This is a genomic window from Pseudomonas sp. LB3P25 (assembly GCF_054897985.1).
Genome location: NZ_CM142711.1, coordinates 3,488,125 through 3,545,795 on the forward strand (window position 1 = coordinate 3,488,125; position 57,671 = coordinate 3,545,795).

39 protein-coding genes and 2 pseudogenes (2 of these 41 only partly in view) are annotated in these 57,671 nt (G+C 58.9%); 29 read left to right on the forward strand and 12 right to left on the reverse strand.

The window, feature by feature from the left end; translation table 11 throughout:
* The 3 genes from ACYZTW_RS15820 to ACYZTW_RS15830 form a co-directional block, all read left to right on the forward strand.
* Positions 1–100 carry the final stretch of a chemotaxis protein CheB gene (locus tag ACYZTW_RS15820; protein ID WP_462005664.1) on the forward strand. 494 nt of this gene lie to the left of the window's left edge, so only the last 100 of its 594 coding nucleotides appear in the window; its start codon lies off the left edge, out of view; its stop codon occupies positions 98–100.
* Positions 94–1,275, forward strand: a complete 1,182-nt coding sequence (locus tag ACYZTW_RS15825; RefSeq protein WP_462005665.1) for a hybrid sensor histidine kinase/response regulator — start codon at positions 94–96, stop codon at positions 1,273–1,275. Before ACYZTW_RS15820 ends, ACYZTW_RS15825 begins: the two co-directional genes overlap by 7 nt.
* A 77-nt stretch (positions 1,276–1,352) precedes the next feature.
* On the forward strand, positions 1,353–1,730 hold the full coding sequence (locus tag ACYZTW_RS15830) for a response regulator (RefSeq protein WP_008146959.1): 378 nt from the start codon (positions 1,353–1,355) through the stop codon (positions 1,728–1,730).
* A gap of 48 nt (positions 1,731–1,778) precedes the next feature.
* On the opposite strand, the gene ACYZTW_RS15835 is transcribed toward ACYZTW_RS15830, so the two are convergent.
* The 4 genes from ACYZTW_RS15835 to ACYZTW_RS15850 form a co-directional block, all read right to left on the reverse strand.
* Positions 1,779–2,714, reverse strand: a complete 936-nt coding sequence (locus ACYZTW_RS15835) for a halovibrin HvnA (RefSeq protein WP_462005666.1) — start codon at positions 2,712–2,714, stop codon at positions 1,779–1,781.
* A 206-nt stretch (positions 2,715–2,920) separates the two neighbouring features.
* Complete coding sequence (locus tag ACYZTW_RS15840; RefSeq protein WP_462005667.1) at positions 2,921–4,591, reverse strand: ATP-binding protein; 1,671 nt, start codon at positions 4,589–4,591, stop codon at positions 2,921–2,923.
* Entirely contained in the window at positions 4,588–6,090 is a 1,503-nt protein-coding gene (locus ACYZTW_RS15845) for an ATPase domain-containing protein (protein ID WP_462005668.1), read from the reverse strand. Before ACYZTW_RS15845 ends, ACYZTW_RS15840 begins: the two co-directional genes overlap by 4 nt.
* 116 nt (positions 6,091–6,206) lie before the next feature.
* Positions 6,207–7,262 carry a tetratricopeptide repeat protein gene (locus ACYZTW_RS15850; RefSeq protein WP_462005669.1) on the reverse strand — a complete coding sequence of 352 codons (1,056 nt, stop codon included), beginning with the start codon at positions 7,260–7,262 and terminating at the stop codon, positions 6,207–6,209.
* Between the two features lie 204 nt (positions 7,263–7,466).
* Here ACYZTW_RS15850 and ACYZTW_RS15855 point away from each other — a divergent pair, with 204 nt between their 5' ends.
* Genes ACYZTW_RS15855 through ACYZTW_RS15865 form a run of 3 tightly spaced genes read left to right on the forward strand, consistent with a single transcriptional unit; the run spans position 7,467 to position 10,774 of the window.
* On the forward strand, positions 7,467–9,614 hold the full coding sequence (locus ACYZTW_RS15855) for an FUSC family protein (RefSeq protein WP_462005670.1): 2,148 nt from the start codon (positions 7,467–7,469) through the stop codon (positions 9,612–9,614).
* A complete protein-coding gene (locus ACYZTW_RS15860; protein WP_462005671.1) occupies positions 9,604–9,804 on the forward strand; it encodes a DUF1656 domain-containing protein in 201 nt (66 codons plus the stop codon). The genes ACYZTW_RS15855 and ACYZTW_RS15860 overlap by 11 nt, the downstream gene beginning before the upstream one ends.
* 4 nt (positions 9,805–9,808) lie before the next feature.
* On the forward strand, positions 9,809–10,774 hold the full coding sequence (locus tag ACYZTW_RS15865; RefSeq protein ID WP_462005672.1) for an HlyD family efflux transporter periplasmic adaptor subunit: 966 nt from the start codon (positions 9,809–9,811) through the stop codon (positions 10,772–10,774).
* A 203-nt stretch (positions 10,775–10,977) separates the two neighbouring features.
* On the opposite strand, the gene ACYZTW_RS15870 is transcribed toward ACYZTW_RS15865, so the two are convergent.
* From ACYZTW_RS15870 to ACYZTW_RS15885, 4 genes are all read right to left on the reverse strand, one after another.
* Positions 10,978–12,399, reverse strand: a complete 1,422-nt coding sequence (locus ACYZTW_RS15870) for an efflux transporter outer membrane subunit (protein ID WP_462005673.1) — start codon at positions 12,397–12,399, stop codon at positions 10,978–10,980.
* A complete protein-coding gene (locus tag ACYZTW_RS15875; protein WP_462005674.1) occupies positions 12,396–15,575 on the reverse strand; it encodes an efflux RND transporter permease subunit in 3,180 nt (1,059 codons plus the stop codon). The genes ACYZTW_RS15870 and ACYZTW_RS15875 overlap by 4 nt, the downstream gene beginning before the upstream one ends.
* A 12-nt stretch (positions 15,576–15,587) precedes the next feature.
* The gene (gene mexE, locus ACYZTW_RS15880) at positions 15,588–16,841 is read right to left on the reverse strand and encodes a multidrug efflux RND transporter periplasmic adaptor subunit MexE (RefSeq protein WP_462005675.1); all 1,254 of its coding nucleotides are present in this window, start codon (positions 16,839–16,841) and stop codon (positions 15,588–15,590) included.
* A 320-nt stretch (positions 16,842–17,161) separates the two neighbouring features.
* A complete protein-coding gene (locus ACYZTW_RS15885; RefSeq protein ID WP_223431054.1) occupies positions 17,162–18,079 on the reverse strand; it encodes a LysR family transcriptional regulator in 918 nt (305 codons plus the stop codon).
* 269 nt (positions 18,080–18,348) lie between these two features.
* Here ACYZTW_RS15885 and ACYZTW_RS15890 point away from each other — a divergent pair, with 269 nt between their 5' ends.
* The 4 genes from ACYZTW_RS15890 (at position 18,349) to pgm (ending at position 24,651) form a co-directional block, all read left to right on the forward strand.
* Positions 18,349–19,371 (forward strand): zinc-dependent alcohol dehydrogenase family protein, encoded by a 1,023-nt coding sequence (locus tag ACYZTW_RS15890; RefSeq protein ID WP_462005676.1) that lies wholly within the window; start codon positions 18,349–18,351, stop codon positions 19,369–19,371.
* A 563-nt stretch (positions 19,372–19,934) separates the two neighbouring features.
* Positions 19,935–21,425 (forward strand): hypothetical protein, encoded by a 1,491-nt coding sequence (locus tag ACYZTW_RS15895; protein ID WP_462005677.1) that lies wholly within the window; start codon positions 19,935–19,937, stop codon positions 21,423–21,425.
* A 67-nt stretch (positions 21,426–21,492) separates the two neighbouring features.
* Positions 21,493–22,893: an aminotransferase-like domain-containing protein gene (locus ACYZTW_RS15900; protein WP_462005678.1), complete on the forward strand. Its 1,401-nt coding sequence runs from the start codon at positions 21,493–21,495 to the stop codon at positions 22,891–22,893.
* A 111-nt stretch (positions 22,894–23,004) separates the two neighbouring features.
* Positions 23,005–24,651: a phosphoglucomutase (alpha-D-glucose-1,6-bisphosphate-dependent) gene (pgm, locus tag ACYZTW_RS15905; protein ID WP_462005679.1), complete on the forward strand. Its 1,647-nt coding sequence runs from the start codon at positions 23,005–23,007 to the stop codon at positions 24,649–24,651.
* 63 nt (positions 24,652–24,714) lie between these two features.
* Here pgm and ACYZTW_RS15910 read toward each other — a convergent pair whose 3' ends face one another.
* Entirely contained in the window at positions 24,715–25,410 is a 696-nt protein-coding gene (locus ACYZTW_RS15910) for a pirin family protein (protein ID WP_462005680.1), read from the reverse strand.
* A gap of 279 nt (positions 25,411–25,689) precedes the next feature.
* On the opposite strand from ACYZTW_RS15910, the gene ACYZTW_RS15915 reads away from it, so the two are divergent.
* Positions 25,690–28,164, forward strand: coding sequence for a UvrD-helicase domain-containing protein (locus ACYZTW_RS15915; RefSeq protein ID WP_462005681.1), 2,475 nt, complete (start codon positions 25,690–25,692; stop codon positions 28,162–28,164).
* Positions 28,165–28,230: 66 nt separating this feature from the next.
* Here the strand turns inward: ACYZTW_RS15915 and ACYZTW_RS15920 are convergent, their stop codons facing one another.
* On the reverse strand, positions 28,231–28,503 hold the full coding sequence (locus ACYZTW_RS15920; RefSeq protein ID WP_008156356.1) for a DUF1652 domain-containing protein: 273 nt from the start codon (positions 28,501–28,503) through the stop codon (positions 28,231–28,233).
* 275 nt (positions 28,504–28,778) lie between these two features.
* Here ACYZTW_RS15920 and ACYZTW_RS15925 point away from each other — a divergent pair, with 275 nt between their 5' ends.
* From ACYZTW_RS15925 to ACYZTW_RS15985, 13 genes and pseudogenes are all read left to right on the forward strand, one after another.
* Complete coding sequence (locus tag ACYZTW_RS15925; RefSeq protein ID WP_462005682.1) at positions 28,779–29,594, forward strand: helix-turn-helix domain-containing protein; 816 nt, start codon at positions 28,779–28,781, stop codon at positions 29,592–29,594.
* A gap of 50 nt (positions 29,595–29,644) precedes the next feature.
* Positions 29,645–31,048 (forward strand): NAD(P)/FAD-dependent oxidoreductase, encoded by a 1,404-nt coding sequence (locus tag ACYZTW_RS15930; RefSeq protein WP_462005683.1) that lies wholly within the window; start codon positions 29,645–29,647, stop codon positions 31,046–31,048.
* Positions 31,049–31,091: 43 nt separating this feature from the next.
* Positions 31,092–31,431, forward strand: a pseudogene (locus ACYZTW_RS15935) (cupin domain-containing protein).
* A 52-nt stretch (positions 31,432–31,483) separates the two neighbouring features.
* Positions 31,484–32,559, forward strand: a pseudogene (locus ACYZTW_RS15940) (polyamine ABC transporter substrate-binding protein).
* Between the two features lie 91 nt (positions 32,560–32,650).
* The gene (locus tag ACYZTW_RS15945) at positions 32,651–33,109 is read left to right on the forward strand and encodes an REP-associated tyrosine transposase (RefSeq protein ID WP_462000806.1); all 459 of its coding nucleotides are present in this window, start codon (positions 32,651–32,653) and stop codon (positions 33,107–33,109) included.
* Between the two features lie 478 nt (positions 33,110–33,587).
* The gene (locus ACYZTW_RS15950; protein ID WP_462000807.1) at positions 33,588–35,045 is read left to right on the forward strand and encodes a serralysin family metalloprotease; all 1,458 of its coding nucleotides are present in this window, start codon (positions 33,588–33,590) and stop codon (positions 35,043–35,045) included.
* A 67-nt stretch (positions 35,046–35,112) separates the two neighbouring features.
* Entirely contained in the window at positions 35,113–35,538 is a 426-nt protein-coding gene (locus tag ACYZTW_RS15955; protein WP_462000808.1) for an AprI/Inh family metalloprotease inhibitor, read from the forward strand.
* A gap of 187 nt (positions 35,539–35,725) precedes the next feature.
* On the forward strand, positions 35,726–37,501 hold the full coding sequence (locus ACYZTW_RS15960) for a type I secretion system permease/ATPase (RefSeq protein ID WP_462000809.1): 1,776 nt from the start codon (positions 35,726–35,728) through the stop codon (positions 37,499–37,501).
* Positions 37,498–38,832, forward strand: coding sequence for an HlyD family type I secretion periplasmic adaptor subunit (locus tag ACYZTW_RS15965; RefSeq protein WP_462000810.1), 1,335 nt, complete (start codon positions 37,498–37,500; stop codon positions 38,830–38,832). The genes ACYZTW_RS15960 and ACYZTW_RS15965 overlap by 4 nt, the downstream gene beginning before the upstream one ends.
* A gap of 2 nt (positions 38,833–38,834) precedes the next feature.
* On the forward strand, positions 38,835–40,196 hold the full coding sequence (locus ACYZTW_RS15970; RefSeq protein WP_462000811.1) for a TolC family outer membrane protein: 1,362 nt from the start codon (positions 38,835–38,837) through the stop codon (positions 40,194–40,196).
* A 199-nt stretch (positions 40,197–40,395) separates the two neighbouring features.
* On the forward strand, positions 40,396–43,359 hold the full coding sequence (eprS, locus tag ACYZTW_RS15975; RefSeq protein ID WP_462000812.1) for an autotransporter serine peptidase EprS: 2,964 nt from the start codon (positions 40,396–40,398) through the stop codon (positions 43,357–43,359).
* Positions 43,360–43,603: 244 nt separating this feature from the next.
* A complete protein-coding gene (locus tag ACYZTW_RS15980) occupies positions 43,604–46,651 on the forward strand; it encodes an autotransporter domain-containing protein (protein WP_462000813.1) in 3,048 nt (1,015 codons plus the stop codon).
* 184 nt (positions 46,652–46,835) lie between these two features.
* On the forward strand, positions 46,836–48,689 hold the full coding sequence (locus tag ACYZTW_RS15985; RefSeq protein WP_462000814.1) for a polyurethane esterase: 1,854 nt from the start codon (positions 46,836–46,838) through the stop codon (positions 48,687–48,689).
* Between the two features lie 119 nt (positions 48,690–48,808).
* Here the strand turns inward: ACYZTW_RS15985 and ACYZTW_RS15990 are convergent, their stop codons facing one another.
* Positions 48,809–49,033 carry a YgdI/YgdR family lipoprotein gene (locus ACYZTW_RS15990; RefSeq protein WP_046055248.1) on the reverse strand — a complete coding sequence of 75 codons (225 nt, stop codon included), beginning with the start codon at positions 49,031–49,033 and terminating at the stop codon, positions 48,809–48,811.
* A gap of 208 nt (positions 49,034–49,241) precedes the next feature.
* On the opposite strand from ACYZTW_RS15990, the gene ACYZTW_RS15995 reads away from it, so the two are divergent.
* The 4 genes from ACYZTW_RS15995 (at position 49,242) to ACYZTW_RS16010 (ending at position 56,228) form a co-directional block, all read left to right on the forward strand.
* Positions 49,242–50,909 (forward strand): VRR-NUC domain-containing protein, encoded by a 1,668-nt coding sequence (locus ACYZTW_RS15995; protein ID WP_462000815.1) that lies wholly within the window; start codon positions 49,242–49,244, stop codon positions 50,907–50,909.
* On the forward strand, positions 50,906–53,185 hold the full coding sequence (locus tag ACYZTW_RS16000; RefSeq protein ID WP_462000816.1) for an ATP-dependent DNA helicase: 2,280 nt from the start codon (positions 50,906–50,908) through the stop codon (positions 53,183–53,185). The genes ACYZTW_RS15995 and ACYZTW_RS16000 overlap by 4 nt, the downstream gene beginning before the upstream one ends.
* Before the next feature lie 127 nt (positions 53,186–53,312).
* Positions 53,313–54,227 (forward strand): zeta toxin family protein, encoded by a 915-nt coding sequence (locus ACYZTW_RS16005; protein WP_462000817.1) that lies wholly within the window; start codon positions 53,313–53,315, stop codon positions 54,225–54,227.
* 78 nt (positions 54,228–54,305) lie between these two features.
* Positions 54,306–56,228, forward strand: coding sequence for a hybrid sensor histidine kinase/response regulator (locus ACYZTW_RS16010; protein ID WP_462000818.1), 1,923 nt, complete (start codon positions 54,306–54,308; stop codon positions 56,226–56,228).
* Between the two features lie 9 nt (positions 56,229–56,237).
* Here ACYZTW_RS16010 and ACYZTW_RS16015 read toward each other — a convergent pair whose 3' ends face one another.
* Positions 56,238–56,483: a hypothetical protein gene (locus ACYZTW_RS16015; protein WP_462000819.1), complete on the reverse strand. Its 246-nt coding sequence runs from the start codon at positions 56,481–56,483 to the stop codon at positions 56,238–56,240.
* A 158-nt stretch (positions 56,484–56,641) separates the two neighbouring features.
* On the opposite strand from ACYZTW_RS16015, the gene ACYZTW_RS16020 reads away from it, so the two are divergent.
* On the forward strand, positions 56,642–57,671 hold the 5' portion of the coding sequence (locus ACYZTW_RS16020) for an IS4 family transposase (protein ID WP_462000820.1). It continues 302 nt past the right edge of the window; 1,030 of the gene's 1,332 nt are visible here — the first part of the coding sequence; it begins with the start codon at positions 56,642–56,644; the stop codon falls past the right edge of the window.

The window sequence follows — 57,671 nt, forward strand, 5'->3', positions numbered from 1 at the left end:
CATGCCTCAGGCTGCGCTTGATCTACACCAGCCGGACCACATTCTCCCTATACGCGGCATCGGCCGTCTGCTTGTCGAGCTGGAACGAATCGCATGCTAAGTACTATCCAGGCCAAACTGCTGATCGTCGACGATCTCCCGGAGAACTTGTTGGCGCTCGAAGCGTTGATCAGGCGCGAAGACCGTATCGTTTATAAAGCCTTGTCCGCCGACGAAGCCTTGTCGCTGTTGCTGCAACACGAGTTCGCCATGGCCATTCTCGACGTGCAGATGCCCGGCATGAACGGCTTCGAACTGGCCGAGCTGATGCGCGGCACGGAAAAGACCAAGAACATCCCGATCGTGTTCGTCAGTGCCGCCGGTCGTGAGCTGAACTACGCGTTCAAGGGCTATGAAAGCGGCGCCGTGGACTTCCTCTACAAGCCGCTGGATATCCATGCGGTCAAGAGCAAGGTCAACGTGTTCGTCGAACTGTTTCGCCAAAGCAAGGCGATGAAACAGCAGGTCGAAGAGCTGGAGCAAAGCCGCCGTGAGCAGGAAGCGCTGCTCAAGCAGTTACAGAGTACCCAGCGGGAACTGGAGCAAGCGGTGCGCATGCGCGATGACTTCATGTCCATCGTTGCCCACGAAGTCCGCACGCCGCTCAATGGCCTGATCCTCGAAACCCAGTTGCGCAAGATGCACCTGGCCCGGGACAACGCTGCGGCGTTCACCCTGGACAAAATGCACGCGATGGTCGATCGCGACGAGCGGCAGATCAAAAGCCTGATCCGCTTGATCGAAGACATGCTCGATGTGTCGCGAATTCGCACCGGCAAGTTGTCGATCCGATCGACGCGCTTCGATCTGTCGGCGCTGGTTCGCGGCTTATTGCAGAACTTTGCACCGCAGATCGATGCTGCCGAATCCTCGGTCACCCTGGAGGCCGAGCAACCGGTGGTGGGCAGCTGGGACGAATTTCGTGTTGAACAGGTGATTTCCAACCTGCTGACCAATGCTTTGCGCTACGGCGCCAAGAGTCCGATCACCGTTAAGGTGTACAGTGAGAGCGGTCAGGCTCGGGTGGAAGTGCGCGATCTTGGGATCGGTATCAGCGAAGAGAACCAGAAGCGTATTTTCCAGCAATTCGAACGTGTCACGGCCAAACACGCTGTCGCGGGGTTGGGCCTGGGGTTGTTTATTTCGGAACAGATTGTGGCCGCCCATGGCGGTTCCATTACCGTCGAAAGCCGGATTGGCGAAGGCGCCTTGTTTCGCGTTTGTCTGCCGCTGTAGGAAAACAGCCAGATAAACGCAACCTCTGATCGACCCCACGGTCGTATCAGCAGCTATTGACCGAACAAAGGCTTCCCATGAGTGAAGATGCACAAGACGTCGTATTGATCGTCGAAGATGACCCCTCGATTTTGATGGTGCTGTCGGCCTATCTGTCGGGTGAGGGCTACCGGGTATTGCAGGCCGAAAACGGCGAGCAGGCCTTCGAAATTCTGTCGAGCAAACCGCACCTGGACATGATGATCACCGATTTCCGCCTGCCGGGCGGAATCTCTGGCGTGCAGATTGCCGAACCTGCCGTGAAGCTGCGACCGGAGCTCAAGGTCATTTTCATCAGCGGTTATCCGCAGGAAATTCGCGAGACGGACAGCCCGATCACCCGTAAAGCACCGATTCTGGCCAAGCCGTTTGATCTGGATGTACTGCAAGAGCTTATGCAGGAAATGCTTTCCTGAAGCTGCGCGTTGGCGTGAGCCGACGCGCATTGGGTCACCGCGCTTGTGCTAGCGCTTCACCTGATCCGCATCGTTATAGATAAACTGCGGGTTGGCCGACGCCTGGGTCGGCAAAATGATTTTTATGATCGGCTTCACGCCCCCGCCGGTCGTGTTGTAGAAGTCTGTCTGATCGTGTTGCGCACCCGCCAATCCCCCGTCGAGATAGAAGAACGCCTCGATGGGCAGCTCTTGGGGAATGTTTTGCGGCCAGGTGGCCATGACCAATTCTATGTAGTCATGTGCGCCAGCAAAGAAGTTTTCCAGTTGGTGGGCTCGAATAGTCTGGTAGAACGAATCTGCGCCCAGATTGTTCATCGAGTCGCGAACATCGAAGCTGCAAAGGTTCCAGGCGTTTGCCCTGCGATTGGCGATCCATTGTTCGGCGGTCGTCACACCGATGGTCTGGCAGCGACGGCTGCGGTCGGGTGAATAGGGATGAGCCCCACAACCGGGTTTCTCTCTCAATGTGGTCGCTCCATCGAGGGGGTAGGCGCAAAGCACTTCAATCTGCCGCGTACCGGTCGGCCTGGCCAAGACTGGATAAAAGATAAAACCGTTCTTTTGCCCAAACACCAACCCGGTGAATTTGGCGTCTTTACTCAAATACGAAAAAGATATTCCGCCACTACTTTGCGAGTGTGGGCTGGGGTTCCAGCTCTTGTAAGCGTTCGACGGCACTGTTGACCTCAAGATTACGCCCCGACAGAGAAAGGCAGGCATCGAGGGTTTACCGCAATCCTGGCGAATGTCGTTGTAACGACTGGTCAGGTTGGCTGCGATCGCTGCACCGGCCGTTGCTGCGGATGAATACGTTTCTGCGCCGGAACCCGATTCCAGGGTTCCCATGGGGGCCCGTTCGACTGGCGGTGCTGGTTCTTGTTGTTCGTGGACCTGGCAGCCCGCGAGGGCAACCGTCAGTACAAGTGCGATTATCTTCTTCATGAGGGTTCATCCCTTGAGTATTGACCTGCCCGTGGCAGGCGAGCGCAGAGTCGCCTTCGAGCAGGTACGCTGCGTACTTCAGGGGGGATTGAACCCGGAAAAAAATACCGGGAATAGCTGTCAGAGTTGACAGGTGACAGGCTTCAAAACGAGGCCTAGTCTTGGCTGTTGTGTGGTGACGCGCAATGAAGCAGGGCTTGTGCTGATTACTGCCGGATCATCTCCCGCACCTTCGCCGTCAGCAGATCAAAGGTGAACGGCTTGGTGATCATCTGCATGCCAGGATCAAGGAAGCCGCCGCGCACCGCCGCGTGTTCGGCGTAGCCGGTGATGAACAACACCTTCAGATCAGGCCGGTATTGCCGGCCGATTTCCGCCAGTTGCCGGCCATTCATGCCGGGCAATCCAACGTCGCTGATCAACAGATCGATACGCTGCCCGGAATCGAGAATCGGCACAGCGCCGTCGGCATCGGCCGCCTCGACGAAGGCATAGCCCAGATCACTCAACACCGTACTGACCAACACCCGTACCGCCGGATCGTCCTCGACGATCAGCACCGTTTCGCCATTCTGTGCGAACGGCGCGTGCTGGACGTCCACCGGGCTGTCCTGAGGCAAGTCACCGTCGAAACGTGGCAGAAACAGACTCACCGTGGTGCCTTCACCTACTTCACTGTGAATGGCGACGTGGCCGCGTGATTGTTTGCTGAAACCATAAATCATCGACAGTCCAAGGCCTGTGCCCTGGCCGATTGGCTTGGTGGTAAAGAAAGGATCAAAGGCCCGGTTGATGGTGCTTTGCGGCATGCCACACCCAGTGTCGGTGACACTCAGCACCACGTAATCACCCGGTTGAAGGTTGCTCTGAGCCTCGGTGAAGCCAATGTCCAGATGCTGATTGCTGGTTTTCACCACCAGTTTGCCGCCATCGGGCATAGCATCCCGCGCATTGATTACCAGATTGAGCAGGGCGCTTTCCAATTGGTTGGGATCGGCTTCGGCCACCCAGAGTTGCTCGTTCAGTTGCATGTCCAGCTGAATGGTTTCGTTGATGCTGCGCTGAAGCAATTCGCCCATGGAGACCACCAGGGTGTTCATCTCCACGGGTTTGGAGTCCAGAGATTGACGCCGGGAAAACGCCAGCAGGCGGTGGGTCAGGCCTGCGGCGCGGTTGGCTGAGGTCACGCCCAGGTCGATCAGACTGTCCAGATCGTCGGTGCGCCCACGGGCCAGACGTCGGCGCAGCAGCTCCAGGCTGCCGATGATGCCGGTCAGCATGTTGTTGAAGTCGTGGGCAATACCGCCGGTGAGCTGGCCGACCGCTTCCATCTTCTGCGATTGGCGCAGGGCTTCTTCATTGTGTCGCAGCTGGGCGGTGCGTTCCTCGACCTGCTGTTCGAGGGTTTCGAGGGTGTTTTGCAACCGCAGTTCGCTTTGACTCAGATCGATCAGCCGGTCCCTGGCTTCGTACTGTCGTCGACGTCCGCGCAACGCGGTGGTCACCAGGCTGATCAACGTGACCGGGTGAAAAGGACGCTCAAGAAAGGTCACGTTCCCCAGCTGTGGCCCGTAGCGCGACGCCGGGTTTTGTTCCGGGCCGCCATGGTAGGTCATCAATACAATCGGAAGGTCCGACCAGGCCGGTTGTTGCTCGATCAGACCGAGCAGCGGTTCAAGATCACCGCCCAACAAGGCCTCGGAAGAGATCAGCAGCAATCCTGCCCCTTGCTCCAGCTCCCTGCACAACGCCACCAGGTCCCGAGTAATCACCCCGTCGTAACCCGCTTCGTTGAGCATCATCAGCGCAATCTGGCTGTCGCGACCCAGCGGCGCGAGAATGATCGCGCGCTCGGACATCGCTTCCTGGGCAGTCACGGGGTTTGTTCCTCAAGCAAAGGTTTGCTGGCACCCAGATAGGTCGGGACACCGCGCAATACACCCTGAAATGCATCCAGCGGTTCCCCAATGGTCATGCCCTGAGCGTTGATGCGGTATTCACGAATAGTCGATTCATGGCTACCCGTGCGTTTCTTGATGATCGAGATCGCCCGGCGAACCTTGCCCAATGCCTCGAAGTAGCGCAGCAGGATGACCGTATCGGCCAGATAGGTGATGTCGACGGGGGCTTGCATGTCACCGACCAGTCCGTGCTGGGCGACGGTCATGAAGGTCGCGGCGCCCTGGCGATTGAGGTACAGCAGCAACTCGTGCATGTGAAATACCAAGGCGTTTTCTTCAGGCATCGCCGCTTGATAGCCGTTGATGCTGTCGATCACCACGGTCTTGATATTGCCCTCATCGACACAGCGACGAACCCGGTAGGAAAACTCTCCGGGGGACAACTCGGCCGCGTCCACTTGCTCGATCAGCAGGTTGCCGGTGTCTTGCAGCGCCTGGAGGTCGATGCCGATGTTCTTCATGCGCTCGAACAGCAACCCGAGCTCTTCATCGAAAATGAACAGCGCAGCTTTTTCGCCACGGGCCACGGAGGCAGCGGCGAAGATCATCGAGATCAGCGATTTGCCAGTACCGGCCGGGCCGAGGATCAATGTGCTGGAACCGGTCTCGATACCGCCGCCGAGCAGAGCGTCCATTGCCTTGATGCCGCTGGATAACTGCTGACGGATATAGCGACCGCGGTGCTCGGCGGCCACCAGACGCGGAAACACATGCACGCCGTCGCCCATGATGGTGAAGTCGTGAAACCCGCCACGGTACTTGTGGCCACGGTACTTCACCACACGGATCCGCCGACGCTCGGCGCCATAATTGGGTGTCAGTTCCTCAAGGCGAATGACGCCGTGGGCCAGACTGTGTACGGTTTTATCGAGGGATTCGGTGGTCAGGTCGTCCAGCAACACCACCGTGGCGTCATAGCGCACGAAGTAGTGTTTGATCGCGAGGATCTGGCGACGGTAGCGCAGCGAGCTTTGGGCCAGCAGACGGATCTCGGACAGACTGTCGAGCACCACGCGGGTTGGCTTGACCCGTTCGACCACTTCGAAAATCTGCTTGGTGGCTTCGCCCAGTTCAAGGTCCGAGGAATACAACAAGCTCTGCTGATACTCGGCATTGAGCAGGCTTTCCGGGGGCGTCAGCTCGAAGATATGGATGTTCTCATCGAGCTCCCAACCGTGGGACAATGCACCCTGTCGCAGCTCCCGCTCGGTTTCCGACAACGTGATGTACAACGAGCGCTCGCCGGCTCGGGCGCCGGCCAACAGAAAATGCAAAGCGACGGTGGTTTTGCCGGTTCCGGGTTCACCCTCCAGTAAAAACACATGGCCGCGGGACAGTCCACCGGCCAGGATGTCGTCCAGACCTTCGATGCCGGTGGCGGCTTTTGCACTGATCGACTCGTTTGATGTAGACAAAAAATGCCCTCTCATGACTAGGGGAAACGAGGCAGCAGGCCGTAAGTGCCTGAATGGACTGCCTGTTCTCTTGACCCTTGGCCGAGACGACGAGTTCAACGAAATTTTTGCAGTTGTTAAAGCCCTTGCTGCAAGGCAGGGTCGTCGGGATTGAGTTGTTCAAGTTGCGCCAACAGAATCTGCACGTTCTGCAGCTGTCCGCTTTCTTTCCAGTAGTTGATCAACAATACCCGGGCCTTGCGGTCGGCCGGGTGGCGCTGGACGATCTCCTGCAACTGTTTCTGCGCCGCTTCCAGCTCCTGTTCAGCGTGAAGCGTGGTGGCCAGGTCGTAGCGGTAATCCTTGTTGTCCGGCTCCAGCTCCACGGCTTTTGAAAGGCCGAGCAGGGCGAATTCACTTTGCCCGTGATGCAGCAGCCAGAGCCCCAAGGCATGTTGCAGGTAGGCCGAGTCGGGCTGAGCTTTTAACTGCTTGGCCAACAGTTGCCGGGCAGCATCGTTTTGGCCCTGTCGATCCAGCACTTCGATTTGCATCACTAGCGCCGGCAGGTTGCCGGGCGCAAGACGCAAGGTGTTCTCCAGTGCCTGTTGCGCCTGTTTCAATTCTGCGTTGTGCAGATGCAGCCGAGCCAGTTGATATTGGTTGTCGGCGCTTTCCGGCTGACTCTTCAGGTCCTGTTCCCAGGCATCAATGGCTTGCTCCAGCGGCCCGAAGTACAAACCGAGATCGTCCGGCGATAGCCCCAGCAAGGCGTTCACGGCGGCATAGCGCACGCGCTGTTCGCTGTCATCGAGCAGCGGGCCCAGCAGCAGACTGCGCTGACCGCTGGGCACCAGACCGCTGATGCTTTTGATCGCTGCAATGCGCACGTCTGGCGACTCATGCTGCAAGTCCGCATCCGCCAGTTTCAGGGCCACGGAGCTGGGGTAGTTGGGCAGTTCGGCATGCAACCAGACACGGCGTTTGGCCGATATATCAGGGCGGCCCAATTGCTGGTAGAGGACCCGTGCTGCGCCCGGTTGGCCTGCGCGCGCCTGGTTCAGCGCCTCGGTGTAGCCACGTTTGATCGCCTCCGGCACTGCGGGGGTTGTGCTGCGCAGGAAAAACCAGGCAAGGCCGATGGCAAACAGGACGCAGAGGCTGATGAGCAGGTAGCGGCGGGACTGGGGCATGCAGGAATCCGGGAGCTGGCAAGCTGTTGCAAAGGTGCCAGCTTCGGTCAGGCAGGGCTGTGAGTCAAACCCAGACTCAGTTCAATGCGTTAGTCAGTCGATTCAAGGCAGTCTGGCCTATCAATGATTTTGCCTACAGGTTGCGTCGACATTGAAACCCGTCGAGGCGCCGTAGCAGTGACTACGCTTGCTGGAGATGACTCGATGAGCGTTCCCATGCAACCGCTGCTTCAGTACTTCAAAGCGATACTCAACCCCGGGCCCGGAGTGGCGTTGTTCGCCCTGCGGACCATCGCGGCCGGGCTGCTGACGTTGTATCTGGCCTTCCTGTTCGACCTTGAGCAACCCAAGTGGTCGATCATGGCGGTGGTCATCGTCAGCCAGCCATTGGGCGGCATGGCCCTGGCCCGAAGTTTCGGCCAGGTCATCGGCACCACGCTCGGGGCGGTCGTGGCGGTGTTGATCATGGCGATCTTTCCCCAGGCGCCCCTGCCATTCATCCTCACCCTGGCCTTGTGGCTGGCGCTGTGTACCGCCGGCGGCACCTTGTTGCGCTACACCAGTTCTCAGGCGTTCGTGTTGAGTGGCTACACGGCGGTGGTGGTGGCACTGCTGGCAATACCCGATCAAGACGGCACGTTCCTGCTGGCCGTCACTCGTGTGACCGAGACGCTATTGGCGGTTGCTTGCGTGTGCGTGGTCAGCCTGCTCACCGCGCGGCCGGAAGCAGTAGCCCGGGATTACTTCGCCAAGATCGATCAGGTCATCAAGCTGCTTGCGACCCACGCTGCGGCCGTGATCCGCACTGAAGAAAGCGAGGCCGATTTCCAACGGCGGCAAATGCAGCTGCTTGGCGCAATCAGCGCTCTGGAGGGTGTCCGTCGGCATCTGTATTACGATGCCCCACGTTTGCGCAGCGCCAATGGGCTGGTGCAGTTACTGGGTAATCAGCTGGTGTTGTTGACGTCGCGGCTGACGGCTTTGCGTCACCAGCGGGAGCTGCTTTCCGAGCGCTGGAAAGGCGCGTTGCCGCAGGAGATACAGCGTTTGCGCGCCGAAGAACTGGTCTTTCTCGATGAGCTGGCCCAGCAGGGGCGCTCATTGTCGACCAAGGCCCGGCAGCGTTTCTCGGCACTTCAACAGCGTTTCGATGACCAGGCCTACAAGGCTGAACAACTCACCGAGACGATGCCAGCCACGCTGCGCTCACTGGCCTGGGCACTGCGCTGGGAGCAGGCACGGATGCTGGAGCAGCTCAGCCGGATTCTCGAACTGAGCGACGCGATCCAGGATGGGCGTGCGGCCAGTAGCATGTTTCGCGGCCAGGACAACCCCTTGCATCTGGACTTCACCCTGGCGGCAATGAACGCGATCCGCGCATTTGCCGCGTTGCTGGTGGCCGGCCTGATCTGGATCGAGACCGGTTGGGACGGGGCGCGGGGCGGGATGATCGTGGCGGGAATTCTCTGTTCGCTGATGGCGACGTTTCCACGGCCGTTGCTGGCCAGCCAAAGCTTTGCCAGGGGGCTGGGGCTGGCCTTGGTGGTATCGGCGCTGTATCTGTTCCTGCTGATACCGATGATCAGTGACTTCGAGTTACTCGCCGTGTTGTTAACCCCATTGCTGTATGCCGTCGCGGTGGGGTTGTCCAGTCCGCCAACCACGGGCACAGGCATTGGTCTTGGACTCACGACAATGCTGTTGTTGGGCCCGCAAAACACAGAAATCGGCCAAAACAGTGCCATTCAGTGGTTCGAGTTTGCCGCTTCCTATATCTGCGCAGCCGCGCTGGCGCTCAGTGTCTACGCCTTGATCTTCCCGTTCAGGCCCGTTTTGCGAATACGCCGGCTGTTCAATGAAAACTGTGAGCAGGTCTACGCTTTACTGAAGACACCGGCCACCGATGAGCAGCAGTTTGCGTTTGAAAGCCGCATGGTCGATCGCCTGACCATGATGTTGGGATTATTGCCGGCTACCAACGACAAGCAATCCAGCGAGCTGTTCGAAGTCAGCCTTGGGTGCATGGCACTGGGTGTGGCCTTGAACCAACTCAGGCAACAGGGGCAAAGCAACACTTTGCTCAGTACTGAACAGCAAAACCGTTTGCTGGCTGCTGTCCGTGAGACAGGACGATTGATCGCCGGACGGCCCGGGATTGACCTTGAGCAGTTGCTCGGAAACTTGCGTGTCTTGGGCGATGAAATGGACGACTTGCATTTAGACGTTCATGAACACCTGTGGTCGGTATTCAGGATGCGCGTGGCGTTGTTGATCGTGGTGTCGTTTCTGGAGCGACATCGCAAACATTTTCAACCCGCAGAAACGGAAGGAGTGCCGACCCTTGCCCATTGATTTTGAATTGGGTGGTGTCTACTTGCCGCCGATTGCCCAGGCGTTACTGCTGGCCCTGCCGATTTACCTGCTGCTGGACTGGATCTTGCGCCGCATTGGCGTGCTGCAGTTCGTCTGGCATGAAGCCTTGTTCGAAGGCGCGCTGTACGCCTGCGTTTGCGCAACGCTGATTCTGGTGATGGGAGCTTGATGCGTTGAAGAAGATCCTTGCCCGACTTGCGACGGTGGCGGTGGTGTTGCTGGCCTTTGTTCTCGGATGGTTTGCCTGGGAACATTACACCCGCGCCCCCTGGACCCGGGATGCACGGGTGCGTGCCGATGTGGTGACCTTGTCCGCCGATGTCTCGGGGCGCATCGTCAGCCTGGGCGTCCAGGACAACCAGCATGTGGAGAAAGGCCAGTTGCTGCTGGAGATCGACCCGGCGCGCTACGTCCTGGCTGTTGAGCATGCCAAACGCTCGGTGGAAGTGGCGAAAGCCACCCTTGGTCAGTCCGAGGCAACGATTGTCGCCAGTGAAGCGCTGCTCCGCCAGCGTCAGAGCGAAGAGCGTCGACGGCGCACGCTCAAGCAGCGGTTCGCCATTTCTGGTGAAGAATGGGAAAAATCCAGCACAGAAGTGGCGGTGGCGCAGGCCGAGTTGCTGCGCAACCAGGCCAACCTCGGTTTGGCCCAGGCCAACGTGCAACTGGCCATCGCAGCGTTGACCCAGGCTGAACTTGATTTGCAGCGCACCCGGGTCGAAGCGCCCGTGACGGGTTACGTCACCAACCTGCTGACCCGTCAGGGTGACTATGCCGCGGCCGGTGGTGCGCTGTTGGCGCTGGTGGACAGCGACTCGTTTTATGTCAGCGGTTACTTTGAAGAAACCAAGCTGCCGCGAATCGAGGAGGGCGACCGGGTCAGGATCGAATTGATGAGTGGCGAAACCTTCGGCGGTACTGTGCAAAGCATTGCCTTCGCCATTGCCGACCGGGAGAACCTGCCGGGCGGACGCCTGCTGGCCAACATCAACCCCAGTTACACCTGGGTCAAACTGGCGCAGCGGGTGCCGGTGCGGATACAGATCGACGCCGAGTACGCGGCCAAAAACCGACTGCGTGCCGGGACCACTGCCACCGTAACCATCATGGAAAACCGCGAGACTCAAGAACACCGTTAACCCTTTGTGGGAGCGAGCCTGCTCGCGAAAGCGGTGCGTCAGTCGACATCAATGCTGAATGTCAGGCCGTATTCGCGAGCAGGCTCGCTCCCACAGGGCTCCACACTGCCTTCTGAAAAGGCAAAAAAAAGCCCCGCGACCGAATGAGGCACAGGGCTAAGTAATTGGTTGGTTGCGGCCAACCAAAGGAGCTCGTTAAGACATTACTTGCTGGCGACCGTTTCTGGTTGCCAGCCACCGCCGAGGGCTTTGTAAATCGCGACAATGCCGCGATACAGATCGACTTCGGCCTGGGCCTGGGTGTCTTCCGCCGCCAGGCGCTCACGCTGAGCGTCGAGCAGGACGAGGAAGTCCGCAGTGCCTTCGCGGTAGCGAATTTGAGCCAGGTCGGCGGCCGCTCGGCTGGATTCGCTCTGACGAATCAGCGAGATCAGGCGTTGCTGGCGTTTGCCGTAGTCGCTAAAGGCGTTTTCCGATTCTTCCAACGCCAACAGTACTTGCTGCTCGTAGGTCGCCAGGGCACCTTCGGCATCCGCATCGGCGCCCCGTAAACGAGCGCGCACGCTGCCAAGGTCGAAGGCTGCCCACGTGATGCTTGGTCCCAGTGCCCAGGCGTTGGCCGCCGAGGAGCCGATCTGCGAACCGCGTCCGGCGGTGAAACCAAGGAAACCGCTGAGGCTGACCCGAGGGAACAAATCAGCCTTGGCCACGCCGATACGGGCAGTGGCGGAAGCCAGTTTGCGCTCGGCGCTGAGAATGTCCGGGCGACGTTGCAGCAGTTCACCCGGATCACCGATCGGCAGAGCCTTGGCGATCGCCGGCAAGTCCTTGGGACTCAGGTCGACGGTCAGCTTGTCCGGCCGCTCACCCAACAGGGTGGCGATCCGGTTTTTCTGACGAACCTGTTCAGCCTGCAATTGAGGCACGCTGGCTTCGACGGACGCCAAACGTGCATCGGCGCGGACCACATCGAGTTGGTCGCCGACGCCGGCATCACGCAGGCTGACGGTAATCTTGCTCGATTCCTGTTGGTTATTCAGGTTGGCCAAGGCGATCTTTTCACGCAGCTGCGCGCCGCGCAGTTGGCCGTAGGCATCCACCAGTTCGGCAATCATCGAGACTTGCAGTTGGTACAGATCAGCTTCGAGCGCTTGCTGTTCGGCGTCGGCGGATTCCAGGTTGCGCTGGATACGCCCAAACAGGTCGATCTCCCACGCCATGTCCAGACCCAGGTCGTAGCGTTCGCTGTTAACCCGTTTGGTGGTCTGGCCCGGGATCTGACCCTTGGCCAGGTCACTGCTGGCGCGGCTGGTGATGGTCGGCATGGCGTCATTGCTGACGTCATCGCGAATTGCCCGGGCCGCTTTCCAGCGGGCAAAGGCCACGCGCAAATCACGGTTGCCTTGCAGCGATTGAGTCACCAACTGGTTGAGGGTCGGATCTTCGAACTGCTGCCACCAGATGCCTTCGAAACGCGAGCGGTCGAAGTTCTTCTGACCGGCGCTGCCATCGGTGGCGGTGGTGATGTTGGCCGGCTCAGTGGCTGGAGTCTTGTAGTCCGGGCCGACGGCACAGGCACTCAGAGCCAGTACCAGCAAGCTCGGCAGGAAGGCTTTCACGCTCATTGTTGCGACTCCAGTTTCAGGGCCTTGGCCGCTTTGCGCTTTTCACCGCGCTCCACAAAGTTACGAATCAATACGTAGAACACCGGCGTCAGCAACAGACCGAAGAAGGTGACCCCGAGCATCCCGGAGAACACCGCCACACCCATGGCGTGACGCATCTCGGCACCGGCACCGCTGGAGAACACCAGAGGCACAACACCCATGATGAACGCGAAGGAGGTCATCAGGATCGGCCGCAGACGCAGACGGCAAGCTTCCAGCACCGCAGCCAGAGGGCCGAGACCTTCCTGCTGTTTGTCCTTGGCAAACTCGACGATCAGGATCGCGTTCTTACAGGCAAGTCCCACCAGTACGATCAAGCCTATCTGGGTGAAGATGTTGTTGTCGCCGCCGGAGGCAATCACCCCGGTAATGGCCGACAGCAAAGTCATCGGTACGATCAGGATCACCGCCAGTGGCAGGCTCCAGCTTTCGTATTGAGCCGCGAGCACCAGGAACGCCAGCAGTACGCAGAGCGGGAACACGAACAACGCGGTGTTACCAGAAAGGATCTGCTGGTAGGTCAGGTCGGTCCATTCGTAGGTCATGCCGTTCGGAAGTTCATCCTTAAGCAGTTTCTCGATCGCCGCCTGAGCCTGGCCGGAGCTGTAACCTGGGGCTGCCGCACCGTTGATTTCAGCGGTGATGAAGCCGTTGTAGTGCATCACGCGGTCCGGGCCCGAGGTGTCGCTGACCTTGATGAAGGTCGCCAGCGGGATCATCTCGCCTTTGTTGTTACGCACTTTCAGCTGGCCAATCTGGTCCGGTTCGAGACGGAACTGCTGTTCAGCCTGAACGTTGACCTGATAGGTACGACCGAAGCGGTTGAAGTCGTTGGCATACAGCGAACCCAGGTAGATCTGCAGGGTGTCGAAGATGTCGCTGACAGCCACGCCGTGGGTCTTGGCTTTTTCCCGGTCGATAGCCGCATCGACCTGCGGCACGTTCACGGTGTAGCTGGTGAACAGGGCCGCCAGTTCCGGCACGTTGTGGCTCTTGGTGATGATGTTCATGGTCTCTTTGTACAGCTCGTCATAGCCCAGGTTGCCCCGGTCTTCGATCTGCAGGCGGAAACCACCGATGGTGCCCAGGCCTTGTACAGGCGGCGGCGGGAAGATCGCCATGTAGGCTTCCTGAATCCCGGCGAACTTGCCGTTCAACGCACCGGCAATCGCACCGGCAGACATGCTCGGGTCTTTGCGTTCGTCGAAAGGTTTCAGGGTGACGAACACGATGCCGGCGTTAGGGCTGTTGGTGAACCCGTTGATCGACAGGCCAGGGAAGGCCACCGCACTTTCCACGCCAGGCTGTTTCAGGGCCAGGTCGGACATGCGTTTGATCACGTCTTCGGTACGGTCCAGGCTCGAGGCATCCGGCAGTTGCGCGAAGGCCACCAGGTATTGCTTGTCCTGGCCGGGTACGAAACCGGTCGGGGTGTTGGCGAAACCGAAGAAGGTCAGCACCATCAGGCCTGCGTACAACAGCAGGGCGATACCGCTGCTGCGGATAACCCGACCTACAGTGCCGACATAACCGTGGCTGGCCTTGTCAAAGAAACGGTTGAACGGACGGAACAGCCAGCCACCAAAGATCTTGTCGAGGACCTTGGAAAAACGGTCCTTCGGTGCGTCATGGCTTTTGAGCAATACCGCAGCCAGGGCGGGCGACAGCGTCAGCGAGTTGAACGCCGAGATCACGGTCGAGATCGCAATGGTCAGGGCGAATTGTTTGTAGAACTGCCCGGTCAACCCGGAGATGAAGGCCGCCGGGATAAACACCGCACACAGCACCAGCGCCGTCGCGATGATCGGGCCGGTCACTTCACGCATGGCCCGTTTGGTGGCTTCGACCGGTGTGAGCCCCAGTCCGATGTTTCGTTCGACGTTCTCCACCACCACGATGGCGTCGTCCACCACGATACCGATGGCCAATACCAGGCCGAACAGTGACAGAGCGTTCAGCGAGAAGCCGAACAGGTGCATCACGGCAAACGTACCGATCAGCGAGACCGGCACCGCTACCAAAGGAATGATCGAGGCGCGCCAGGTTTGCAGGAACAGGATCACCACCAGAACAACGAGGATCAGCGCTTCGAAGAGGGTGTGAACCACCGCCTCGATGGAGCCACGCACGAAGATCGTCGGGTCATATACGATGCTGAAGTCCATGCCCTCCGGGAAGCTCTTCTTCAGTTCGGCCATTTTCGAGCGAACTTCGTTGGAGATCTCGATCGCGTTGGAGCCAGGGCGCTGGAAGATCGGGATTGCCACCGCCGGTTGGTTGTTCAGCAAGGAGCGCAGGGCGTACTGGCTGGAACCCAGTTCAACCCGAGCGATATCTTTCAATCGCGTGATTTCACCATTGTCGCCGGAGCGAATGATGATGTTCTCGAACTCTTCTTCAGAAACCAGACGGCCTTGCGTGTTGACCGATAATTGGAACGCCGTGGCATTCGGCGCAGGCGGCGCACCCAATGCACCGGCAGCCACCTGACGGTTCTGTTCACGAATCGCGGTCACGACGTCGGTGGCGGTCAGGTTACGCGAAGCGGTCTTGTTCGGATCGAGCCAGACCCGCAGCGAGTAATCGCCCATGCCGAACAGCTGCACGTCACCGACACCGCCCAGACGCGCCAGCTCATCCTTGATGTTGAGCAAGGCGTAGTTGGACAGGTAGAGCATGTCGTAGCGTTTGTCCGGCGAGGTCAAGTGCACAACCATCGTCAGGTCGGGCGAAGCCTTGTCCACGGTGATACCGATGCGCGTCACTTCCTCGGGAAGTTTCGGCTCGGTCCGGGTCACACGGTTCTGCACCTGTACCTGTGCGTTGTCCAGGTCAGTGCCCAGCGCAAAGGTGATGGTCAGGGTGATTTTGCCGTCAGCGGTAGACTGCGAGGACATGTACAGCATGTTCTCGACGCCGGTGATGGCTTGCTCCAGTGGAGCCGCCACGGTTTCACCAATGACTTTTGGGTTGGCACCCGGGAAGTTCGCGCGGACCACAACAGTCGGCGGAACCACTTCCGGGTATTCGCTGATCGGCAACTGGAACAGCGAGATGGCGCCGGCGATCAGGATCAGCAGCGAGAGCACCGCTGCGAAGATCGGCCGTGAAATGAAGAATTGGGAAAAATTCATCGTAGAGATCCCTTAACCGCGTGGAGTCGCAGCAGCCAGTTTCACAACCGAACCCGGCGCGACCTTGGCAGGTGCGACTTGGGGCAGGTTGCTGGCTTCCAGCGCTTGTCGTTGTTGTGCGAGTGCCGCGAGGGTTTGCTCGCTGGCCATCGGGATCACTTCAGGCGTGACCGGCGAACCAGGGCGAACCCGTTGCAGCCCCTTGACGATGACGGTGTCGTCCTTGTTCAGGCCGCTGCGCACGATGCGCAAACCTTCGATCTTGGGACCCAGCTCGACCGAGCGGTAAACCGTTTTGTTGTCGGCATCCATCACCAGCACGAACTTTTTACCCAAATCGGTACCGACTGCTTCGTCGTTGATCAGCACGGCGGAATAGGTGCCGCTGCCGACCAGTTTCAGGCGTGCATACAGACCCGGGGTGTAAGTGCCGTCGGTGTTGTCGAACACAGCACGACCGCGGATGGTGCCGGTTTTCGGGTTGACCTGGTTGTCGACGAAGTTCATCACGCCCTGGTGTGGGTTGCCGTCTTCATTGGACAGGCCAAGGTAAACCGGGGTGGTTGCACCGCGTTTGCCTTGGCGAGCGAGCGCGGTGTACTTGAGGAACACGCGCTCGTCGGCGTCGAAGTAGGCGTAGACCTTGTCAGTGGATACCACACTGGTCAGCGCGGTGGTATCGGCGGTCACCAGGTTGCCGGCGGTGATTTCCGCACGGCTGACGCGACCACTGATCGGCGCAGTGACACGGGTGAAGCTCAGGTTCAGTTTGGCCAGGTCCAGTTGCGCCTGAAGGGCACCGACGGCGGCGCGGGCTTCTTGAGCCGCGCTGGTGCGGGAATCGGCCAGCTCGGCGGAAATCGCATTGCTGGTGCGCAGACGCTCACCGCGCTGGGATTCGTTTTCGCTGCGGGTGGCGTTGGCGCGGGATTGGGCAACCAGGGCTTCGAGGCGGCGGACCTCTGCCTGGAATGGACGCGGATCGATCTGGAACAGCAAGTCGCCTTTCTTGACCAATGCGCCTTCAGTGAAAGCCACTTCATCGATCTGGCCAGAGACCCGTGGACGTATTTCTACGGTTTCCGGGGCTTCGAGGCGCCCGGTGAATTCGTCCCACTCGTTAACCGGTTGTTCCAGCACCTTGGCCACGCTGACCTTGGCTGCGGGCATAGTGGCGGCCGTGTCCGGAGTCTTGCCGCAGGCGCTCATCACCAGTACGGCCAGCAGGGCCAACGGGAAGCGTAAATGTTTGAGTGATTGTTCCATGGATGCATCCGCCAATGTATTGAGAATGGACGGATGATGCTCGGCGAGGTTGTATCGCACGAATCGAACGAAGCAAAGGTAACTATCATTCGGAATGATATAAGCTCGAAGCGAGCTCTCTAGCATGCGCCTCCTGTTAGGAGGCTATCAATTGGGCTGATGACAATTCAGTGTTGCAGGGAGTGCAAAGGACAGGCTTGAAACCGGGTTGCGGCCTTCGCGAGCAGGCTCGCTCCCACATTGGTTTGCGGTGTTCACAAATCCCTGTGGGAGCGAGCCTGCTCGCGAAGAGGCCATCAGTGCCGATACAACAATCAGGGTCAAGCGAGGCTATCCGGATCCCCAAAGAACATCTGAATCCGCGACCTTAACCATCGCTCACCCGGATCATTATCCTGCGACCCACGCCAGGCCATGTGCAATTCAAAACTGCGCACCGGCAACGGTGGCTCTTCAGCCCGCACACCGCCGGCCGCCGTCAATGCTTCAGCCGTGTAATCAGGTACGGTCGCGACGATATCGGTCCCGCTGATGAGCGTGCTGAGTCCATTGAACTGCGGCACCGCGAGCACCACATGGCGTTTGCGTCCGAGCTTTTCCAGTTCTTCATCTATAAAGCCGCTCAGGTCACCGGCGAACGACACCAGCGCATGAGGCCGCGCGCAGAAATCATCCAGGCTCAACGGCCCTGGCACCGTGTCGGCCCGCAACAGCTTCGGCATGCTGCGACGCAGTACTTTGCGCTTGGCGTTGGCCGGCAGGTCGGCGGTGTAGCTGACGCCGATGGATATTTCGCCCGAGGCCAGCAGGTTCGGCATCAGGATGTAGTTGGCCCGACGCACCACCAGCACGATCCCCGGTGACTCGGCGCGCAGACGCTTGAGCAGCATCGGCAGCAGGGCGAATTCGACATCGTCCGACAAACCGATGCGAAACACCGCGGTGCTGGTCGCCGGGTCGAATTCCGCCGCACGGCTGACCGCGGTGGAAATCGAATCCAGTGCAGGCGAGAGCAGGGCGAAGATTTCCACCGCCCGGGCGGACGGTTCCATGCTGCGGCCGGTACGCACGAACAACGGATCATCGAACAGCCCGCGCAGGCGCGAGAGCGCCGCACTGATGGCCGGCTGGCCGAGGAACAGTTTCTCCGCAGCGCGGGTCACACTGCGTTCGTGCATCAGCGTTTCGAAAACGATCAACAGGTTCAGGTCGACACGACGCAGGTCATTACGATTCATCTGGAGTCCTGGCAGAGTCATCAAGCTTGACGAGAGCAGCCATATGAGAACAATGGCCGGCATGAATATTACGGGGAAAGGCTGCTACTCTGCACCGAGTAATTCAGTTTTCCTGAAAAGGGCTGCTTCGGTTTTCACGGCATTTGACGATGTCGCCGGCGCTGCGGAATCAATGACAGGCATGTCGACTATTAATAGCCACTGATAGTCTTGGGTAGAAAGCCCAGATAGAGTTCAGGGCATTAGAGGTTTCTTTGACGAGGTTTGCGATGTCCCGCACGATCCGTTTTCACAAGTTTGGTCCAGCCGAGGTGCTCAAATGCGAAGAGCATGCGGCGGCTCTCCCTGCGCCGGGCGAAGTGCAGGTGCGCGTCGAGGCGATTGGCATCAGCTGGTACGACATTCTCTGGCGCCAGAACCTGGCCTCGTCCCACGCTCGTCTGCCTTCAGGCCTTGGCCATGAAATGTCCGGCGTCGTGACGGCGGTTGGCGAGGGCGTCGATGATCTGGCAGTCGGCGACAAGGTTGCCAGCTTCCCGGCTGAAAGCCCCAACGATTATCCGGTCTATGGCGAGCAGATTGTTCTGCCGCGTACGGCACTGACTCGTTACCCGGACGTGCTCAGCCCGATTGAGGCCAGCGTGCATTACACGCCGCTGTTGATCGCCTACTTCGCTTATGTCGATCTGGCACGGGTCAAACCCGGGCAGTTCGCCCTGGTGACCGACGCCAGTCACTGTGCCGGGCCTTCGTTCGTACAACTGGGCAAAGCGCTCGGTGTGCGAGTGATTGCCGCGACCAAGACGGCAGAAGAGCGTGAGTATCTGCTGTCCTTGGGTGCCGAGAAAGTCATCGTCACCGAAGAACAGGATCTGCTGATGCAGATCAACAAGATCACCGACAACCGTGGCGTGGACGTTGTGTTCGACGGTCTCGGCGGTCCACAGATGTCGTTGCTTGGCGATGTGCTTGCACCTCGCGGCAGCCTGGTGCTGTACGGCCTGCAAGGTGGCAACCAGACGCCATTCCCGGCCTGCGCAGCGTTCCAGAAGAACATCCAGTTCTTTGTGCACTGCATCGGCAACTTCACCGGCAAGCCGGAACTGGGCATCATCCAGGACCAGGTCGCACTGCAACGTGCCTTGCGCGAGATCAACCAGCTGACCGCCGACCGCGTGCTGCTGCCACTCAAGACTCGGGTCTTCCCGTTTACCGAGTTTGTCGAAGCACACCGCTACATGGACGAATGCCCATGCCGCGAACGGGTCGCCCTTCAGGTCAAACCTGCGTAAAACCTCCTGCAAGAGTCCGTGCCCCCACGGACTCTTCTGTTTTCAGCACCCGCCAAAATGAGACGTCCCATTGACCCATCAATGGGTCAGTTCAGCAACTGAACTGGTTTTTGCTCTCAATCTGTATCTTCTAATCATCATATAAGCCTTGATAATTGAATGATTACTTTCATCTCAAGGAATGAGTCATGGCTGGGTATCAGGTTGATACTTTTCAATACACACTGTTAATACATATCCGACCAATAGTTCGTCGGTGCGCAGTTGCCAAAAAAACAGGGGCGACTTCTTTCTTTATTTCTTGTGCTACATGTCTGTGGGACGCTGTCGGACATTTCCTAGGATGTCGCGTGCAGCCGCAAGAGGCCGGCTTTACAAGGCTTCGCGGCAGGCAGCCTCTGGTCGGAGGAGGGGCGACGTCCAAACGTTTCAAATAATTACCAATAACTTAAGTGCTAGCATTTGGCAATAACGTCCAGCACTTCAATCGTGGCAAGCAAGCCATTGCGCACGCATGTCTTTGTTGACGCGATATCGAACTTACAAGCATCAGGTAAATAAAGATGACCAATATCCATGACCAAGCGATGAACTATGTCTATCAGCAAGTGCTGCAGCGATTGCTGAGTTTCTTCTCGCGCGCCGAACGCACGGCATTGCAGCTGATGATTCAGCGCCTGGTGGTTGCCGCCGGGGGCATGGAGCGTATTGGCGATTACAAGGTATTGGCGATTCAGTCCGGTAACCGCGACAGTTGCTACACCCTGGCGCTGCTGCGCGCCGCACAACTGAGTATCGCCGGCCGGGCGCCTGCGACGTTTCAGTTGCGAGTGGCTTCCTTGCGCTTGAACGGCACAAGCTCGACGGCCCTGGAAAACATCCATCGCAGCTACAGTGCGTTGTTCCTCTACGACGATCCTCGGGTCGAAGTGCTGATGGTCGATAACCGGGAAGTCCTGCCGTTCAACCACCTGACACCCATTTCCGACGCCGGCCGTGAGTCGAATCGGCTCAATCTTTTAATGGTTGGCCATCGTCGCGCCTGGAACGGGCCGCTGGACCTGTGGGACGACGGGTATCTGGCCACTGGCGAGTTCTATGGACAAATCGCTCGTTGGGACAACGGCGTCGATGCATTGATCAGTAGCGACTCACCTCGTCAGCAGAAGCAGTTTCTCGACGGATTGAAGCGTGCTGCCGCCAGGGCCGAGCTCAAGACCTCGAATTACCACGAAACCGGCTACGAGGAGCTATTCGCGCTGCTCGATGAGCTGGGCAGCGACTGCTACCGTGCTTTTTATAATGAGCATGACCAGGCTGCATGGCGTCCGGCCGAACGATTTGAGGCCTGTCGTCGCGCCACTTACATCGACATTCACGACATGCTGGTCAGCAACCTGGAAGAGCGTTGGCCACTGCTCACAGAGTTTCTCGGTTTTCGACCTGACGAGCTGGCGGCTCAGCTCAGCGACAACGAATACGTCAGCCTCTCTATCTCTGCTCACCTGCGGGGTTTGCAGTCGTGCTTCGTGCACGACCGCAGCTACGAGACGGGTGTCGCCGAATACCTGCAACGGGCATTGGTGATGATGCGGCGCAAACAACTGGCGGAACGGTTGTGCGAGCAAGCGGTAGAGGCGTTTGGCAATCCGGCAACCTTGGCCGAGCAGCGCGTACTGGCAGCGGCCGAGGCTCAAAAAAACCTCGGCCTGAGCGAGGCTCAACTGGTGTGCCTGCTCTATTCACCTTTCGTCGAGAATGGCGCGGCGCTTGAGCGTTTTCTGCGTCAGTGCCACCCCGGCATGCTCGTGGCGATGCCTGATTTGCACCGGGCAATGCAGGGCAATCCGGTGCCGGAGCAGGTTCTGCAATGGATGACCGACGTCAGCGGGTTGCCTGTCAATCTGATCGGCAAGCTTTACCGTATGGGCCCGGTGTCTGCGGATGAGGGAAGGGCAGGCGGCCCGGAAATCGGCGGCGCGGATTTGCAAGCCGAAGCAACAGAATATGACGACGACCCGGCTGTGGCGGATGAACGGTCAGCGGGGCGCTGAAAGTGCCTGGTTTGACGGACGTCCTGACGATGCATGATGACGCTCACATGGCATTCGGCCCTCGCCCATGAAAGGGCCACGAGAAACCGACTTCGCGTATCAGGCGGTGTACCGATATCTGACCAACCTGATCAATGAGCCGGTCAGTGACACGCGAGTCCGTCTGCCTTCGTTGCGACAGTTGGCGGAGCGTCTGAGCGTGTCGATCTCGACCATTCAGTACGCTTATTCGCTGCTGGAGAAGGAAGGGCGCGTTTATTCGGTCGCCAAGTCCGGCTATTACGCGTTACCGGTGTCCTCCATCAGCACGCTCAGCAGTGGCAACGACCTGCTCGAAACCGTTTATGTCAACGCCAGACGTCCAGGAATGCTGGTCTTGAGCGCCGATGACCCGGCGTTGTTGCAACCCCTCGACAGTCCGTTGTTACTACTGGAGCGAGAACTGCTGCGCCAGTATCCGCGTCAGCCGCAACCGTCATCGCAACCTTGCGGTGAACTGGAGCTGCGCATCGCCCTGGCGGCGCGCTATACCACCTCGCCGCTGCGCTGCTGGCACGCCGACGATGTCTATATTGGCGCCGACCTGCGCGGAGTGCTGGAAATACTGATCGCGGTGTTGAATCTCAAGGACGCTACGGTGCTGGTTGAGTCGCCGTGCGACTGGGCGATTCTGCGGTTGCTCCAGGCTGCGCAAGTGCGAGTGATCGAGCTGGCGGTGCAATCCAGCGGTGGCCTGGACGTCGAATGGCTCAAGGAGCTGCTGGAGACCGAACCGGTGCGGCTGGTGATGGTTTCATCCGCGCTGAACATGCCGCGAGGCAGCCTGGCCCCCGACGACAACCGGCAAGCCGTCGCGCAGTTGCTGGAGCGACATGGCAGTTGGGTGTTGGAGAACGACTGCTACGGCGAACTCGGATTCGACCCGGACGGCCAGCGGTTTCGCGACTTGCTGGATCCTGATCGGCTGATCGTGTTTTCCACGTTCGAGAAAATCATCGGGCCCGAAGCGCCCTACGGCTATCTGCTGTCGCGGCATTTCAGTGCCGAACTGCAACGGCACTTTCTACTGAGGTCGTTCCGACTGTCACCCATTCGCCAGAAAGCCATCGCTCGCTTGTACGGCAACGGACGGGTCGATCAGCACCTTCAGGTATTACGGAGGATGCTCAAGGACCGTAAGGTGCAAATGACTCAGCTGTTGCAGGAGCGTCTGGGCGATGCCTTGCGCTTCGTCGAGCCTCAGGGCGGTGCAACCGTCTGGGTCCGTTCGCTGCGCGAGGTCGATGTACGTCGAGTGTTTCAGCGCCTGCTCAAGCACCAGGTGGTGATCGCACCGGGAGAGCTGTTCAGTCTCCAGGGCTTGCACGCGCAACACTTGCGCCTGAGTCACACCTTCGGCGGTGACCACGACCTGGCCGCGGCGTTGGGCCTGTTAGGGGATGCCTTGCGTCTGGAGTCGATCGATTGAGCAGGGCCACAAAACATCCTTGGCACTCTTGGATCGATCCCATCGCGCTGCGGTCAAACTGCCAGTAAACTGCGTTCCTATTCCTGAACCACTCAACTTCAGAGGTTTTGCATGACACTCAGTCCTTTTGCGGGCAAACCGGCACCGGTAGAACTGTTGGTCGACATCCCGCGACTGGTAACGGCCTATTACACCGGCCAACCCGATGCCGCCATCTCGACCCAGCGCGTAGCTTTTGGCACGTCCGGGCACCGAGGCAGCTCGTTTGACTTGAGTTTCAACGAATGGCACGTTCTGGCGATCAGCCAGGCGATCTGCCTGTACCGCGAAGCCCAGGGCATCGATGGCCCGCTGTTCGTCGGCATCGACACCCATGCGCTGTCCACCCCGGCTGGCGCCAGCGCCCTTGAAGTGCTGGCCGCCAACGGTGTGACAGTGATGATCGCCGAAGGTGACGAATACACCCCGACACCGGCCATTTCCCACGCCATTCTCTGCTATAACCGCGGACGCACCTCGGGCCTGGCGGACGGCGTCGTCATCACGCCGTCCCACAACCCGCCGCAAAGCGGTGGCTACAAATACAACCCTACCAACGGTGGCCCGGCCGATACTCACATCACCAAGTGGATCGAAGCCAAGGCCAACGAACTGCTGAGCAACAAGCTCGCTGGCGTCAAGCGCATCAGCTACGAGCAGGCGCTGAAGGCCAGCACGACCCATCGTCACGATTACCTCAATACCTACGTCGCCGACCTGATCAATGTGATCGACTTCGACGCCATCCGTGATGCCAAGCTGCGTCTGGGTGTCGATCCGCTGGGCGGAGCCGGGGTGCGCTACTGGTCGGCGATTGCCGAGCATTACCGTCTGGACCTGGAAGTGGTCAACAAACAGGTTGATCCGACCTTCCGCTTCATGACCGTCGACTGGGACGGGCAGATCCGCATGGACCCATCGTCCATTCACGCCATGCAGGGCCTTATCGGTCTGAAAGAGCGTTTCGACGTAGCATTTGCGTGCGACCCGGACCACGATCGCCATGGCATCGTGACCCCGTCCGGTGGTTTGCTCGCGCCAAACAACTACCTCGCGGTATCGATCGACTACCTGTTCCAGAACCGTCCGCAGTGGCGTGCCGATGCGGCTGTGGGTAAAACCGTGGTCAGCAGCGGCTTAATCGATCGCGTTGCAAAACGTCTGGGTCGTCGCCTGTACGAAGTGCCGGTCGGCTTCAAGTGGTTTGCTGACGGCCTGTTCGACGGTTCTTTGGGCTTTGGCGGCGAAGAAAGTGCCGGTGCTTCGTTCCTGCGCAAGGATGGCAGCGTCTGGTGCACCGACAAGGACGGCTTGATCCCGGCACTGCTGGCTGCAGAAATGACCGCCCGCACCGGTCGCGACCCAAGTCAGGCCTATCGCGCCTTGACCGATGAACTCGGCGAACCGTTCTCGGTGCGCGTCGATGCCAAGGCCAATCCTGAGCAGAAGGCACTGCTGAGCAAATTGTCCCCGGATCAGGTCACCTCGACCCAACTGGCGGGTGAAGCGATCCAGAGCATCCTCAGTCACGCACCGGGTAACGACCAGGCGATCGGTGGTCTGAAAGTCATGACCGAGAACGGCTGGTTCGCGGCGCGTCCGTCGGGCACTGAAGACATCTACAAGATCTACGCTGAAAGCTTCGTCAGTGACGAACACCTCAAGCAATTGGTGGCAGAAGCGCAAACACTGGTGGACGGCGCGATCTCTGCGAAGTAATCCAGAATGTACAAAAGGGGCGGCCATGACGGTCGCCCCTTTTTTTGTCCCGCGTTTACCCGATCAAGCCAGGTCCACCAGGACGATTTCACTGTCTTCGATGGCGGTCACCCGCAACACCTGCTCATCGGCAACCGCAATACCGTCTCGAGCTTGTGCGCGCAAGCCATTGACTTCAATGACGCCGGTGGCGGGAACCAGGTAAGCACGACGGCCCTTGTCCAAACGATACTCGGCGGATTCACCGGCCTTCAGGTTCGCTGCCACCAAACGCGCATCGGCTCGAATCCGCAGGCTTTGATTGTCGCCGGCCTTGCCGCTTGCCAGTGTCACGAAACCTTCGCGCTGGCCTTTGGGAAAAGGCTTGGCGCCCCAGGACGGTGCCAAACCGGATTCGTTCGGGATGATCCAGATCTGGAAGATCTTGGTCGCGGTCGCCTCCAGGTTGTATTCACTGTGGGCGATTCCGGTGCCGGCGCTCATGACCTGAACGTCGCCCGCTTCGGTACGACCCTTGTTGCCCAGATTATCTTCGTGAGTGATTGCGCCTTCACGGACATAAGTGATGATTTCCATGTCCCGGTGCGGATGTTTCGGGAAACCGGTGCCAGAGGCAATCACGTCGTCGTTCCACACCCGCAGGTTGCCCCAGTTCATGCGTTTTGGGTCATGGTATTCGGCGAACGAAAAGTGGTGATGAGCATCCAACCAGCCATGGTGGGCGCCGCCCAGGGAGTTGAAGGGTCTGAGTTCAAGCATGATCGTCTCCTGAAAAGGTTCGTCATGGGGCAGAGCGCCTGAGCCACGAAACGAGAACCGGTGGTTGATGGCAAGCATCATCTATCAAACAATAATCGATAAAAAGCGTAAAAAATGCCTCAATACAATCGAATTATTTGATATCAAACAAGCTCGAAAGATTCTCACCCAACCTTCACTTCATCGCATAAGCCAATGACCTGTAAGCATTTCACTAGAACTGAACGGCAAATGCAGACACCATAGCCCCAACAGCCTCACACCCTGGAGTCAGCCCGCGTGCCGCAACAGACCCCCGATCTTCCTCCTGAACTTCGTCCCTTGGCCGAGATGCCGCTGCTCAAGCGTTTGGCCGCCCGGTTTTTTGGCCACGGCCTGACGCGCCTGCGCGCACAACACCGGGCATCCTGGCTGCATGGCCAGGCCGACGGCTTTCGCAGTGGGCACAGTGCCGGGGTGGATTACGGCTATAAGGAAGGCAAGCTTGAAGGGTTGGAAGAAGGCCGACAGGTATTGCTGATCCGCGATTCGCGCTCCACCGAACACCGGGCGCCCAACGTTGATGACCATCTGTTCGACGACTGGCGTCTGCCGTTGAGCGCTGAGTTGAAAAAGCGGATGAAGACGGATGTCGCTCGACTGCTGCCACCGCACGCCCAGCCCAGCGCCGCGCAGTGGAAAATGATCTTCAGCGACACGCCCTCGACCTCGGTGATTGCCGGCGCGGGCGCGGGCAAGTCGACCACATTGGTGTTGCGTATTTTGCTGTTGACCCATTATCTGGGGTTCGAGCTGAATTCGATGACGGTGGTGACCTTTACCCGTGAATCGCGCAAAGACTTCATCAATAAACTGATCGAACTGTTCGCACTCTGGGGCCGGGCGCTCAGTTTCAAAGAGGCGCGAGATCTGGTGCGCACCTTCCATTCGCGAATCCTGCCGATGGTTCGCAGCTTACCGGGCTTCGAGCGGCTGCAAGCCTTCGAAAACCTCAGTCACCGTCCGCAAAATGGCGATGAGGAGTTCGACAGCAATCCTTTCGACTTGCGCATCAACGACGCCCAGCGGCAACAGCTCAACGCTTGCTATCACGGCCTGCATACTCGCAATGAGCGTTTCCGTGAACTGATCAAGCCATTGTCCCGTCACGCGCTGCAGCTCAAGGAGTTGGAGCGCGATCACCCGGACGTGCAGAAGCGCATGGCGGTGACCGAACTGGCCGCCAAGCGTGATGAAGAACTCTGCGACGCTATCGAAGATTTGTGGTTTCGCGCGGGCGCCTGGCCAATCAAAGGCATAGAGCCGAATCGCCAGACGTTCGATATCAACGGCGCAACGTTTCATTGTCATGGCTACATTCCGAGCCTGGACGCTTGGGTGGTGCTGGGGTTCGATCCCCGGGAAAACCCGCAGGTCAGCCGCCCTAATGCCAAATTGAGCGTTCGCGCGGAATGGGCGGTCAAGCGCACCCTGTTTCAAGCTTTCTGTCGTAAACCATTGATATGGTTAGATAGTTACGAGTCATCAAAGCGTGTGTTGGCCTCTCTGGGAGGCGATGCGAGTGCTGGGCCTGGCTTCGATTACAAGGTCAAGGGCGAGCTCAGTTCTGCGCCGTTACTGGACTGTTTTGTCGCTGCCGCTGGATTTATCGAGAACCTCGGCCTGGATGTGCCCAATGCCGTGGGCCAGATGAGTTTTGCCAAGGACGACCCGGACCGGTTTTTCTTCGAGGCCTTGAGCCTGTACTGGCGAGCGCTGGAAGATCACCTGCTCGATCAGAAACCACCGGTGATGACCTACAACCGGATGTTCGCCTTGTTCAGCGAACATTCGCCGGAAAACCTGAAGCTGCTGAGTGATGAGCTGCTCAGGCCGATGTCGCACTTGATGATCGACGAATTTCAGGACGTATCACCGCAGATCGTTTCCTGGATTCGTGCGAGCCTGACGGAAATCCGCAGTCGCGGCCCGGCCATGCACGTGGGGCGTGGCGCACAACGTTCGTCCTTGCTCTGTGTGGGGGATGACTGGCAGTCCATCTATGGCTGGCGGGGCAGTTCGCCGACGTACTTCATGGAATTCAACAAGGAATTTCCGTCGCCGAGCACGACCAAGGTCATGCTCAGCGACAACTACCGCAGCCACCAGCACATCATCGATGCCGCCGAACATATCGTTCGTGCGGCGCCGGCGATCGCAGGCAAGAAGGCCAAGGCCAGTGGCGAGCCGAAGGCATTGCTGCCGGTGAACGTTCTCGATCGCGACGATCAAGGCATGGCCAAACGCCTGATGGAGCACTATAGAAAGGGCGATTCAATCTTGATGCTTTATCGAAAAAGCAGCGATAAGTCATTGATTGAAGAGCATATTCAATCTGTAGTTAATGTGGATTCTAGCTTGCCGTACGAAGCGCGACGGCTCAAGCAACTGACGTATCACAGCGCCAAGGGACTTCAGGCTGACGCTGTGTTCCTGCTGGGTGATTGTCAGCACCTGACCAGTTCACCGTACAAGAACCAGGTCTACCGCATGGCAGGTCTAGGCAAGACAGGTGACAGCGAAGCGTACGACAGCGCACAGAAAGACGAGATCCTGAGACTGGCTTACGTCGGCATCACTCGGGCGGTGAGTCATTGCTACTGGTATGTCGATGGGCAAGACACCCAGGCGGCCAACCTGCCTAAAGCTTCCGATCGGATCGGCAAGGGCAAGGTGTTTTTTGCCGATCACCGACAGGGCAAGACATCGGCGTGAACCGTAAAATATCTTCGCGTACAAAAAAGCCCACTTAACGTGGGCTTGTTGTTGAAAGTTCAGCCTTCAGGCATAGCTCCTGAGGGCGGCGGGTGGAATGAAAGCCTCAAGCTCGTCTTCCACCGCTTCGATAATTCGCTCTACATCCGCAGCATTCATTACCGTCGCGCAAGGAATGCCGGCGATGGCGATCATGGTCTCGCCACTGGCACGGTCAAATAGACGGGCAATCATGCTGCCCGGCGCATCCATGCTCGCCTCGAAACCCATGGGATGAAAATGCCAGCGCATCAGCTGGCAGGCGTTTGGAAAGGTGACTTTACTGAACCCTTTATTCATATGCAGCCCGCCTCATTCATCGAGCGCTTCCTTTAGCTCATGTTAGGAGGGAAGAGCCTTCAATGGCTCAACCGGTGACTGCCTTTAAAAGTAGCAGCCAAATGTGAAAACAATGTGGATTTCTTCAGGCCGTTTAGCGATTGGTTCAGTTTTTTTGATGCAGGTCACGAGAATGGTGGGTTTCCGGCAATTGGCTACCACTGGTTGGCCATTCATTGGCCATTGAAGCTGAGGCGGAACTTCGGCAAGCTCGTTTTTTTCTCGTCGAGTCCTTTATGCACGCCGATGATGATGGTCCGCTACAAACCCAGGCCACGGGCGACACGGTGATGCGTTATCACTTGCGCTGGAAACACCGGGACCTGGACGGGGTGATGGCGCTCTATCACCCAGAGATTCAGTACAGCGATTTTTTTCAAAACCGTGTGATGGGGCTGTACGAATTACGTGAATACGTGCGCAGCAGTATGCCCCGCGATCCCGATGAAGCCCTCGAGCACTCGGACCGTATTCGCCTGGACGGCAACACGGCGTTCATTCAATACCGTATAACCCTTCGCGGCGGTGAAGGCCTGGTGTCGTTCCGGGCCAGCGAAGCGATTACTGTACGTGACGGACTGATCTGGCAGGTCAACGAGTACGCCTCGCTGGTGCATGAACAGCCCGTCAGCAAATCTTCCAGCAGCCAACGCCCGGCGGTCAGTCGACTCGGATTGTCTGCACGCCAGCTGAGTTTCATGGCGGAAGACTTGCAGCAATATTTTCAGCGCCAACAACCTTATCTCGATCCCGAACTTGACCTGCAACGGGTGGCAAAGGAGTGCGGGTACAGCCGCAATCAGATTTCCTACCTGCTGAATCAGGTGCTTGGCCAGAGCTTCTACCGATACGTCAACCAGGCGCGCCTGCAGCATTTGCTCGCGGCACTGGATAACACCACGCCGCCACTGCGTATCGACGAACTGGCGTTTGCTGCCGGGTTCAATTCGCTGTCGGCGTTTTATAGCTGCTTCCGTCAGCACACCGGCCAGTCGCCCAAGGCCTACGTAAAACAAATTTCTTTGCGTGCACGCGCGCAAGACAGTCTCTAAGTCCACGCACTAGGATCGACGCCATCGAAGAATGAGTGGCGGAGTCTTGCATGCCGGCGTGGCGCACTATCAGTTTGTGGATGGATCAACTCGACGAGCCATTATTGACGCGTCCGGCGCTGGAACAGGATCTGGACGTCGACGTCGCCATCATTGGCGCGGGGTACACCGGGCTCTGGACCGCGTACTACCTCAAGCGCCTGGCGCCTGACCTGAATATTGTCATCGTTGAAGCGCAAACCGCCGGTTTTGGCGCCTCTGGGCGTAACGGCGGCTGGCTGATGGGCAATGTGCTGGGCGAAGACCGCTTGCTCGCCGACTTACCGCCCGAACAGCGCCGGGCTTCTTTCGATTTACTGCACGGCATTCCGGATGAAGTCGGGAATGTCCTCGAACGTGAAGGCATCGACTGCGACTACCGCAAAGGCGGGGCGCTGTATTGCGCTGCACGTTATCCGGAACAGGAAGCCAGCCTTCGGCACTCTCTCGACACGCTCTACCGCCAGGGATTGACCGAAAGTGATTACCGCTGGCTCAGCCCCGAGCAGTTGGCGCAACAGATCAGAGTCGCCAAACCTTATGGCGGTATCTATGCACCGCACGTCGCGACCATTCACCCGGCAAAGTTGGTGCGAGGTCTGGCTCGGACGGTGGAAAAAATGGGCGTCAAGATTTACGAGAACAGCCCGGTCACCCAGTGGCACTCGGGTGGTCTGCGCACGGCGAAAGCCTCGGTTCGCAGCCGTTGGATCGTGCCGGCGGTCGAAGGTTACTCGGTCACCTTGCCACCGTTGGGGCGTTATCAGTTACCGGTGCAGAGCTTGATAGTGGCCACCGAGCCGCTATCCGCTGCCACGTGGGATGAAATCGGCCTGAGTCGTGGCCAGGCCTTCAGCGAAAGCAGTCGCCAAGTCACTTACGGTCAGCGCACGGCTGACAACCGGTTGGTGTTCGGCGCCCGGGGCGGTTATCAGTTCGCTGCCAAGCTGCGGCATGACTTCGACCTGACCACCAGCGAGGTGGAGCTGCGGCGTTATCTGTTTGGCGAACTCTTCCCGCAGCTCAAGAACGTGCGGATTACCCATGCCTGGGGCGGCAATCTGGGGATGTCCCGGCGTTTCAAGCCGCACATGCTGTGCGATCAGGCCAGTGGCATCGCCTTGTCGGGTGGCTATGGCGGGGAGGGCGTCGGTGCCAGCAACCTGGGCGGCCGGACCCTGGCCGACCTGATTCTGCAGCACGACACCGAGCTGGTTCGCCAACCGTGGGTTATCCACGGAGGGCCCGACGCGCTGAGGGCCTGGGAGCCGGAGCCCTGCCGCTGGCTCGGTTACAACGCGATCATCCGCAGCTTCGCCCACGAAGACCAGACCCTGGCCAACCCGGCCACCGCACCCTGGCGTCGCAAACTGGCCAGCGGTATTGCCGGCTTCATGGAAGGTTTCATGCAGTAAACGGCGCGCTCTTCATCTATAGGCTCAATCGACAGGTACTCCCATGAGCATCACGCAATTCAAGAACACCGCAACCCTGAAGCTGGAAGAGTCGAATCCAGTCGCCGTACCACTGGGCATGCCCGTGGCGGTGGCCTCGACCACCAGCGTTGAACGCGACGATGGCGTCGAAACCGGTGTCTGGGAATGCACGCCCGGCCGCTGGCGACGGCAGATCGTCGCCCAGGAGTTCTGTCACTTCATCCAGGGACGCTGCACCTTCACACCGGATGACGGTGAAACCCTGCATAGAAGCCGGCGACGCACTGATGTTGCCAGCCAACAGCCTCGGCATCTGGGATATCCAGGAAACCGTGCGCAAGACCTACGTTTTGATCCTCTGATTGCCTGCCAGCTCTCCAATAAAAAGAAGACAAACCAAACAGGAATCGACTCATGATCCGAAAGACTCTGACTCTGGCTCCACTTGCGTTCGTCGCGACCCTCGGCCACGCGGCCGAGACTGTCAAGATTTACAACTGGTCGGAGTACATCGCCCCGGACACTTCCAGAAAGAAACCGGCATCGCGTTCAGCTACGACGTCTTCGACAGCAATGAAACCCTCGACGGCAAACTGATGACCGGCAAATCCGGCTACGACGTGGTGTTTCCGTCCAACCACTTCATGGCGCGGCAGATTCAAGGCGTGGCGCTGAAGAAACTCGACAAGAGCCAACTACCGAACTGGAAAAATCTTAACCCGGCGCTGCTCAAGGCCTTGCAAACCAACGACCCGGGCAACGAACACGGCTTCCCGTACCTCTGGGGCAGCACCGGCATCGGTTACAACATCGCCAAGGTCAAGGCCGTGTTGGGTGAGAACGCGCCCGTGGATTCCTGGGACTTGATTTTCAAACCCGAGAATATGAAAAAGTTGCAGAAGTGCGGCGTTGCGATCCTCGACAACGGTCCCGAACTGTTGCCGGCGGCACTGAACTACCTGGGCCTGCCGCATCACAGCAAGAACCCGGAAGACTACAAAAAGGCTGAAGCGCTGCTGATGAAAGTCCGCCCGTATGTCAGCTATTTCCACTCGTCCAAGTACACCAGCGATCTGGCCAATGGCGACATCTGCGTGGCCGTCGGCTTCTCCGGTGACATTCTGCAAGCCGAAAACCGCGCGAAAGAAGCTAAAAATGGCGTCGACATCGGCTATTCGATTCCCAAGGAAGGCGCCGCCATCTGGTTCGACATGGTCTCCATGCCGGTAGACGCCCCGGATGAAAAGGCCGGCTACGCCTTCATGAACTACCTGCTGCGCCCGGACGTCATGGCCAGCATCAGCAACTACGTGCACTACGCCAACGGTAACGAACAGGCCGACAGTTTGATCGACCCGGCGATCAAGAATGACACCAAGGTCTACCCGAGCCCGGACATGATGGGGAAATTGTTTGTGCTGGAGGCGATGCCGCTGAACATCGACCGGGTTCGTACGCGGGTGTGGAACAAGATTCGAACGGGGAGTTGAGGGTTCATATTTTGTAGTTATTGCGGCCAGTCGGGCTGGCTGGTAACGCTGTAGATTCCTGGCCTCCTTTCAATGGTTAGGAGGCAATGGAATGCCTGTCCGCTTGAATGCTGGTCATCTGCGTATTGGTCGCTTCTCTGAGCCAGGGCGTATTTATTTGATAACGGCTGTCGTTGACCAACGGCAGCCGTTTTTTGTTGATTGGCGATTGGGGAGGTTGGTCGTTCTGGAGTTGCGTCAAGCGCAGGAGGAGGGTTGGGCGGATTTTTTGACGTGGGTTGTGATGCCGGATCATATGCATTGCCTGGTGCAGCTGCACGACAAAACACTGGCCGAGCTGATGTGCCGTATAAAATCCCGGAGCAGCCTGGCGGTTAATCAGGCGCTAGGGCGGCGAGGGCGCCTCTGGCAAAAGGGGTATCACGATCGTGCGGTTCGGCGGGAGGAGGACGTGAAGGATCTTGCTCGATATGTCGTGGCCAACCCAATACGAGCAGGGCTGGTGACACGGGTTCATGACTACCCACTTTGGGATGCGTGTTGGTTGTGAGTATCTGACGACTGCTTCGCAGCCGAACGCAGGCTGCGCCAGCTGCTACAAGGATTGCGGCGTACGCGAAACCTGTAGCAGCTGCCGAAGGCTGCGTTCGGCTGCGCAGCAGTCGTCAAAAACTCTAATCCAATGAAAATTCAACTGATATCAATGCGCTGGCACTCATATTAATAACTCACTCAAAGTGAGACCCCATCGACAAAAAACAACTTACCTCTATTTAATAATTAAATAACTAATTGTCAGACAATTTGCGCAAGCCGCCATCTAACAAAACAATATTTCGACAGCACAGGCATTGTTTCCGGGTACTTGCAGGAACAACTCAATTTGACGTCAAAAAAAATGTAGACGTTTGATTTCGAATTGTGTCAGTTTTCTTTCGCCTTCATTGGGCGAGTGATAGGACGATCTCGCCAGAGATTGTCGCTGTCTGACAAAAAACTGTTCCATAGCTAAACAAGGAAGTGTGTTTATGTCGAAAGTAAAAGACAACGCTATTGATACCGCCGAACAGGCGTTCCAGCCATTGCAAGCATTGGCTGCACCCAGTTCTGCGTTCAACCAGATCAATAGCTTCAGCCATCAATATGATCGGGGTGGCAACCTCACGGTCAATGGCAAACCCTCCTTCTCCGTCGACCAGGCAGCGACCCAATTGCTGCGCGATGGCGCTGCCTACCAGGACAAGGACGGCAGCGGCAAAATCGAACTCACCTACACGTTCCTGACCTCGGCGTCGTCGAGCACCATGAACAAGCACGGGATTACCGGGTTCAGCCAGTTCAGCACCCAGCAGAAAGGTCAGGCGGTGCTTGCCATGCAATCCTGGGCCGATGTGGCCAATGTCACCTTCACCGAGAAGGCCACGGGTGGCGATGGTCACATGACCTTCGGCAACTACAGCGGCGGCCAGGACGGCGCGGCGGCCTTCGCCTATCTGCCAGGCACGGGCGCGGGTTATGACGGTACTTCCTGGTACCTGACCAACAGCAGCTACACGCCAAACAAAACGCCGGACCTGAATAATTACGGCCGGCAAACCCTGACCCACGAAATCGGTCACACCCTGGGCCTGGCCCACCCTGGCGATTACAACGCCGGCGAGGGCGCTCCGACCTACAACGACGCTTCCTACGGGCAAGACACCCGCGGTTATAGCGTCATGAGCTACTGGAGTGAAAGCAATACCAGCCAGAACTTCAGCAAGGGCGGCGTCGAAGCCTATTCGTCCGGTCCGCTGATGGACGATATCGCGGCCATCCAAAAGCTCTATGGCGCCAACACCACCACCCGTACCGGCGACACCACTTACGGCTTCAACTCCAACGCCGGGCGCGACTTCCTGGGCGCGACTTCGTCGTCGGACAAGGTTGTGTTTTCGGTATGGGATGCGGGCGGCAAGGACACCCTGGACTTTTCCGGCTTTACCCAAAACCAGAAGATCAATCTCAATGAGGCCTCGTTCTCCGACGTTGGCGGCCTGGTGGGTAACGTGTCCATCGCCAAGGGTGTCACCATCGAGAACGCCATCGGCGGTTCGGGCAACGACCTGCTGATCGGCAACAGCGTGTCCAACGAACTGAAAGGCGGTGCCGGCAACGACATCCTCTTCGGCGCGGGCGGTGCGGACAAACTGTGGGGCGGTTCAGGTTCGGACACTTTCGTGTTTGCGGCCAGCAGCGATTCCAAGCCCGGTGCAGTGGATCAGATCCTCGATTTTGTCAGCGGTCTGGACAAGATCGACCTGACCGGCATCACCAACGGCGCAGGCCTGCATTTCGTGAACTCGTTCACCGGTGCGGCAGGCGATGCGGTGTTGACCTCTTCGGGCAGTAACAGCCTGTTGTCGGTGGACTTCTCCGGGCACGGTGTGGCTGATTTCCTGGTCAGCACCGTGGGCCAGGCGGCTTACTCCGACATCGCTGCGTGATGTGAGGTGAAAAGGAGGGCGGCGCAGACGCGCTGCCCTCTGCCCCTTGAAATGAGTAAAGCGCCTTATGATTCATAACGGCTTCACCTACAGAACAACCGCGTGGCTATTGGCGACGTTCATGATGATTTTTGGAGATGTAGCCATGGCGAGCAGCCTGAAATTAGCAGACCCCTCGGAACTGGCCGGCAAATGGCAGGCGACCCTGATCGCCAAAGATGACTCGCCAGAGACCCAGGCATTGCAGGACAAACCGTCAAACGTCTGCATCATCGACTTTCAACCGAAACAGACGCTGGGTGAGGGCGCCGATTGTCTCAGCGCCTGGCTGGACGGCGAATCTGCGATCGGCTGGTTCCCTGAGCCAGATGGCCTGGCGATCACCGGCAAAGAAGGTTCGAAGATTCTATTTCTCAGCCGCCAACGCGACGGATCGTATAAAGCCACATTGAAATCCGATCTGGTCATAACACTTGTGCGCCAGGTGCAATAACACGGTTCGACTATAACGCTCGTCATTGCCGACATAAGCACAACACAACTAGTGGAAGCGCTCTGTCGCCCACGAAAAGTTGTTATTAGTTTGTAAGCGCTGTCGCAAGGCCTATATCCGCCCCTGCGCGGACAGTTAATGGAAACTTCGCCAGATAGGGCGAGGAATAACACCTCAGGAAGAACCCATGAAGATGGCAAAGAGCCCGGCCACCGCACCATTATTCAAAGCGCTGGGCGACTACAAGAGCATCCTGATCAGCGTCGGTTGTTTTACCGCGTTAATTAACGTGTTGATGCTGGTCCCGTCGATTTACATGCTCCAGGTCTACGACCGCGTGCTGTCTTCGCAAAATGAAACGACCTTGGCGATGCTGTCGTTGATGGTGGTCGGGTTCTTTGCCTTCATCGGTTTGCTTGAAATCGTGCGCAGCTTCATCGTCATTCGCATCGGCAGCCAACTGGAGCGCCGCTTCAATCTTCGGGTCTATCAGGCCGCCTTCGAGCGCAACCTGTTCAAAGGCGAGGGTAACGCCGGGCAAGCCTTGGGGGACCTGACGCAGATTCGCCAATTCGTCACCGGTCCTGCGCTGTTTGCCTTCTTCGATGCGCCGTGGTTTCCGGTTTATCTGTTCGTGATCTACCTGTTCAATGTCTGGCTCGGTGTGTTTGCGACGGCGGGCGCGGTGCTGTTGATCGGCCTCGCTTGCCTCAACGAGACGATGACCAAAAAGCCTTTGGGCGAAGCCGCAGGTTTTTCCCAGAAATCCAGCCAGCTGGCCACCAGTCACCTGCACAACGCCGAATCCATTCAGGCCATGGGCATGCTCGGGGCGTTACGTAAACGCTGGTTCCAGGTTCATTCACGTTTCCTCGGCTTGCAGAATCAGGCCAGCGACACCGGTGCAGTCATCAGCTCCCTGAGCAAAACCCTGCGCCTGTGCCTGCAATCGCTGGTGCTGGGGCTGGGTGCATTGCTGGTGATTAAGGGCGACATGACCGCCGGGATGATGATCGCCGGTTCCATCCTGATGGGTCGGGTTCTGAGCCCCATCGACCAATTGATCGCCGTGTGGAAGCAGTGGAGCGGCGCCAAACTCGCGTACCGCCGTCTCGATACCTTGCTGCAAGCCTTCCCGCCGAGTGACGAGGCCATGGCGCTGCCGGCGCCGAAGGGTCAGATCATCTTCGAACAGGTCAGCGCCGCGCCGCCGGGGCAACGGGCAGCCACGTTGCACCTGGTTAATTTCAGCCTCGGTGCCGGGGAAGTGCTGGGCGTACTCGGGGCGTCCGGTTCCGGCAAATCGACATTGGCCCGGGTGCTCGTTGGCGTCTGGCCGACGCTGGGCGGTACGGTGAGGCTCGACGGCGCGGACATTCATCGCTGGAACCGCGACGATCTTGGTCCCTACATCGGTTATCTGCCGCAAGACATCGAGCTGTTCAGTGGCAGCATCGCTGAAAACATCGCCCGGTTCAGCGAGGCGGACCCGCAAAAAGTCGTTGAAGCCGCGCAACAGGCTGGCGTTCACGAACTGATCCTGCGCATGCCGCAAGGCTACGACACCGTACTCGGCGAGGACGGCAGCGGCTTGTCCGGGGGCCAGAAGCAGCGCGTGGCCCTGGCTCGCGCGTTGTATGGCAACCCGCGTCTGGTGGTGCTGGATGAACCCAATTCCAACCTCGACACCGTGGGCGAAGCGGCATTGGCCAGCGCGATTGCGCACATGAAAGCCCAGGGCACCAGCGTGATTTTGGTCACCCATCGTTCTTCGGCGCTGGCCCAGGCCGACAAGTTACTGGTGCTCAACGAAGGGCGCTTGCAAGCCTTCGGTGCCAGCCAGGACGTGCTCAAGGCACTCGCAGCCAATCAGGAACAGCAGCGGGAAAAAACCGCGCAAGCGCCGGGTGGACTCAGCATGAGCCGGCAGTATCAGCCCTCGACAAGGAATTCGGGTGTATGAGCAACAACAGCGAAGCCACCATGGAACACGACTACACCGCAGAACGTCCTGAGCGCGATGCGCGTTTCTTCGCCCGCATGGGCTGGATTCTGGCGATTGTCGGCGCCGGCAGTTTTTTCACCTGGGCCAGTCTCGCGCCTCTCGACCAAGGCATTCCCGTGCAAGGCACGGTCGTGGTGTCGGGCAAGCGCAAAGCCGTGCAATCGATGAGCAGTGGCGTGGTCAGCCAGATTCTGGTGCGCGAGGGCCAGGTGGTGAAACAGGGCCAGCCATTGTTTCAGCTCGACCAGACGCAAGTCGCCGCTGACGTGCAATCGCTGCAAGCACAATACCGCATGGCCTGGGCCAGCCTGGCGCGGTGGCAGAGTGAACGGGACAACCTCAAGCAGGTGAGTTTTCCCGCTGAACTGAGCAACGATCCTGACCCACGCCTGGCATTGGTGCTGGAAGGTCAACGGCAGTTGTTCAGCAGCCGCCGTGAAGCGTTTTCCCGCGAACAGGCCGCCTTGCGTGCCAGCATCGAAGGCGCCAGCGCGCAATTGGCTGGCATGCGCCGCGCCCGCACCGACTTGACTGCCCAGGCCAGCTCTCTGCAACAACAACTGAGCAACCTTCAGCCTCTGGCGGATAACGGCTACATCCCGCGCAATCGGTTGATGGAGTACCAACGTCAACTGTCGCAAGTGCAACAACAATTGGCGGAAAACACCGGCGAAAGCGGCCGTGTGGAGCAGGGCATCCTCGAATCGCGGCTGAAACTGCAACAGCACATCGAGGAATACCAGAAAGAAGTCCGTACCCAACTGGCCGACGCGCAATTGAAAAGCGTGACGCTGGAAGAGCAGCTGACTTCCGCCGGGTTCGATCTGCAACATAGCGAGATCATCGCCACGGCCGATGGCATTGCGGTCAACCTCGGGGTTCACACCGTGGGCGCGGTGGTGCGACAGGGCGAAACCCTGCTGGAGATCGTGCCTCAGGGGACGAGTCTGGAGGTGGAAGGGCACCTGCCGATCAACCTGGTCGACAAGGTCGGCACACACTTGCCGGTGGACATTCTGTTCACGGCGTTCAACCAGAGCCGCACGCCGCGCGTGCCCGGCGAAGTCAGCCTGATCTCCGCCGACCAGATGATCGACGAGAAAACCGGTGCGCCGTATTACGTACTGCGCAGCAGCGTCAGCGATCAGGCCATGGAAAAACTCAACGGTCTGGTGATCAAGCCTGGCATGCCGGCGGAAATGTTCGTGCGCACCGGTGAACGTTCACTCCTCAACTATTTGTTCAAACCGCTGCTCGACCGGGCAGGTTCCGCGTTGACTGAGGAATAAGGATGTTCCGCTGTATGAATAAGCTTTCGATGCTTGGAGCAGTGCTCGCGTTGTTCACCTGCAACAGCGTGTTGGCCATGGGGCCGTTCGAGATCTACGAGCAGGCATTGCGCAATGATCCGGTGTTCCTGGGCGCAATCAAAGAGCGCGATGCCGGCCTTGAAAACCGTGCCATTGGCCGCGCCGGACTGTTGCCGAGGCTGGGTTATACCTACAACAAGGGCCGCAATTCTTCGAAGGTCACTTACCTCAACGATCGCGGTCGCAGCCAGAGCGATGATCGCAACTACAGCAGTTACGGCTCGAACCTGACCCTGCAACAACCGTTACTCGATTACGAGGCTTACGCGTCGTACCGCAAAGGCGTGGCGCAATCGCTGTTTGCCGACGAAAACTTTCGCGGCAAGAGCCAGCAATTGCTGGTTCGGGTGCTGGAGAATTACACCCAGGCGCTGTTCGCTCAGGATCAGATCGACATCGCGCAGGCCAAGAAAAAGGCTTTCGAGCAACAGTTCCAGCAGAACGAACACATGTTCCGACAGGGCGAGGGCACGCGTACCGACATCCTTGAGGCCGAGTCCCGCTATGAATTGGCCACGGCCGAGGAAATCGAAGCCCGTGATGAGCAGGACGCGTCGTTACGAGAGCTGGGCGCGCTGATTGGCGTGCCGGCGGTCAACATCGGCGACCTGGCGCCGCTGGACCAGCATTTCCAGACCTTCGCCCTGCAACCGGCCAATTACGACACCTGGCACGAGATGGCCGTGGCCAACAACCCCAACCTGGCCTCCCAACGGCAGGCCGTGGAAGTGGCGCGCTACGAGGTTGAACGCAACCGCGCCGGGCACCTGCCCAAAGTCAGTGCCTACGCTTCGGTGCGTCAGAACGAATCGGAAAGCGGCAACACCTACAACCAGCGTTACGACACCAACACCATCGGCATCGAAGTCAGCGTGCCGCTGTATGCCGGCGGCGGGGTTTCGGCGTCGACGCGTCAGGCCAGCCGCACCATGGAACAGGCGGAATATGAGCTGGATGGCAAGACCCGGGAAACGTTGATCGAGTTGCGCCGGCAGTTCAGTGCCTGCCTGTCGGGGGTGAACAAATTGCGGGCTTATCAGAAGGCGCTGAAGGCTGCCGAAGCGCTGGTGGTCTCGACCAAGCAAAGCATTTTGGGTGGTGAGCGCGTCAACCTCGACGCATTGAACGCAGAACAACAACTATTTACCACCCGCCGCGATCTGGCACAGGCACGCTACGACTACTTGATGGCCTGGACCAAGTTGCATTACTACGCCGGGACGTTGAATGAGCAGGATTTGGCCAAGGTTGACGAGGCGTTTGGGCAAGGCCCGAGGAGCTAATGAGTTGAACCTGTAGCAGCTGGCGAAGCCTGCGTTCGGCTGCGTAGCAGTCGTAAAACCTGACAACACGGTTTGTCAGATAGACCGAATGACGACTGCTTCGCAGCCGAACGCAGGCTTCGCCAGCTGCTACAGGGGGATGCGTTGCTGCCCGTTATGGACAACCAGAATTCTAAAAACGCCAAAAAAGCGAGAAGTCATGAACACGGACGTACAGATCAAGCCGATGTCAGTCGGCACGCTATTACTCCTGGTGACAGCAATGCCCGTCTCGTTGCAAGCCGCTTACCTGGAAACCGGCGTGCCCGGTGATGCCGCCAGTTGGCGCTCGGCGGAGTTCCAGCGCGACTGGGGACTCGCCCGCATGCAAGCCGATCAAGCCTATGCCGCCGGCATCACCGGCAAAGGCGTGAAAATCGGCGAGCTCGATTCAGGCTTCGATGCTTCCCATCCCGAATTCGCTACCGACCGTTACCATGCGGTGCTGGCCAGCGGAAGTTACGTCGATGGTTCTTCGTTCAACGTCGACGGCACGCTCAACCCCAACAACGATTCCCACGGCACGCACGTCGCCGGCACCATCGGTGCCTCGCGCGACGGCACCGGCATGCACGGCGTGGCCCACAACGCACAGGTCTACGTCGGCAACACCAACAAGAACGACAGCTTCCTGTTCGGCTCCAATCCTGATCCACGCTACTTCAAAGCGGTCTATAACGCGTTGGCGGATGCCGGTGTGCGAGCGATCAACAACAGCTGGGGCAGCCAGCCACCGGATGTCAGCTATCGGACCCTCGACGATCTGCATGCGGCCTACGCCCAGCACTGGAACAAAGGCACCTGGCTCGATGAGGCCGCAGACGTTTCCCGACGCGGCGTGATCAACGTGTTCAGCGCCGGCAACAGCGGTTACCCCAACGCCAGCGTGCGTTCAGCCTTGCCTTATTTTGAGCCGGACCTGGAAGGCCACTGGCTGGCGGTGTCGGGGCTGGATCAAGGCAATCTGCAGAAATACAACCAGTGCGGGATCGCCAAGTATTGGTGCATCACCACCCCCGGCGCGAAGATCGACAGCACCATTCCCGGCGCAGGCTATGCGATCAAGTCCGGTACCTCCATGTCCGCGCCGCATGCCACCGGTGCCTTGGCGCTGGTGATGGAACGCTACCCGTACATGACCAACCAGCAGGCGCTTGAAACCTTGCTGACCACAGCCACTCAGCTCGACGGATCGGTCACCGATGCACCGAATACCCGCGTCGGTTGGGGCGTGGCCAACCTTGATCGGGCGATGCGCGGGCCGGGGCAATTACTCGGGCGTTTCGACGCCAATCTAGGGGCAGGGCAGAGCGATGTCTGGAGCAATGACATCTCGGATAAAGCGCTGATCCAGCGTCAATCCGAAGACCTCGCCGAGCACAGTGCCTGGCAGCAGACGTTGCAAACCAAAGGCTGGGAGAACGGCGTGCCGGTTGGCGCCAGTCAACAGGATCAGACTGATTACGCCGTGGGCACGGTGCGGGATTCCGTCGCCGCTCACCGTGTTTACGAAGGCAGCCTGATCAAGTCTGGTGCCGGACGCCTGATGCTGACCGGCGACAATACGTATCGCGGGCCGACCACCATCAATGGTGGGTTACTGACGGTGAACGGTTCGCTGAAATCGAAGGTGACCATCAATGACGGCGGCACGCTGGGTGGTTCGGGGCGCGTCGGTGCTGTGACCGCCAATAGCGGCGCAACTGTAGCGCCGGGCAATTCCATTGGTACGTTGCAGGTTAGTGGCGACGTGACGTTTGCGCCGGGTTCGACCTACGCTGTCGAACTCTCACCGAATAGCAGCGACCGGATCATCGCGGGCGGCACGGCCACTGTCAGCGGCGCGACGGTCAGCCTGTCACTGGAAAACAGCCCGACCTTGCTCAGTGCTACCGAGGTGCAAAGCCTGCTCGGTCATCAATACAACATCCTGCAAGCGGCTGGCGGCATTCAAGGTCAGTTCGAAGCGGTGCTGCCCAATTATCTGTTCATTGGCGGCAGCCTGGATTACGCCGCCACCGGTGTTCAACTGAGTGTCGAACGCAACGACACGACCTTCGCCAGCGTCGGCCAAACGCCGAACCAGCGCGCCGCAGCCTCCGCCGCGGAAGGGCTTGGGGCGGGTAATGCGGTTTACGAAAGTCTGTTGCTGTCGCCCACCGCGACGTCTGCCCAACAGGCGTTTCAGCAGTTGTCGGGGGAAATTTATCCGGCGATGGGCTCGGTGCTGATCAACGACAGCCGCTACTTGCGTGATGCCGTCGGTGAGCGACTGGTTGATGCCAAAGGTGCTCAAAGCAATGGCTGGATAAAGGCGCTGGGCGCCTGGGGCAAAACTGATGAGCGCCATGACGCGGCAGGCTACACCACGTCGATTGGCGGTTTGCTCGCCGGTGTCGATGGCGCGCTCGATGAGCAGACTCGCATCGGGTTGGTCACGGGTTACAGCGACAGCTCGGTGAGCATGGGCTCGGGCACTCATTCATCGGCCAAGGTCGACAGCTATCACCTGGGCGCTTACGCCGGTCGAGAAATGGGAGCTTGGCGCCTGAGTGCCGGCGGTGCCTACAGCTGGCATCGCGCCGACGTCAAACGGGACCTGCAATACGGCGACGTCAGCGCCAAACAGAAAGCCAAGGTCGACACCGGGACCACCCAAGTGTTCGGTGAAGCGGCGTATCGCCTGAACCTGCAACCTCTGGCGCTTGAGCCGTTCGCGAATCTGGCTTACGTGCACCTCAACACCGAAGGTTTCACCGAGAAAGGTAACGCCGCCGCCCTGAAAAGCCGTGGCGACCAGCGTGACGCGGTGCTCAGCACGTTGGGCGTGCGCGCGTTGAAAACCGTGAACCTGTCCGGTCAGCAGCAGCTTGAGCTGGGAGCGAGTCTCGGCTGGCAGCACAACCTTAGCAACACCGACGCCGAGGAACATCTGGCATTTGCCAGCGGCAGCACCGCGTTCTCGGTGGAAAGTTCGCCGATGGTGCGTGATGCCGCATTGGTCGGCGCCCACGCCAGCCTGGCCCTGAGCCGGGACATTCGCCTGAACCTCGATTACACCGGCCAACTGACCAGCCGCGAGAAGAGCCATGGAGCAGGACTCAGCCTCAATTGGCAGTTTTAACGCAGAACCTGTAGCAGCTGGCGTAGCTGTGGTGAGGGGATTTATCCCCGTTCGGCGGCGAAGCCGTCGTAATTCATTGGACGCGGTGTGGCTGGAAAAAACAGGGGCCGCTTCGCAGCCCGACGGGAATAAATCCCCTCGCCACAGCTTCGCCAGCTGCTACAGGGGGCGTGCTTCACAAATAAAAAAATGGGTGCTTTCTAAGCACAGGGATTTTGGCAACACAACTAAGGACGGTAGCTGGATGAACAACAAGTACAACAACCTCGCCTTGCTCTGCGCATTGGCATCCCTGGGCACTGCGCAAGCTGCGCCTTACGTGGAAAACGGCAAAACCGGCGATCCCAACAGCTGGCGCAGCACGGAGTTCAATGCCGATTGGGGGCTGGGAGCGGTCAACGCACAAGAGGCCTACGCCGCCGGTTACACCGGTAAAGGCGTGAAGCTGGGGATCTTCGACCAACCGGTCTACGCCGCGCATCCGGAGTTTTCCGGTCCCAACAAAGTGATCACGCTGGTCACCAGCGGCATCCGCGAATACACCGACCCGTACATCCCGGTCAAAGCGGGGGACGCCTTTCGCTACGACGGTTCGCCCTCGATCGGTTCCGACGGCAAGCTCGGTGCCCACGGCACCCACGTTGGCGGGATCGCTGCCGGCAGTCGAGATGGCGGCCCGATGCATGGTGTGGCATTCGGTGCGCAGATCATCAGTGCGGACAACGGAGATCCGGGCCCGGAGGACGGCATCATTCGCGGCAACGACGGCGCGGTCTACAAGGCCGGTTGGGACGCCTTGATCGCCAGCGGCGCGCGGATCATCAACAACAGCTGGGGCATCGGCATCACCGATCGCTTCGACCTCGGAGGACGCAACCCGGCGTACCCGCATTTCACCGTGCAAGACGCACAATTGCAGTTCAACGAGATCCGTCCGTTACTCGGGACCAAACCGGGCGGAGCCTACGACGGCGCCATCGCGGCGGCCCGCAGCGGTATCGTGACGATCTTCGCGGCCGGCAACGACTACAACCTCAACAACCCGGACGCCATCGCGGGCCTGGGGTATTTCGTCCCGGACATCGCGCCGAACTGGGTCACCGTCGCGGCCTTGCAAAAGAACCCGGACCTCAACAGCCCGGACCTCTACAACATCAGCACCTTCTCTTCACGCTGCGGCTACACCGCAAGCTTTTGCGTGTCTGCACCGGGCAGCAAGATCTACAGCTCGATCATCAGCGGTACCAACGCCGGTAACCTGACCACCGGCTACGCCAACTACAACGGCACCTCGATGGCGGCGCCGCACGTCGCCGGTTCCATGGCCGTGCTGATGGAGCGCTTCCCGTACATGACCGGCGCCCAGGTCGCCAGCGTGTTGCGCACAACGGCCACCGATCTCGGTGCGCCGGGTGTCGATTCGCTCTACGGCTGGGGCATGATCAACCTGCGCAAAGGCATCGATGGCCCGGCGATGTTGGTCACCGAGCAAGACATTCCCGAGGAGTTCCGCATCCAGGGTGCCTACGGTTCGAGTCAGTTTGTCGCGGATTTGCCAGGCATCGGCGCGATCATCGACGCGGGCAAACCGACCGAACGCGTCTGCAATGACGTGCACTGCGGCCTCGACACGTGGCGCAACGACATTTCCGGGCACGGCGGTTTGACCAAGCAAGGCATCGGCACGCTGGTCATGACTGGCGCCAACACCTACACCGGCCCGACGCTGGTCAATCAGGGTCGCCTGGCCATCAACGGCTCGCTCGCATCAGCCGTCACGGTCAACGACAACGGCATCCTTGGTGGTAACGGCCGCATCGGCGCATTGACCGCGAAAAGCGGCGGCACCGTAGCGCCAGGCAATTCCATCGGCACCTTGCAGGTGGCGGGCGACGTGACCTTCGAGCCCGGTTCGACCTATGCCGTGGAATTGTCACCGACCAGCAGCGACCAGATCGTGGCGGGCGGTAAAGCCTTGATCGACGGCGCTACCGTCAGCCTGTCCCTGGAAAACAGCCCGACATTGCTGACCACCAGCGAAGTGAAATCCCTGCTCGGCAATCAATACAACATTCTGCAAGCGGCTGGCGGGATCGAAGGGCGTTTCGGCGCGGTGCTACCGGATTACCTGTTCATCGGAGGCACACTCGACTACTCGGCCAATGGCATCCAACTGGCGGTAGAGCGTAACGCAGCGTCTTTCGCCAGCGTCGGCCAAACCCCGAATCAACGCGCCGTTGCCGCTGCTGCCGAGCAACTGGGCGCGGGCAATCCGCTCTATGAAACCTTGCTGTTGTCGCCGACCGCCGCCATCGCGCAACAAGCCTTCCAGCAACTGTCCGGTGAGATTCACCCGGCGATCGGCACGCTGCTGATCAACGACAGCCGTTATCTGCGCGATGCCGTTGGCGAACGCCTGCGCGAGCGTGACCTGTTCGATGCCGCCGCACCGACCGATGACCGTAGCAACGCTTGGGTCAAAGTCCTCGGTGCCTGGGGCAAGAGCGATGGCGGGCATGACAACGCCAGTTCCAACCGCTCCATCGGCGGCTTGCTGGCCGGTGTCGACGGTTTGATCACTGAAGATACGCGGCTGGGTTTCGTGACCGGTTATAGCGACAGCTCGTTGAGCATGGGCGATGGCACGCATTCGTCCGCCTCCGTCGACAGCTACCATTTGGGCGCCTATCTGGGCCATGAAATCGATGCGTTGCGCTTGAGCGTCGGTGGCGCTTACAGCTGGCATCGCATTGACGTGAAGCGTGACCTGCAATTCGGCGACGTCAGCGGTAAACAGAAATCCAAACGCGATGCGACAACCGCACAACTGTTTACCGAAGCAGCGTATCGCCTGGACCTGCAACCGCTGACGCTGGAACCGTTCGCCAACCTGGCTTACGTGCACCTGAACAGCGACAGCTTCACCGAGAAGGGGGATGCCGCGGCACTCAAGGGCGGCGAAGACAACCGCGACTCCGTGCTCTCGACCCTCGGCCTGCGGGCGAGCAAAGCGATTGCCCTGTCGGACCAACAACAGTTGGAACTGTCTGGCACGCTGGGCTGGCAGCACAACCTGAGCAACACCCGTTCCGAAGATCACCTGGCCTTCGCCAACGGCAACACCGCGTTCAGCGTGCAGAGCGTTTCCCTGGACCGTAACGCTGCCGTCATTGGTGCGCGGGCCGGTTTGGCGGTGGCGCAAGACGTTCGTCTGAGCCTGGATTACAACGGACTGCTCGGCTCCCACGAGAAAGACCACGGTGTGGGTCTGACGCTCGACTGGCAGTTCTGATTTGACGCAAAGGAAGCAAGTCACTGCCGACGCCCGGTCGGGCTCCGGACTGGATAACTTGCCGGCTTCAGGCATTACGTTTGCCTAAGGCTGCATGCACTAGATGCTCCGGGGCGCCTCGTGAGTGAGGCGTCCTGGTTGTGAGCTATCTCTGACAATTCCAACAAAGAGAGAGGCAATACCCATGGGTGTGTACGACTACAAAAACTTCGGTACAGCAGATTCCAAAACATTATTTACCGACGCGATGGCGATCACGCTGTATTCCTATCACAACCTGGATAACGGCTTTGCCACCGGCTATCAGCACAACGGCTTCGGCCTTGGCTTGCCGGCGACATTGGTCACCGCGCTGCTTGGCGGCACCGACTCCCAAGGTGTCATCCCCGGCGTTCCGTGGAATCCGGATTCGGAAAAAGCCGCGCTGGACGCGGTGCAGAAAGCCGGCTGGACACCCATCACCGCCACGCAACTGGGCTATGACGGCAAGGTCGACGCACGCGGAACGTTCTTCGGCGAGAAAACCGGGTACACCAGCGCTCAGGTGGAAATCCTCGGCAAGTACGACGCGCAGGGCCATCTCAGCGAAATCGGTATTGCCTTTCGCGGCACCAGCGGCCCACGAGAAAGCCAGATCAGCGACTCCATCGGCGATGTGATCAATGATCTGCTGGCGGCGCTAGGGCCCAAGGCTTACGCCAAGAACTACGTCGGCGAAGCGTTCGGCAACCTGCTCGACGACGTGGCGGCATTTGCCCGGGCCAATGGGCTGTCGGGCAAGGACGTGCTGGTCAGCGGCCATAGCCTCGGCGGGTTGGCGGTCAACAGCCTGGCGGATTTGAGCGACGGCAAGTGGAACGGGTTCTACCAGGATTCCAACTACATTGCCTACGCCTCGCCGACCCAAAGCAGCACCGACAAAGTGCTGAACGTCGGTTACGAAAACGACCCGGTGTTCCGTGCCCTCGACGACTCATCGTTCAACCTGTCGTCGGTGGGCGTGCACGATGCCGCCAAGGTCTCGGCGACCGATAACATCGTCAGCTTCAACGACCACTACGCCTCGACAGCGTGGAATGTGCTGCCGTTTTCCATCCTCAACATTCCGACCTGGATCTCGCACTTGCCGACCGCCTATGGCGACGGCATGAACCGGGTGATCGAATCGAAGTTCTACGACCTCACCAACAAAGACTCGACGATCATCGTTGCCAACCTGTCGGACCCGGCACGCAGCAACACCTGGGTCCAGGACCTCAATCGCAATGCCGAAACCCATAAGGGCAGCACCTTCATCATCGGCAGCGACGGCAACGATCTGATCCAGGGCGGCCAGGGCAACGACTACCTGGAAGGCCGCGACGGCAACGACACCTTCCGCGACGGTGGTGGCTACAACATCCTGTTGGGCGGCAAGGGCAACAACGTGCTGGACGTGCAGCAGTCGGTAAAAAACTTCGACTTCGCCAACGACGGCGCCGGCAACTTGTACATACGCGACGCCAATGGCGGCATCAGCATTACCCGCGACATCGGCAGCATTGTGACCAAGGAACCGGGGTTTCTGTGGGGGCTGTTCAAGGATGATGTGACCCACAGCGTCACGGCCGATGGCCTTAAGGTGGGCAACAACCTGACTCAGTACGCGTCCACAGTGAAGGGCGGTGCCGGTGCCGACACGCTCAACGCTCACGCTGGCGGCGATTGGTTGTTGGGTCTGGACGGCAACGATCATTTGATCGGCGGCAAGGGTAACGACGTGTTTGTCGGCGGGGTGGGAAATGACCTGTTGGAGTCTGGGGGCGGGATCGATACGTTCCTGTTTAGCGGCGCGTTTGGTCAGGACCGGGTGGTTGGCTACCAGGCCAGCGACAAACTGGTGTTTCTCGGGGTTCAGGGGGTGACGCCAAACGACGACTATCGAGCGCATGCCTCGACGGTAGGGCACGACACGGTGCTGACGTTTGGTGGGGATTCGGTGACGTTGGTCGGGGTTGGGCTGGATAGCTTGTCCGGCTCAGGGATTGTTATTGCCTGACGGTGATGCGCTGCCTGTAAGGACCTCTTCGCGAGCAGGCTCGCTCCCACAGGGGATTTGTGAACGCCACAGATCCAATGTGGGAGCGAGCCTGCTCGCGAAGAACGATGACTCGGTACTCAGTCTTCCTGTCGGATCGTGGTCACTTCATCGGCCTTGACCTTCACTTTCGCCCCGGAAATATCTTCGAACTCGAAGAAGCCGTCCTTGGTCTTGGTTTTCGGCATGTCCTTGGTCAAATACTGGGTGCCGTTCTGCAGCGTCACAACCGTTGGCGTCGAGCAACCGGCCAGGGCCAGAAAGGCCGCTACCGCCAGGGGCAAGCCCAGAGTCTTGATATTCATAACCACCTCTCATCCTTCAAAAAAAAAGCGCGACTGCCACGAACGAAATCAATCGTCACTGTACCTATAACGCGGTTAGGCGCGATGGATCGGCAGAAAGTTCATAGCCAGCCGAAAAATTACCGAATAACGCCGCCGCTTATCCTTTTCCGTTTGCACCAGGCAGGGCGCAGCTGGTATCTGTACGCATAACCAGTACTCGCACGCCATGGCCCATTTTCCTGTGACTGCAAACCCTCTCGACGATCCGTTCTATTACTTGAATAACTTCATGCAAGTGCTTGATTGGCTTGAACATCGCTATGCCGATGTGTTGAGTGTCGAAGAGCAACACTTCATCCGCGAGTTCAAGCGGTTGCCCCGTGAGTCCAGGGCGCTGCTGGTCAGGATGGTGATGCGCAAGGGGAATCACTTCCGGGCGAGCAAGCTGCATTACCTCGAAATCGGCGACATCGCCATCGCCGCCGGCCCACTGCTGGTGCTGGGCTGGATCGATGAGCAATCGCCGCTGTCGATCGAAGCGCTGTGTGAGGTGCTGCTCAAGGCGGAAATTCTCCAGTGTTTTGGCGTTGCCATCGATCAGCCCAAGGGGAAAAAGACCGATTGGCTGCCCGTACTGAGCGAACAGTTTCCACAGGCTCACAGCTTCGGCCAGTGGTGCCCGTCGCTGGATGACCGATTGTTCAGCCTGACCATCATGGGCCTGTGCGATCGGCTGCGCTTGATGTTTTTCGGCAACCTTTACCAGGACTGGTCCGAGTTCGTGCTGGCTGACTTGGGCATCTTTACCTATGAAAAAGTCGAGTTCTGCGCCGACTCCCGAGGCCTGCGCAGCCGCGACGACGTGGACGCCTGCCTTTTCCTTCATGAGTGTCAGCAGCATTTCGAGGCCGGCGAAGCCGTGGAACGCATTGTCGAGCAGATCAAAGGACTGGCGCTAAGCAATCCCTGGCTGCAAAGACGTCGCGGCAAACTGTTGTTCCAGATCGGTCAGCACTGCGAGCGCCTGGCGGATTTCTCTACCGCACTGACGATTTACCGCGAGTGTGGATATCCCGGCGCGCGCCTGCGGTTGATTCGCGTGTTGGAGCGCTGCGGTGAATACCAGCTGGCCATGGACCTGGCCGCCGCGGTGGAGCAATCGCCGAAAAGTGCCGCCGAGCAGCAACAATTGCTGCGCGTGCTGCCCAGGCTGCGGCGCAAGTTGGGCGGTCCGGTGATAAAGCGCTCGTCCCCACGGGAGATGCTGCGCCTGGACCTGCAAGTGCCCAGAACCGACCCGGCGTTGTCGGTGGAGTCTTACGTTCAGGCGCATTTGGCGGAAGATTCGGCACCGGTGCATTACGTCGAAAACAGCCTGATCAACTCGCTGTTCGGTCTGCTGTGCTGGCCGGCGATTTTCGCGCCGTTGCCGGGGGCGTTTTTCCACCCGTTCCAGCGTGGGCCGGTGGATCTGCTCAATGAAGACTTTCACGCCCGCCGCGCGGAGCTGTTCCAGGGCTGCCTGGCTGAACTCGATGACGGGCGTTACCGCCAGACCATTCGTGAACGCTATGCCAGCAAGTGGGGCGTGCAGTCGCCCTTCGTGTTCTGGGGTGTGCTGAGCGAAGAATTGCTGGATCAGGCACTCGAATGCCTGCCGGCCGAACACCTCAAGCACTGGTTCAATCGACTGCTGTTGGACATCAAGGCCAATCGCGCCGGCATGCCGGACCTGATCCAGTTTTGGCCGCAGGACAAAACCTACCGGATGATCGAAGTCAAAGGCCCCGGTGATCGCCTGCAAGACAATCAATTGCGCTGGCTCGAGTTCTGCCATGAGCACCAGATGCCGATTGCCGTCTGCTACGTGCAATGGGCGGAGCAGAACACTTGAGCTACAGCATCGCTGTGCGGGCGCTGTGCGAATTCACCGCCAAGGTCGGTGACCTCGACCTGCGTTTTACGCCTTCGCCGACCGCGCTGGAAGGCATTGTCGGGCACCGTACGGTGGCGTCCCGGCGTATCGAGGGCTACCAGAGTGAAGTCGCGCTTGAAGGCCTGTATCAAACGTTGAATGTCAAGGGCTGGGCCGACGGCTACGACCCCGTGCAAAATTGCCTGGAAGAAGTCAAAACCTATCGCGGCGACTTGAGCAAACAACCGGCCAACCACCGTCAGTTGCACTGGGCGCAGGCGAAGATTTACGGCTGGTTGCTGTGTCAGAAACTGGAGCTGACGCAGATCAATCTGGCCCTGGTGTACTTCGACATCGTCAGCGAAAAGGAAACCCGCCTGGTCGAGGCTTTCAGTGCGGCGCAACTGAGGTTGTTCTTCGAAGAGCATTGCGCCTTGTTCCTGCAGTGGGCCGAACAGGAAATGGCTCATCGCGAAGGGCGTAATCGGGCGGCGCAACAACTTGCGTTTCCCCACGCCGACTTTCGACCCGGGCAACGTCATCTGGCGGAATCGGTGTTCAAGGCGGTCAGCACCGGTCGTTGCCTGATGGCGCAGGCGCCCACAGGGATCGGCAAAACGGTCGGCACGCTGTTCCCGATGCTCAAGGCCCTGGCGCCGCAGCAACTGGACAAGGTGTTCTTCCTTACGGCGAAAACCCCGGGGCGCAAACTGGCGCTGGACGCCGCGCAGGTGATTCTGGAGAGTGCCGACGCGCCACCCTTGCGGGTGCTCGAAATGATCGCCCGGGACAAAGCCTGCGAGCATCCGGACAAAGCCTGTCACGGCGAATCCTGCCCGATGGCCCAGGGTTTCTATGATCGCTTGCCCGCCGCTCGCGAGGCGGCGAGTAAGTTGTCCCTGCTGAACCAGAACGCTTTGCGTGAGGTGGCCCTGCAACACGACGTCTGTCCCTACTACCTGAGCCAGGAAATGGCCCGCTGGGCAGACGTGGTGGTCGCCGATTACAACTACTATTTCGATTTCAGCGCGCTGCTGTTCGGGCTGGCCCAGGCCAATAACTGGACAGTCGCGGTGCTGGTCGACGAAGCCCACAACCTGGTGGAGCGCGGCCGGCAGATGTACAGCGCCAGCCTCGACCAATCGACCCTCAACGGCGTACGAAAAACCGCGCCCGAGGCATTGAAAAAACCCTTGCAACGGGTCAATCGTGAGTGGAATGCCCTGCATAACCTGCAACTCGGCGCCTATCAGGCCTATGACAAGGCGCCGGAAAAACTGCTCCAGGCGTTGTCGTCGTGCAGCGCGAGCATCGGCGATTACCTGAACGATCATCCTCAAGGCCTGGACGGGGCGTTACAGAACTTCTATTTCGACATGCTGCAATTTTGCCGTGTGGCTGAACTCTTCGATGAACAGTTCCTGTTCGACATCAGCAAGCGCGACCTCGACCGCAAGCGCAACCTGTCGCAGCTGTGCCTGCGCAACGTGGTGCCCGCCGGCTTCATCCGCCCACGCTTGACGGCTGCACGCAGCACCGTGCTGTTTTCCGCGACCCTGAGCCCTCGCCACTACTATGCCGATCTGCTGGGCACGCCGGAGAGCACGGTGTGGATAGACGTTGAATCGCCCTTTCACGCCGATCAGCTGCACGTGCACATCGTCAGCCAGATCTCCACGCGGTTCGTCCATCGCCAGTCATCCCTTGGGCCGATCGTCGAGCTGATTGCCCGCCAGTTCAGCCAACGTCCCGGCAACTACCTGGCGTTTTTCAGCAGCTTTGATTATTTGCAACAAGTGGCGCAGTTGCTGGCCCAGAGGCATCCCGACATCAATCTGTGGTCGCAGTCCCGAGGCATGAGGGAAGGGCAGCGTCAGGACTTTCTCGATCAGTTCACCGCCGAGAGTCAGGGTGTCGGTTTTGCGGTGTTGGGCGGGGCTTTTGGCGAAGGCATCGACTTGCCGGGCGCGCGACTGATCGGAGCGTTTATCGCCACCCTCGGACTGGCGCAACTCAACCCGGTCAACGAGCAGCTGAAACAGCGCATGGCGGCGATTTTCGGCGCCGGTTATGACTACACCTACCTGTTTCCCGGGGTGCAGAAAGTGGTGCAGGCGGCGGGGAGGGTGATTCGCACCCAGCAGGATCAAGGGGTGGTGATGTTGATCGATGACCGGTTTGGCGATAGCAAGGTCAAACAGTTACTGCCGCGTTGGTGGTCGATTGCTCCGAGGCTTTTGCACCCTGTCGAGTAGGATTTTTTACTTTGAAAACATCGACATATCTTGAAAGACACGGCCATTTGAACAAACAGCGAATGCCCGCTTTATTCAAAGAGTCAGTCATCACTTTCAAGCCACTCTTTGATAAGGAAATCAAGGTATGTCAGCAGCACCGAAATACACGTACACCCCTGAGCAGGTCACCGCCGCATTCGATGAAATAAAGGCAACGCTGTTCAGCGGCGTCACGGCCGAGGAAACCCCAAAAATGCTGGTTGTTGCCGGGCTGCCAGGGTCAGGCAAAACCTATCTGCTGGAAAAGAATCTGCTGCCTTCAAAACGCTACGACAATTATGTTCGTCTGTACCGGCCCGACTACCGTAAAAAACACCCCCAATACGCAGAGATGATCAAATTCGGCGTCTTGCATGCGTATGAACATACCGAGGCATTCGTCCGCGAAGTCAGCACGAAGATCTATACGCAGGCCTTCACTGGCAAATACAACATCATCATGGAATGTGCGTTCGACAGCGTCGATTTCGTTGCGTTTGCGCCTTTGGCGACCGCCGCCGGCTATCAATTCGAGACTCACATCGTTGGCTGCACTCGCGAGTTTGCTTATGTGTCGAGCATTAAACGCGCGCTCCAAAGCCTTGAAGACCAGGAAATGGAAAGGTTTCTCTCTGTGCCGAAGCTGGATGCCGGCATGAGCAATGCTCAAGCGATCATCCTGGCCTTCGAGACAGCGGCGAAGGCGGTCAGCGGCTCGCAAATGATCGTGTACGAACGCGGCTTCGGCGTATTGAACGAGCGGACCCTGCGTGCTCAGAGCACCTACGCCAAAGCGGCTGATGGCTCCGTGAGCAGTACGACTACGATGAGGCATTTTGAGTACATCGTTTACTCCCGCATTATTGATAACCATGTCTTCGCGGTGAACGGTAATCACGAAATCGTCAAAGAGTGCCATCTGGCATTGCTCAGGACCGCGGCTCATGCCCCGTATGTTCCGAGTTTCGTCTACAACGATCTATACGCCTATATCGACAAATATGTGTGCCGAAACACTTGATGAAGATCCGCATAGGCGGCTTTCCAATTTTTTGGTTTGCCGCATACTCCAGAAAAACAACAGTGCCGTGAGGGATCAATGAGCGAGGATCGAGACAAAGCCAGCGTCATCGAGGACAGTCGTTTTCGGTTGTTGATCGGTGCTGTCGTTGATTACGCGATCTACATGATTGATCCCGATGGAATCATCACCAGCTGGAACGCTGGCGCCAAGCGTTTCAAGGGGTATGAAGAAGCCGAAATACTCGGCCAGCACTTTTCGCGTTTCTATACCGAAGCGGATCGCCTTGCCGGTATGCCCCAGCGAGCGCTGGACACGGCGATTCGGGAAGGGCGTTTCGAGGGAGAAGGCTGGCGGGTTCGCAAAGACGGTACGCACTTCTGGTCCCACGTAGTGATCGATCCTATTCTCGACCCGTCGGGCAAGTTGCTCGGGTTTGCCAAAATTACCCGCGACCTGACCGACCGCAAAATGGCCGAAGAAGTCCTCAAGCAAAGCGAGCAGCAGTTCCGCCTGCTGGTTCAAAGCGTCACTGACTACGCCATCTACATGCTCGCCCCGGATGGCCGCGTGACCAACTGGAATCCCGGGGCTCAGCGCATCAAGGGTTATTTGCCCGAAGAAGTCATCGGCCGGCACTTTTCGATGTTTTACACCTCGGAAGACCGCGAGGCCGGCGAACCGAAACGGACCCTGGACATTGCGGTACGTGAAGGGCGATTCGAAAACAAAGGCTGGCGCGTACGCAAGGACGGTACGCGGTTCCTGGCCAATGTCGTGGTCGATCCGATTTGGGGCGAAACCGGCACGTTGCTCGGTTTCGCCAAGATTACTCGTGATATCACCGAAGCCACACAAGCCCAGCAGGCGCTGGAGCAAACCCGCGAAGCGCTGTTTCAGGCGCAGAAGATGCAGGCCATCGGCCAACTCAGCGGTGGCATTGCCCACGACTTCAACAATTTGCTGACCGTCATCCTCGGCAATCTGGAAATCGTCCGCAGACGCGTGGGGGACGATGTGAAAATTACCCGATTGGTGGACAACGCCACTCAGGGGGCCTTGCGGGGCGTAACCCTGACCCAGCGCATGCTGGCTTTTGCCAGACGTCAGGAGCTCAAAGCCGAACCCGTCGAGATACCGGCGCTGGTGCAAGGGATCAGCGGGCTGTTGCGCAGTTCGCTCGGGCCTTCCGTGGTACTCGAAACCCGCTTTTCGCAAGAACTCGAACCGGTCCTGGCCGACGTCAATCAGCTTGAGCTGGCGATACTGAACCTGGTGACCAACGCCCGCGATGCAATGCCCCATGGCGGAAAAATCGTTATCAGTGCCAAGACCGAAGAAACCTGGGATCAACCGCAGCTATCCCTGCTGTCAGGCCGCTATGTCTGCCTGAGTGTCAGCGACACGGGGGAGGGGATGGATGACGCCACGCTCGGTTCGGCAATGGACCCGTTTTTCACCACAAAAGGCGTTGGCAAAGGCACGGGGCTGGGACTCTCGATGGTGCATGGTTACATCGAGCAACTGGGCGGACGATTCGTCCTCAAGAGCCAGAAGGACATAGGTACGATCGCCGAACTATGGATACCCGTCGCCACAACCGGTTCGGTTGCCAAAACCGCAACCGAGGAGGAGGCCGCACCGCCGGTGCGCCGTCTATGCGTGTTGGTCGTGGATGATGACAGCCTGGTGTTGACCAGTACCTGCCTGTTACTCGAAGACCTGGGGCATCGGGTGATCAGTGCGACATCCGGGGCGCAAGCGTTGAAAGTATTCGACGCTGAATCAACCATTGATCTGGTTATCACCGACATGGCCATGCCACAGATGAATGGCGCGCAACTGGCGCAGGCTATCCGAACCATGAAGCCGGAACTGCCGATCATCCTTGCCACCGGTTATGCCGAGCGTCTGGAAGGTTTCGCAACCAGACTTCCACGCCTGTCCAAACCTTTTACCCAACTCAATCTGGTGGAAATCATCGCCTCCACCATGAAATGACAAGCGAAATCAATGTTCGGCCGCGGATCCCGCGTTCTTCTTGAAGCCGCGCACGTTCATGGCGCACAGGCAAAACTGCAACACGATCAGCGCATAGGCCTGGGTGTGGTAACCCCATATCACCCATAAAACATTGCTGACGATAAAACAGACGAAGCCCGAGACCCTGCGCCTGGGGTTTTGCGAACCGATCAACCACGCCGCCAGCACCGTGACCAGCATCGCTGGCCATTGCACCCAATCGAGATAGTCCATGGCGGACCCCCATACATTGTCATTGCAGCTAAATCCTGGCGCATGCACCGAACACCAAAAAGGCCCGGCTTGCACCGTAATGCTGTTCACTTAAGCATTTGAGTCCTAGCTGGGCTTATCCGAAAATCCGATGCCAGACCTCTGGCATCGGATTTTTTATGTCTGTTCAACAGGACCTGCTCGACCTCGGCGACCTTTTCAACTTCTGCGACCTGAGCACCTTTACCCAAAACATCCCCATTGAGTGGGTAGCCTCTGCGCTGGATCTTTCCAGTCAGGCCACCATTCGCCGACGTCGCTTGCCTGCTGACCAGGTGCTTTGGCTGGTGCTCGGCATGGCGCTGTTTCGTGACGAACCCGTTCACGAGGTGGCCAGACGCTTGAACATTTGCGCCCAAGGCCTGGCCTCCGACCACCTGTTGGCCCGTAGCGGTGTAACCGAAGCTCGAAAGCGGCTCGGCGCCGATCCTGTTGAGTGGTTGTTCCGCAAGACGGGTACCCAATGGGGTGCAGAGCGCTATAGCGGTGACGCCTGGCACGATCTGCAGGTGTTCGCGGTAGACGGTGCGCTCTTGCGCACTGCGGATACGCCCGAGCTTCGGGATCACTTCGGCTCGGGAAATACTTCGACCGACCGCCAGACACCGTTTCCCATGATGCGTCTTGTGGCGTTGATGAATGTACGCTCGCACTTGATTCTGGATGCGCAATTGAGTCCCTACCGGCGCAGTGAAATGCGCTTGGCCGATGAGTTCCTGCAACAGATCCCCAACCACTCGGTGACGCTGTTCGATAAAGGGTTCTGGGGGGCTGAAATGCTGTCGAGCCTGAGCAAAGCCGGGATCAACCGTCATTGGTTGATCCCGGCCAAAAAAGGCATGGTCTGTGAGGAAGTGGCCCGTTACGGCCAGCACGACCGTTTGGTGCGCATGAAAGTCTCGCCGCAGGCTAGAAAGCGCATTCCGACTCTTCCAACGCACTGGGAAGCCCGCGAAGTCAGCTATGAAATTCAAGGCAAGCTAAAAACCGTCATGACGTCGTTGCCGGCCGATACCTACAACACCAAGGCGGTTGCCAGGCTTTATCAGGAGCGCTGGGAAATTGAATTGGGCTTCAGGGACATCAAGAGCTCGATGCAACAGAACGCAGTGACCTTGCGCAGCAAAAAAGTCGATCTGGTCTATCAGG

Excerpts from the sequence above, each read along its gene's own strand:
- ACYZTW_RS15965 (WP_462000810.1), top strand. The coding sequence starts at position 37,498 with ATGAGCAACAACAGCGAAGCCACCATGGAACACGACTACACCGCAGAA.
- ACYZTW_RS16010 (WP_462000818.1), top strand. The coding sequence starts at position 54,306 with ATGAGCGAGGATCGAGACAAAGCCAGCGTCATCGAGGACAGTCGTTTT.
- ACYZTW_RS15825 (WP_462005665.1), top strand. The coding sequence starts at position 94 with ATGCTAAGTACTATCCAGGCCAAACTGCTGATCGTCGACGATCTCCCG.
- ACYZTW_RS15960 (WP_462000809.1), top strand. The coding sequence starts at position 35,726 with ATGAAGATGGCAAAGAGCCCGGCCACCGCACCATTATTCAAAGCGCTG.
- ACYZTW_RS15900 (WP_462005678.1), top strand. The coding sequence starts at position 21,493 with ATGAAAGGGCCACGAGAAACCGACTTCGCGTATCAGGCGGTGTACCGA.
- ACYZTW_RS16005 (WP_462000817.1), top strand. The coding sequence starts at position 53,313 with ATGTCAGCAGCACCGAAATACACGTACACCCCTGAGCAGGTCACCGCC.
- mexE (WP_462005675.1), bottom strand. The coding sequence starts at position 16,841 with ATGGAACAATCACTCAAACATTTACGCTTCCCGTTGGCCCTGCTGGCC.
- ACYZTW_RS15980 (WP_462000813.1), top strand. The coding sequence starts at position 43,604 with ATGAACAACAAGTACAACAACCTCGCCTTGCTCTGCGCATTGGCATCC.
- ACYZTW_RS15925 (WP_462005682.1), top strand. The coding sequence starts at position 28,779 with ATGCACGCCGATGATGATGGTCCGCTACAAACCCAGGCCACGGGCGAC.
- ACYZTW_RS15875 (WP_462005674.1), bottom strand. The coding sequence starts at position 15,575 with ATGAATTTTTCCCAATTCTTCATTTCACGGCCGATCTTCGCAGCGGTG.
- ACYZTW_RS15855 (WP_462005670.1), top strand. The coding sequence starts at position 7,467 with ATGAGCGTTCCCATGCAACCGCTGCTTCAGTACTTCAAAGCGATACTC.
- eprS (WP_462000812.1), top strand. The coding sequence starts at position 40,396 with ATGAACACGGACGTACAGATCAAGCCGATGTCAGTCGGCACGCTATTA.
- pgm (WP_462005679.1), top strand. The coding sequence starts at position 23,005 with ATGACACTCAGTCCTTTTGCGGGCAAACCGGCACCGGTAGAACTGTTG.
- ACYZTW_RS15850 (WP_462005669.1), bottom strand. The coding sequence starts at position 7,262 with ATGCCCCAGTCCCGCCGCTACCTGCTCATCAGCCTCTGCGTCCTGTTT.
- ACYZTW_RS15990 (WP_046055248.1), bottom strand. The coding sequence starts at position 49,033 with ATGAATATCAAGACTCTGGGCTTGCCCCTGGCGGTAGCGGCCTTTCTG.
- ACYZTW_RS15930 (WP_462005683.1), top strand. The coding sequence starts at position 29,645 with ATGCCGGCGTGGCGCACTATCAGTTTGTGGATGGATCAACTCGACGAG.
- ACYZTW_RS15870 (WP_462005673.1), bottom strand. The coding sequence starts at position 12,399 with ATGAGCGTGAAAGCCTTCCTGCCGAGCTTGCTGGTACTGGCTCTGAGT.
- ACYZTW_RS15955 (WP_462000808.1), top strand. The coding sequence starts at position 35,113 with ATGATTCATAACGGCTTCACCTACAGAACAACCGCGTGGCTATTGGCG.
- ACYZTW_RS15910 (WP_462005680.1), bottom strand. The coding sequence starts at position 25,410 with ATGCTTGAACTCAGACCCTTCAACTCCCTGGGCGGCGCCCACCATGGC.
- ACYZTW_RS15885 (WP_223431054.1), bottom strand. The coding sequence starts at position 18,079 with ATGAATCGTAATGACCTGCGTCGTGTCGACCTGAACCTGTTGATCGTT.
- ACYZTW_RS15895 (WP_462005677.1), top strand. The coding sequence starts at position 19,935 with ATGACCAATATCCATGACCAAGCGATGAACTATGTCTATCAGCAAGTG.
- ACYZTW_RS16015 (WP_462000819.1), bottom strand. The coding sequence starts at position 56,483 with ATGGACTATCTCGATTGGGTGCAATGGCCAGCGATGCTGGTCACGGTG.
- ACYZTW_RS15830 (WP_008146959.1), top strand. The coding sequence starts at position 1,353 with ATGAGTGAAGATGCACAAGACGTCGTATTGATCGTCGAAGATGACCCC.
- ACYZTW_RS15920 (WP_008156356.1), bottom strand. The coding sequence starts at position 28,503 with ATGAATAAAGGGTTCAGTAAAGTCACCTTTCCAAACGCCTGCCAGCTG.
- ACYZTW_RS15995 (WP_462000815.1), top strand. The coding sequence starts at position 49,242 with ATGGCCCATTTTCCTGTGACTGCAAACCCTCTCGACGATCCGTTCTAT.
- ACYZTW_RS15970 (WP_462000811.1), top strand. The coding sequence starts at position 38,835 with ATGTTCCGCTGTATGAATAAGCTTTCGATGCTTGGAGCAGTGCTCGCG.
- ACYZTW_RS15950 (WP_462000807.1), top strand. The coding sequence starts at position 33,588 with ATGTCGAAAGTAAAAGACAACGCTATTGATACCGCCGAACAGGCGTTC.
- ACYZTW_RS15835 (WP_462005666.1), bottom strand. The coding sequence starts at position 2,714 with ATGAAGAAGATAATCGCACTTGTACTGACGGTTGCCCTCGCGGGCTGC.
- ACYZTW_RS15890 (WP_462005676.1), top strand. The coding sequence starts at position 18,349 with ATGTCCCGCACGATCCGTTTTCACAAGTTTGGTCCAGCCGAGGTGCTC.
- ACYZTW_RS15945 (WP_462000806.1), top strand. The coding sequence starts at position 32,651 with ATGCCTGTCCGCTTGAATGCTGGTCATCTGCGTATTGGTCGCTTCTCT.
- ACYZTW_RS15985 (WP_462000814.1), top strand. The coding sequence starts at position 46,836 with ATGGGTGTGTACGACTACAAAAACTTCGGTACAGCAGATTCCAAAACA.